The organism is Microcoleus sp. A006_D1, assembly GCF_036702805.1.
GTDB lineage: Bacteria > Cyanobacteriota > Cyanobacteriia > Cyanobacteriales > Microcoleaceae > Microcoleus.
In genome coordinates this window covers 261,994-316,469 of the sequence record NZ_JAUBVZ010000007.1, presented here as the reverse complement: position 1 = coordinate 316,469, position 54,476 = coordinate 261,994, and the positions used below count along the sequence as shown (strand labels likewise).

70 protein-coding genes, 1 tRNA gene and 1 pseudogene (2 of these 72 only partly in view) are annotated in these 54,476 nt (G+C 44.9%); 46 read left to right on the top strand and 26 right to left on the bottom strand.

All coding sequences use genetic code 11. The annotated features are described in order from the left end of the window. Positions 1-89 carry the 5' portion of a hypothetical protein gene (locus tag QUB68_RS15720; RefSeq protein WP_332994020.1) on the bottom strand. It extends 55 nt beyond the left edge of the window, so 89 of the gene's 144 nt are visible here — the first part of the coding sequence; its start codon is at positions 87-89; the stop codon falls past the left edge of the window. Positions 90-178: 89 nt separating this feature from the next. On the opposite strand from QUB68_RS15720, the gene QUB68_RS15715 reads away from it, so the two are divergent. Continuing rightward, on the top strand, positions 179-424 hold the full coding sequence (locus QUB68_RS15715) for a hypothetical protein (RefSeq protein ID WP_332994018.1): 246 nt from the start codon (positions 179-181) through the stop codon (positions 422-424). Between the two features lie 75 nt (positions 425-499). Here QUB68_RS15715 and QUB68_RS15710 read toward each other — a convergent pair whose 3' ends face one another. Together QUB68_RS15710 and QUB68_RS15705 are read right to left on the bottom strand one after the other, a co-directional pair. After that, complete coding sequence (locus QUB68_RS15710; RefSeq protein ID WP_332994015.1) at positions 500-2,068, bottom strand: leucine-rich repeat domain-containing protein; 1,569 nt, start codon at positions 2,066-2,068, stop codon at positions 500-502. 223 nt (positions 2,069-2,291) lie between these two features. Further along, a complete protein-coding gene (locus QUB68_RS15705) occupies positions 2,292-3,521 on the bottom strand; it encodes a PIN domain-containing protein (RefSeq protein WP_332994014.1) in 1,230 nt (409 codons plus the stop codon). 608 nt (positions 3,522-4,129) lie between these two features. On the opposite strand from QUB68_RS15705, the gene QUB68_RS15700 reads away from it, so the two are divergent. Next, on the top strand, positions 4,130-4,720 hold the full coding sequence (locus QUB68_RS15700) for a Uma2 family endonuclease (RefSeq protein WP_332994012.1): 591 nt from the start codon (positions 4,130-4,132) through the stop codon (positions 4,718-4,720). Here QUB68_RS15700 and QUB68_RS15695 read toward each other — a convergent pair. Further along, a pseudogene (locus tag QUB68_RS15695) lies at positions 4,717-4,836 on the bottom strand (cyclic pyranopterin phosphate synthase MoaA); the annotation flags it as partial. The gene QUB68_RS15700 and the pseudogene QUB68_RS15695 sit on opposite strands and share 4 nt — an antisense overlap. 78 nt (positions 4,837-4,914) lie before the next feature. On the opposite strand from QUB68_RS15695, the gene QUB68_RS15690 reads away from it, so the two are divergent. After that, the gene (locus QUB68_RS15690; protein ID WP_332994010.1) at positions 4,915-5,508 is read left to right on the top strand and encodes a Uma2 family endonuclease; all 594 of its coding nucleotides are present in this window, start codon (positions 4,915-4,917) and stop codon (positions 5,506-5,508) included. Here QUB68_RS15690 and moaA read toward each other — a convergent pair. Then, a complete protein-coding gene (gene moaA, locus QUB68_RS15685; RefSeq protein WP_332994007.1) occupies positions 5,505-6,494 on the bottom strand; it encodes a GTP 3',8-cyclase MoaA in 990 nt (329 codons plus the stop codon). The genes QUB68_RS15690 and moaA overlap by 4 nt on opposite strands. A gap of 331 nt (positions 6,495-6,825) precedes the next feature. Between moaA and QUB68_RS15680 the strand changes: the two genes are divergently transcribed. Next, a complete protein-coding gene (locus tag QUB68_RS15680) occupies positions 6,826-7,275 on the top strand; it encodes a nitrate reductase associated protein (RefSeq protein ID WP_332994004.1) in 450 nt (149 codons plus the stop codon). Positions 7,276-7,496: 221 nt separating this feature from the next. Here QUB68_RS15680 and QUB68_RS15675 read toward each other — a convergent pair whose 3' ends face one another. Beyond that, positions 7,497-8,591 (bottom strand): trypsin-like serine protease, encoded by a 1,095-nt coding sequence (locus tag QUB68_RS15675; RefSeq protein ID WP_332994002.1) that lies wholly within the window; start codon positions 8,589-8,591, stop codon positions 7,497-7,499. A gap of 382 nt (positions 8,592-8,973) precedes the next feature. Here QUB68_RS15675 and QUB68_RS15670 point away from each other — a divergent pair, with 382 nt between their 5' ends. The 14 genes from QUB68_RS15670 (at position 8,974) to QUB68_RS15605 (ending at position 18,148) form a co-directional block, all read left to right on the top strand. Continuing rightward, positions 8,974-9,435, top strand: coding sequence for an ATP synthase subunit I (locus tag QUB68_RS15670; protein WP_332994000.1), 462 nt, complete (start codon positions 8,974-8,976; stop codon positions 9,433-9,435). 55 nt (positions 9,436-9,490) lie between these two features. Beyond that, complete coding sequence (atpB, locus tag QUB68_RS15665) at positions 9,491-10,249, top strand: F0F1 ATP synthase subunit A (RefSeq protein ID WP_332993997.1); 759 nt, start codon at positions 9,491-9,493, stop codon at positions 10,247-10,249. A 130-nt stretch (positions 10,250-10,379) separates the two neighbouring features. Continuing rightward, a complete protein-coding gene (atpE, locus tag QUB68_RS15660) occupies positions 10,380-10,625 on the top strand; it encodes an ATP synthase F0 subunit C (protein ID WP_242717122.1) in 246 nt (81 codons plus the stop codon). 101 nt (positions 10,626-10,726) lie between these two features. After that, positions 10,727-11,212, top strand: coding sequence for a F0F1 ATP synthase subunit B' (locus QUB68_RS15655; protein WP_332993995.1), 486 nt, complete (start codon positions 10,727-10,729; stop codon positions 11,210-11,212). Positions 11,213-11,299: 87 nt separating this feature from the next. Beyond that, on the top strand, positions 11,300-11,827 hold the full coding sequence (locus tag QUB68_RS15650; protein WP_332993993.1) for a F0F1 ATP synthase subunit B: 528 nt from the start codon (positions 11,300-11,302) through the stop codon (positions 11,825-11,827). Positions 11,828-11,830: 3 nt separating this feature from the next. Continuing rightward, positions 11,831-12,376, top strand: a complete 546-nt coding sequence (atpH, locus tag QUB68_RS15645) for an ATP synthase F1 subunit delta (protein WP_332993989.1) — start codon at positions 11,831-11,833, stop codon at positions 12,374-12,376. 284 nt (positions 12,377-12,660) lie between these two features. Beyond that, a complete protein-coding gene (gene atpA, locus QUB68_RS15640; RefSeq protein WP_332993987.1) occupies positions 12,661-14,178 on the top strand; it encodes a F0F1 ATP synthase subunit alpha in 1,518 nt (505 codons plus the stop codon). Positions 14,179-14,485: 307 nt separating this feature from the next. After that, a complete protein-coding gene (locus tag QUB68_RS15635) occupies positions 14,486-15,436 on the top strand; it encodes a F0F1 ATP synthase subunit gamma (RefSeq protein ID WP_332993985.1) in 951 nt (316 codons plus the stop codon). Positions 15,437-15,551: 115 nt separating this feature from the next. Next, positions 15,552-15,686 (top strand): hypothetical protein, encoded by a 135-nt coding sequence (locus QUB68_RS15630; protein WP_332993983.1) that lies wholly within the window; start codon positions 15,552-15,554, stop codon positions 15,684-15,686. Between the two features lie 50 nt (positions 15,687-15,736). Further along, a complete protein-coding gene (locus QUB68_RS15625; protein WP_332993981.1) occupies positions 15,737-16,195 on the top strand; it encodes an EndoU domain-containing protein in 459 nt (152 codons plus the stop codon). A 15-nt stretch (positions 16,196-16,210) separates the two neighbouring features. Continuing rightward, entirely contained in the window at positions 16,211-16,624 is a 414-nt protein-coding gene (locus QUB68_RS15620) for a hypothetical protein (RefSeq protein WP_332993979.1), read from the top strand. Positions 16,625-16,868: 244 nt separating this feature from the next. Then, positions 16,869-17,258, top strand: a complete 390-nt coding sequence (locus QUB68_RS15615) for an EndoU domain-containing protein (RefSeq protein ID WP_332993977.1) — start codon at positions 16,869-16,871, stop codon at positions 17,256-17,258. A 23-nt stretch (positions 17,259-17,281) separates the two neighbouring features. Further along, on the top strand, positions 17,282-17,548 hold the full coding sequence (locus QUB68_RS15610) for a MafI family immunity protein (RefSeq protein WP_332993975.1): 267 nt from the start codon (positions 17,282-17,284) through the stop codon (positions 17,546-17,548). A gap of 27 nt (positions 17,549-17,575) precedes the next feature. Beyond that, a complete protein-coding gene (locus tag QUB68_RS15605) occupies positions 17,576-18,148 on the top strand; it encodes a hypothetical protein (RefSeq protein ID WP_332993974.1) in 573 nt (190 codons plus the stop codon). Positions 18,149-18,188: 40 nt separating this feature from the next. Here the strand turns inward: QUB68_RS15605 and QUB68_RS15600 are convergent, their stop codons facing one another. Beyond that, the gene (locus tag QUB68_RS15600; protein ID WP_332993972.1) at positions 18,189-18,497 is read right to left on the bottom strand and encodes a DUF2442 domain-containing protein; all 309 of its coding nucleotides are present in this window, start codon (positions 18,495-18,497) and stop codon (positions 18,189-18,191) included. 28 nt (positions 18,498-18,525) lie between these two features. Then, complete coding sequence (locus QUB68_RS15595) at positions 18,526-18,714, bottom strand: DUF4160 domain-containing protein (protein ID WP_332993970.1); 189 nt, start codon at positions 18,712-18,714, stop codon at positions 18,526-18,528. A gap of 129 nt (positions 18,715-18,843) precedes the next feature. Between QUB68_RS15595 and QUB68_RS15590 the strand changes: the two genes are divergently transcribed. Together QUB68_RS15590 and QUB68_RS15585 are read left to right on the top strand one after the other, a co-directional pair. Next, the gene (locus tag QUB68_RS15590; protein WP_332993968.1) at positions 18,844-19,047 is read left to right on the top strand and encodes a hypothetical protein; all 204 of its coding nucleotides are present in this window, start codon (positions 18,844-18,846) and stop codon (positions 19,045-19,047) included. 16 nt (positions 19,048-19,063) lie between these two features. Beyond that, on the top strand, positions 19,064-19,438 hold the full coding sequence (locus tag QUB68_RS15585) for a hypothetical protein (protein ID WP_332993967.1): 375 nt from the start codon (positions 19,064-19,066) through the stop codon (positions 19,436-19,438). A 151-nt stretch (positions 19,439-19,589) separates the two neighbouring features. Here the strand turns inward: QUB68_RS15585 and QUB68_RS15580 are convergent, their stop codons facing one another. Further along, positions 19,590-19,886, bottom strand: a complete 297-nt coding sequence (locus tag QUB68_RS15580; RefSeq protein WP_332993966.1) for a DUF2442 domain-containing protein — start codon at positions 19,884-19,886, stop codon at positions 19,590-19,592. Between the two features lie 89 nt (positions 19,887-19,975). Between QUB68_RS15580 and QUB68_RS15575 the strand changes: the two genes are divergently transcribed. From QUB68_RS15575 to QUB68_RS15555, 5 genes are all read left to right on the top strand, one after another. Then, positions 19,976-21,898 carry a hypothetical protein gene (locus QUB68_RS15575; protein ID WP_332993964.1) on the top strand — a complete coding sequence of 641 codons (1,923 nt, stop codon included), beginning with the start codon at positions 19,976-19,978 and terminating at the stop codon, positions 21,896-21,898. A 175-nt stretch (positions 21,899-22,073) separates the two neighbouring features. Continuing rightward, entirely contained in the window at positions 22,074-24,101 is a 2,028-nt protein-coding gene (locus QUB68_RS15570) for an FtsK/SpoIIIE domain-containing protein (protein WP_332993962.1), read from the top strand. A 44-nt stretch (positions 24,102-24,145) separates the two neighbouring features. After that, positions 24,146-24,370 (top strand): hypothetical protein, encoded by a 225-nt coding sequence (locus QUB68_RS15565; protein WP_332993960.1) that lies wholly within the window; start codon positions 24,146-24,148, stop codon positions 24,368-24,370. A 59-nt stretch (positions 24,371-24,429) separates the two neighbouring features. After that, positions 24,430-25,305, top strand: coding sequence for a hypothetical protein (locus tag QUB68_RS15560; protein ID WP_332993957.1), 876 nt, complete (start codon positions 24,430-24,432; stop codon positions 25,303-25,305). Between the two features lie 12 nt (positions 25,306-25,317). Then, on the top strand, positions 25,318-25,722 hold the full coding sequence (locus tag QUB68_RS15555) for a hypothetical protein (protein WP_332993955.1): 405 nt from the start codon (positions 25,318-25,320) through the stop codon (positions 25,720-25,722). A gap of 106 nt (positions 25,723-25,828) precedes the next feature. Here QUB68_RS15555 and QUB68_RS15550 read toward each other — a convergent pair whose 3' ends face one another. Further along, a complete protein-coding gene (locus QUB68_RS15550) occupies positions 25,829-26,041 on the bottom strand; it encodes a helix-turn-helix domain-containing protein (RefSeq protein WP_332994137.1) in 213 nt (70 codons plus the stop codon). Between the two features lie 52 nt (positions 26,042-26,093). Further along, entirely contained in the window at positions 26,094-26,306 is a 213-nt protein-coding gene (locus tag QUB68_RS15545; RefSeq protein WP_332993953.1) for a helix-turn-helix domain-containing protein, read from the bottom strand. Between the two features lie 197 nt (positions 26,307-26,503). On the opposite strand from QUB68_RS15545, the gene QUB68_RS15540 reads away from it, so the two are divergent. The 9 genes from QUB68_RS15540 (at position 26,504) to QUB68_RS15500 (ending at position 32,897) form a co-directional block, all read left to right on the top strand. Next, positions 26,504-26,947, top strand: a complete 444-nt coding sequence (locus tag QUB68_RS15540; protein ID WP_332993951.1) for a hypothetical protein — start codon at positions 26,504-26,506, stop codon at positions 26,945-26,947. Positions 26,948-27,036: 89 nt separating this feature from the next. Continuing rightward, complete coding sequence (locus tag QUB68_RS15535) at positions 27,037-27,327, top strand: hypothetical protein (RefSeq protein ID WP_332993948.1); 291 nt, start codon at positions 27,037-27,039, stop codon at positions 27,325-27,327. Positions 27,328-27,501: 174 nt separating this feature from the next. Beyond that, the gene (locus QUB68_RS15530; protein WP_442923094.1) at positions 27,502-28,038 is read left to right on the top strand and encodes a Uma2 family endonuclease; all 537 of its coding nucleotides are present in this window, start codon (positions 27,502-27,504) and stop codon (positions 28,036-28,038) included. Between the two features lie 344 nt (positions 28,039-28,382). Further along, positions 28,383-29,564, top strand: coding sequence for a YcjF family protein (locus tag QUB68_RS15525; RefSeq protein ID WP_332993945.1), 1,182 nt, complete (start codon positions 28,383-28,385; stop codon positions 29,562-29,564). Positions 29,565-29,801: 237 nt separating this feature from the next. After that, positions 29,802-30,347, top strand: a complete 546-nt coding sequence (locus QUB68_RS15520; protein WP_332993943.1) for a Uma2 family endonuclease — start codon at positions 29,802-29,804, stop codon at positions 30,345-30,347. A 271-nt stretch (positions 30,348-30,618) separates the two neighbouring features. Then, complete coding sequence (locus QUB68_RS15515) at positions 30,619-30,936, top strand: 2Fe-2S iron-sulfur cluster-binding protein (RefSeq protein ID WP_332993941.1); 318 nt, start codon at positions 30,619-30,621, stop codon at positions 30,934-30,936. A 65-nt stretch (positions 30,937-31,001) separates the two neighbouring features. Next, positions 31,002-31,193 carry a hypothetical protein gene (locus QUB68_RS15510; RefSeq protein WP_332993940.1) on the top strand — a complete coding sequence of 64 codons (192 nt, stop codon included), beginning with the start codon at positions 31,002-31,004 and terminating at the stop codon, positions 31,191-31,193. Then, positions 31,190-32,272, top strand: coding sequence for a DUF3326 domain-containing protein (locus QUB68_RS15505; protein ID WP_332993938.1), 1,083 nt, complete (start codon positions 31,190-31,192; stop codon positions 32,270-32,272). Before QUB68_RS15510 ends, QUB68_RS15505 begins: the two co-directional genes overlap by 4 nt. Positions 32,273-32,303: 31 nt before the next feature. Beyond that, the gene (locus QUB68_RS15500) at positions 32,304-32,897 is read left to right on the top strand and encodes a CPBP family intramembrane glutamic endopeptidase (protein ID WP_332993935.1); all 594 of its coding nucleotides are present in this window, start codon (positions 32,304-32,306) and stop codon (positions 32,895-32,897) included. Between the two features lie 152 nt (positions 32,898-33,049). On the opposite strand, the gene QUB68_RS15495 is transcribed toward QUB68_RS15500, so the two are convergent. The 9 genes from QUB68_RS15495 to radA all read right to left on the bottom strand — a co-directional run bounded on the left by QUB68_RS15495 (position 33,050) and on the right by radA (position 37,521). Continuing rightward, positions 33,050-33,454 carry a TIGR02588 family protein gene (locus tag QUB68_RS15495; RefSeq protein ID WP_332993934.1) on the bottom strand — a complete coding sequence of 135 codons (405 nt, stop codon included), beginning with the start codon at positions 33,452-33,454 and terminating at the stop codon, positions 33,050-33,052. Beyond that, on the bottom strand, positions 33,451-34,305 hold the full coding sequence (locus QUB68_RS15490; RefSeq protein WP_332993932.1) for a TIGR02587 family membrane protein: 855 nt from the start codon (positions 34,303-34,305) through the stop codon (positions 33,451-33,453). Before QUB68_RS15490 ends, QUB68_RS15495 begins: the two co-directional genes overlap by 4 nt. A gap of 78 nt (positions 34,306-34,383) precedes the next feature. Further along, positions 34,384-34,593 (bottom strand): hypothetical protein, encoded by a 210-nt coding sequence (locus QUB68_RS15485; RefSeq protein WP_332993930.1) that lies wholly within the window; start codon positions 34,591-34,593, stop codon positions 34,384-34,386. A gap of 3 nt (positions 34,594-34,596) precedes the next feature. Next, a complete protein-coding gene (locus QUB68_RS15480) occupies positions 34,597-34,818 on the bottom strand; it encodes a hypothetical protein (protein WP_293219978.1) in 222 nt (73 codons plus the stop codon). Positions 34,819-34,860: 42 nt separating this feature from the next. After that, positions 34,861-35,100: a DUF2283 domain-containing protein gene (locus tag QUB68_RS15475; RefSeq protein ID WP_332993927.1), complete on the bottom strand. Its 240-nt coding sequence runs from the start codon at positions 35,098-35,100 to the stop codon at positions 34,861-34,863. 13 nt (positions 35,101-35,113) lie between these two features. Next, entirely contained in the window at positions 35,114-35,275 is a 162-nt protein-coding gene (locus tag QUB68_RS15470) for a type II toxin-antitoxin system HicB family antitoxin (RefSeq protein ID WP_332993926.1), read from the bottom strand. Positions 35,276-35,353: 78 nt separating this feature from the next. Continuing rightward, entirely contained in the window at positions 35,354-35,692 is a 339-nt protein-coding gene (locus tag QUB68_RS15465; RefSeq protein WP_332993925.1) for a type II toxin-antitoxin system VapC family toxin, read from the bottom strand. Then, the gene (locus tag QUB68_RS15460; protein ID WP_332993923.1) at positions 35,689-35,919 is read right to left on the bottom strand and encodes a type II toxin-antitoxin system Phd/YefM family antitoxin; all 231 of its coding nucleotides are present in this window, start codon (positions 35,917-35,919) and stop codon (positions 35,689-35,691) included. The genes QUB68_RS15465 and QUB68_RS15460 overlap by 4 nt, the downstream gene beginning before the upstream one ends. A 45-nt stretch (positions 35,920-35,964) precedes the next feature. Then, positions 35,965-37,521, bottom strand: a complete 1,557-nt coding sequence (radA, locus tag QUB68_RS15455) for a DNA repair protein RadA (RefSeq protein WP_332993920.1) — start codon at positions 37,519-37,521, stop codon at positions 35,965-35,967. A gap of 168 nt (positions 37,522-37,689) precedes the next feature. Here radA and rpaB point away from each other — a divergent pair, with 168 nt between their 5' ends. Then, positions 37,690-38,421 (top strand): response regulator transcription factor RpaB, encoded by a 732-nt coding sequence (rpaB, locus tag QUB68_RS15450; RefSeq protein WP_332993918.1) that lies wholly within the window; start codon positions 37,690-37,692, stop codon positions 38,419-38,421. A gap of 449 nt (positions 38,422-38,870) precedes the next feature. Further along, positions 38,871-39,521: a cofactor assembly of complex C subunit B gene (locus QUB68_RS15445; protein WP_332993916.1), complete on the top strand. Its 651-nt coding sequence runs from the start codon at positions 38,871-38,873 to the stop codon at positions 39,519-39,521. A gap of 43 nt (positions 39,522-39,564) precedes the next feature. Here QUB68_RS15445 and hpsJ-A read toward each other — a convergent pair whose 3' ends face one another. The 4 genes from hpsJ-A to rfbB form a co-directional block, all read right to left on the bottom strand. Further along, the gene (gene hpsJ-A, locus QUB68_RS15440) at positions 39,565-40,242 is read right to left on the bottom strand and encodes an HpsJ-like protein, cyanoexosortase A-associated (RefSeq protein ID WP_332993914.1); all 678 of its coding nucleotides are present in this window, start codon (positions 40,240-40,242) and stop codon (positions 39,565-39,567) included. A 45-nt stretch (positions 40,243-40,287) separates the two neighbouring features. Next, on the bottom strand, positions 40,288-40,956 hold the full coding sequence (locus tag QUB68_RS15435; RefSeq protein WP_332993911.1) for a cyanoexosortase A system-associated protein: 669 nt from the start codon (positions 40,954-40,956) through the stop codon (positions 40,288-40,290). Continuing rightward, on the bottom strand, positions 40,956-41,807 hold the full coding sequence (gene crtA / locus QUB68_RS15430; RefSeq protein ID WP_332993908.1) for a cyanoexosortase A: 852 nt from the start codon (positions 41,805-41,807) through the stop codon (positions 40,956-40,958). Before crtA ends, QUB68_RS15435 begins: the two co-directional genes overlap by 1 nt. A gap of 223 nt (positions 41,808-42,030) precedes the next feature. Then, entirely contained in the window at positions 42,031-43,140 is a 1,110-nt protein-coding gene (gene rfbB, locus QUB68_RS15425; RefSeq protein ID WP_332993905.1) for a dTDP-glucose 4,6-dehydratase, read from the bottom strand. A 360-nt stretch (positions 43,141-43,500) separates the two neighbouring features. Here rfbB and QUB68_RS15420 point away from each other — a divergent pair, with 360 nt between their 5' ends. From QUB68_RS15420 to QUB68_RS15405, 5 genes are all read left to right on the top strand, one after another. Next, positions 43,501-43,992 carry a hypothetical protein gene (locus QUB68_RS15420; protein WP_332993902.1) on the top strand — a complete coding sequence of 164 codons (492 nt, stop codon included), beginning with the start codon at positions 43,501-43,503 and terminating at the stop codon, positions 43,990-43,992. A 454-nt stretch (positions 43,993-44,446) separates the two neighbouring features. Next, positions 44,447-45,052: a DUF1517 domain-containing protein gene (locus tag QUB68_RS15415; protein WP_332993900.1), complete on the top strand. Its 606-nt coding sequence runs from the start codon at positions 44,447-44,449 to the stop codon at positions 45,050-45,052. A gap of 252 nt (positions 45,053-45,304) precedes the next feature. After that, on the top strand, positions 45,305-46,216 hold the full coding sequence (locus QUB68_RS15410; protein ID WP_332993899.1) for a hypothetical protein: 912 nt from the start codon (positions 45,305-45,307) through the stop codon (positions 46,214-46,216). Between the two features lie 14 nt (positions 46,217-46,230). Then, complete coding sequence (locus QUB68_RS29975; RefSeq protein ID WP_442923089.1) at positions 46,231-46,323, top strand: DUF3370 family protein; 93 nt, start codon at positions 46,231-46,233, stop codon at positions 46,321-46,323. A 79-nt stretch (positions 46,324-46,402) separates the two neighbouring features. Then, on the top strand, positions 46,403-47,416 hold the full coding sequence (locus tag QUB68_RS15405; RefSeq protein ID WP_332993898.1) for an S-layer homology domain-containing protein: 1,014 nt from the start codon (positions 46,403-46,405) through the stop codon (positions 47,414-47,416). 126 nt (positions 47,417-47,542) lie between these two features. On the opposite strand, the gene QUB68_RS15400 is transcribed toward QUB68_RS15405, so the two are convergent. Then, on the bottom strand, positions 47,543-49,147 hold the full coding sequence (locus tag QUB68_RS15400; RefSeq protein WP_332993897.1) for a peptidoglycan-binding protein: 1,605 nt from the start codon (positions 49,145-49,147) through the stop codon (positions 47,543-47,545). A 134-nt stretch (positions 49,148-49,281) separates the two neighbouring features. Here QUB68_RS15400 and alr point away from each other — a divergent pair, with 134 nt between their 5' ends. The 4 genes from alr to QUB68_RS15380 all read left to right on the top strand — a co-directional run bounded on the left by alr (position 49,282) and on the right by QUB68_RS15380 (position 52,828). Beyond that, on the top strand, positions 49,282-50,484 hold the full coding sequence (gene alr, locus QUB68_RS15395; protein ID WP_332993896.1) for an alanine racemase: 1,203 nt from the start codon (positions 49,282-49,284) through the stop codon (positions 50,482-50,484). 119 nt (positions 50,485-50,603) lie between these two features. Continuing rightward, positions 50,604-51,452 (top strand): mechanosensitive ion channel family protein, encoded by an 849-nt coding sequence (locus QUB68_RS15390; protein ID WP_332993894.1) that lies wholly within the window; start codon positions 50,604-50,606, stop codon positions 51,450-51,452. A gap of 28 nt (positions 51,453-51,480) precedes the next feature. Then, positions 51,481-52,608: a patatin-like phospholipase family protein gene (locus tag QUB68_RS15385; protein WP_332993892.1), complete on the top strand. Its 1,128-nt coding sequence runs from the start codon at positions 51,481-51,483 to the stop codon at positions 52,606-52,608. Positions 52,609-52,739: 131 nt separating this feature from the next. Next, a tRNA-Ser gene (locus QUB68_RS15380) sits at positions 52,740-52,828 on the top strand. Between the two features lie 117 nt (positions 52,829-52,945). Here the strand turns inward: QUB68_RS15380 and QUB68_RS15375 are convergent. Next, positions 52,946-53,884: a serine hydrolase gene (locus QUB68_RS15375; protein ID WP_332993891.1), complete on the bottom strand. Its 939-nt coding sequence runs from the start codon at positions 53,882-53,884 to the stop codon at positions 52,946-52,948. Between the two features lie 95 nt (positions 53,885-53,979). Between QUB68_RS15375 and QUB68_RS15370 the strand changes: the two genes are divergently transcribed. Continuing rightward, on the top strand, positions 53,980-54,476 hold the 5' portion of the coding sequence (locus QUB68_RS15370; RefSeq protein WP_332993888.1) for a C40 family peptidase. The gene runs 331 nt beyond the window's last position; the window shows 497 of its 828 coding nt (coding positions 1-497); its start codon is at positions 53,980-53,982; the stop codon falls past the right edge of the window.

Sequence of the window (54,476 nt, the reverse complement as noted above, 5' to 3'; positions counted from 1 at the left end):
GCACTGCCCAAAGCTGCTGGTAACAGCAATGGACAGCTCACCGCCAAACTGGTACTAGCAGTCTGGAGGCTAACGGAGTATCTTAACATCCTCTGTAGCCGCCCTGCTATGTGTTGAAAAGCGGGGCGGCTGGGTTTTTGGGTTTTTCTAGAAAACCCAAAACCAGGAGAACATAATTATGTCACAGGAATTCTTGCCTGACGACAACAAATTTGCACGACCAAATGACGACTCAGCAGCAGAATCCGACCAGGATGTGGTGTGTGTAACGGTGACAGGTTCGCCCAAGGGTGTCAGGGAAACCATACTCACTTTGTACCGCCTGGGATTTGCCGAAGTCGGCGATTGGAGTCCCGTACAGCGTGCAGCTAATCCGAAGCAAGTGATGAGTGTGCTGATTCGCCGTCGCAAGCGCAAAGCCTAGGTGTTTGCTCGTTCCCAGGCTAGAGCCTGGGAACACATTCCATGAGGCTCTGCCTCAAATTTCCCTATCTAGACCTTATAACCGTTTTAGCTGACCACTTTTGCATTTGCTGAGAAAAGTTTCATGATGTTTGCTGAGAGCGTTTTGATTTGGTGCTGTTTTTTTATCCTGGGGTAAAGTCAGTTTCCGATCAGCCAAATATTGGTAACAGGTGCCGACGAGTTCAGGGGCAATCACCACTTCATTGGTATCTGGTCGAATTGATAGTAAATGCAAATCAAACAGAGTGTGTATGTCGGCTCTGAGCGGTAAACCATTTGTTGGATGATTGGTTTGAGTACCTTGATATGGAATTATATGTGCAGCTTCGATAGCTGACTCTACATCACAATCAGTTATTGGACATCGACCACCGTAAGCAATTAACAACTTACGCCGAAATCCAGCCTGTCCCTGTCGCTGCACAATAGAAGCAGTTATCCGTTGTCTGGCATCTTGAAGAGTTTCAGCGTCAAAATATCCCTCAGATTCAATTTTATGGCGCTCAACATCTAGCTCAGGTAGGGCTGGATTGCGAGTGTGGAAGTAAAAATCTAGAATTGTTCGCAAATCACCACAACCTTCATCGTCTTGACCCTGCCCCAGAACTTGCGGGGGAATCGGCAGCGGATTACCTCGCAAATCTAGTTTTTCCAAATTTTTCAGGCTGCAAATTGCCTCCGGGATTTCAGTAATCTGATTATTAGGGAGGCAAAGCTGTTTCAGATTCGACAATTGCCCAACCGCCTCTGGGATCGAGGTAATTTGATTTTTATTGAGCCAAAGCCATCTCAGATTGAACAGTTGCCCGATTGCCTTTGGGATCGAGATAATTTCATTGTAACCAAGGTCAAGTTCTCTCAAACTGGACAATTGCCCGATCGCCTCTGGGATCGAGGTAATTTGATTTTTATTGAGCCAAAGCTCTTTCAGATTCGACAGTTGCCCGATTGCCTCTGGGATGGAGGTAATTTCATTGTAACCAAGGTCAAGTTGTTTCAAACTGGACAGTTGCCCAATTGCCTCTGGGATCGAGGTAATCTGATTTGTACTGAGCCAAAGCTCTTTCAGATTCGACAGTTGCCCGATTGTCTCTGGAATATAAGTAACCTTATTGTCATAGATGTTAAGGCATCTCAGATTGAACAGTTGCCCAATCGCCTCTGGGATCGAGGTAATCTGATTTTTATTGAGCCAAAGCTCTTTCAGATTCGACAGTTGCCCGATTGCCTCTGGGATGGAGGTAATTTCATTGTAACCAAGGTCAAGTTCTCTCAAATTGGACAGTTGCCCGATTGTCTCTGGGATCGAGGTAATTTGATTTTTATTGAGCCAAAGCTCTTTCAGATTCGACAGTTGCCCGATTGTCTCTGGGATGGAAATAATTTGATTTCTATTGAGCCAAAGTTCTGTCAGGTTCAACAGTTGCCCGAGCGCTTCTGGAATAAAGGTAATCTGATTGTCACAAAGGTCAAGCTCTGTAAGATTCGTACACTTGACAATTTCTGGTGGCAATTCCTTCAAATTCAACCCTGCCAAATCCAGTTCCATCAATTTTTCATCGGCAACCCGCTCAATTCGTCGCACTGCTACCTCTCGCGTCATGCCCTTTACCTCTCAGTAATATTCCTTTTATTGTGACCAAAATTTAGTCGGTTGGAAAAAACGGGTTTATCCCCATTTAGGACTTGCAACCGCGAAAGCTTTATCAGAATACTTTAATTTCCTGATTTAAAACGTCAAACCCTTGTAATATCGTATCTGCTGTATTTTTGAATGTTTTGCAGAAAAATCCAAAATCAATTAAATCATGTTGTTATTCTCTATATTAATATTCATCCTCAAATGAAGAATCTAAATCAATAACTATTTCATCCAAAGTATTATTAGGGTTAAAATTAATATCATCTTTTATAAAACTATCACATAAATTTCTATCACCATCTCTAGACAATCTGAGCGTAATTTCTACATGAGTATTATAAGATTGTGGATTTTCAGTCTCAATTTCTTCTGGATAAGTATAATAATCATTATCTTCTTTTATGTATTTTTCATATATGCTTGTATACTTTGTTAGAGTAACATAATCAACATCAATTTCTAAATCAAATATTGCTAAAATCTGATTAACATTAGAATCATCAATATGAATTAAAGTAGAGTTGAGAATATCTACAACTACAGATTCAGGATTAACTTGTATTTTTTCACTACCCCATTCAATCGTGTGATCAATTCTTTCAATTGTAAAATTCAAATTAGGAAATAGATTTTCTATTTCTTTTTTTATTTCCTCTTTCCGCTCATGATATAATTCATAACATTCATCAAAATCATCAGGAGAATTAACCTTGTTTAGAAGTTCTAATAAGGTGTCAAGATTTTTGTAATATAAAAGATTTTTTGTTAAACTACAAAAATTTTTCCAGTCGTTATCACCACTAACTAGATAAATTTCTTTATTTTTATCTTCGGCTTCTTTTTTAAGTGCAAAGAGCGCAAAAGCGTCTGGAAATTCATCTTTCTTTTTCTCACTAAATGGTGGATTACTTGAAAAATAATTTTCAAAAACATCGCTTATTGATACACCGTCAATTTTAATTATCTCAAAATCAGCTTCCTCACAAAAATCTTCAAATTGAATTTGAAGCTCACGTTTAATTTCATCTAAACTAGGTATAACGTTTTGAACTTGCTCATTCATTTGGTCGAAATTATAAACTATCTTTTGAACTTCATCTTTGAATTCATTTAACAAATTTGAATTGATACGTAATTTGTTTCTATCTGTATCAAAATTTTTGAGATATGTACTCTGTGCGGTTTTTTTGACCAATTTGAATATTGATTCAGCTTTGTCATTGAGATGTCTTTTTATTTCACGATGAGTGACACAAGTCATAAGAAGTTTTACTTTTTCTTTCTCAACAAATGAAACTAAAGTCATCAATTTTGTCGTATCATACTTAAATTGATAATTATAAAAAACTTGTGTGTCAAGAGCAACTAACAAAGGAGTTTTTATTAAAGGAAGTATCTTTGTTTTAATAGCCATTTATTTTAACTCTGAATTTTACGCATAACTGGTAAATCTATCATACTGCAAACCATACCACCGTCCAATACTCTGAACAGTCCGAACCGCCCCGACCGCGCTGTGACCGCTCTCTGTGTGCCACCGCTCCCACCTCTACCAGTTGTTAAAAAAGCTGTGGGTTGCAAGGTGCGAGTGTGACGCAAAAAAGCTAGACCGCCACCGCTCCAATCCGATCGCTCCGACCGTGGCAACCTTGCCAGACGTTAGACCCGCGCTAGACCTGTGCTAGACCCGCGAGTTCTGCCTGTGGTGGACATTCTGCCAGCCGTGACACTGCCAGCCATCCAATGACCCCAAAACCCGCTAGACCCCGCCAGATGGTGCATTTTGTAGCCTTGCTTGTGGTGTCGGGGTGATCGCCCCGTGTCGATCGGACAGTGCTAAGCTGTTAGTCATTTAAATTTATTGCCTCAACCCCTTGCAGTATGGGGTCTAGCCCACCAATAGTGCAGTTTGAATGTCGAACAGCTTACCCAGCTTGTTAATTCAACTAGAATCACTGCGGCAGCCACTTCCCTCGGATGTGTAAAGATTTTAATAACAATAACAATCTTGGAAGGTAAAAGATGATACAAGCCCACAAACAAAAACTTACCTTTGAAGAGTACCTCACCTACGAGGACGACACCGACAACCGCTACGAATTAATTGACGGAGAGTTAGTAATATTGCCGCCAGAATCCGAGCCCAACAACGCCATTGTCAGCTATCTGTTTTTAGTCCTTGTCAATAGTGACATCCCTTGGCGGTGTATCAAAACACATAGCTGCGAGATCCAAGTTCCGATCCTGCGCGAGGGCGATGCAGCTAACCGTTACCCCGATTTGGTGATTTTGCGGCCCGAACACATCTTGCTGACAGCATCTAGGCTAACTATCACCCTTGATATGCCACCCCCTCAATTGGTAGTTGAGGTAGTTAGTCCCGGTAGAGTTGGGCGCGATCGCGATTACATTAGCAAACGATCGCAATATGCCGCACGCAACATCCCTGAGTATTGGATTGTTGACCCTCAAGAGCAGATGGTAGCCGTACTCAGGCTAGAATCGGGTGAGTATGTCGAAGTTGGAGTATTTCAAGGGGAGCAAACGCTTGTATCTCCGACGTTCCCGCAGTTGAATTTGACGGCCCGACAAGTCTTGGGAGGGGAGTTTTAACCGCCGATTTGAGACATGGTGCGGCTGTAATTCCCAGCGTTAGTTCCCGAATCCCGCTGCTTGAAATTAATCTCCGGTTTAATCTCTAATATTTGTTTTACTCGATCGCGCAATTCGCTTAGAATCACTGCTGTCACCACTTCCTCCGGCTGAGGAATTGCCTTAAAAACTTTAGCAATCCTGGAAGATAAAAGATGATACAAGCCCACAAGCCAAAACTTACCTTTGAAGAATACCTCACCTATGAGGACGACACCGACAACCGCTATGAACTAATTAACGGAGAGTTAATAACATTGCCGCCAGAATCGGGCCCCAACAATTTCATTGCTAACTATCTACTATTCACCCTGGCTAGTAGCGGGTTCGTCCCACTCAGGCTGATCAGAACACATATGTGCGAAATCCAGGTTCCGATCCTGCGCGAGGGCGACTCCGCTAACCGTTACCCCGATTTGGTGATTTTGCGGCCCGAACACATCTTGCTGACAGCATCTAGGCTTACCATCACCATTGATATGCCACCCCCTCAGTTGATAGTTGAGGTAGTTAGTCCCGGTAGAGTTGGGCGCGATCGCGATTACATTAGTAAACGATCGCAATATGCCGCACGCAACATCCCTGAGTATTGGATTGTTGACCCTCAAGAGCAAATGGTAGCCGTACTCAGGCTAGAATCGGGTGAGTATGTCGAAGTTGGAGTATTTCAAGGGGAGCAAACGCTTGTCTCTCCGACGTTCCCGCAGTTGAATTTGACGGCCCGACAAGTCTTGGGAGGGGAGTTTTAACCGCCGATTTGAGACATTGTGCGGCTGTAATTTCCTTGAGTAGTTCCCGAATCCCGCTGCTTGAAATTAATCTCCGGTTTAATCTCTAATATGTGCCGCACTCGATCGCGCAATTCGCCTGTAGACACCCCATTCCGTAAAGCAGTTTTCAAATCAATTTGCCCGGTTTCGTTCAGCAGACAAGGCCGCAGCCACCCGTCAGCAGACAAACGCATCCGGTTGCAGCGATCGCAAAAACACTCCGACATCTGGCTAATAAATCCCAAAGTACCCTTCGCCCCCGGAATTTGAAACACATCCGCCGGCCCATTTCCGCGCACTCCCGACTCAGCTAACCCGTATTTTTCGTTAATTTGTCGCCGCAAATCTGCCGAAGCTACCCAACCCTTATCGCCAAATAAGTCGCCATTCCCGATCGGCATAAACTCAATAAAACGAACGTGCCAATTCCGGTTAATTGTTAACTCTGCCAACTCCAATATTTCCCCGTCATTCACACCAGGAATCACCACCACATTCAATTTCAGCGGGTCAAATCCCACCTCATAAGCCGCTTGAATTCCCTCCCAAACCTGCATCCAGCGCGATCGTCCCCGACTACCAATTATTTTGTCGAAAGTCTCCGCTTCCAAGGAATCCAAACTGATATTAATCCGCCGCAAACCTGCCTCGTACAAATTTTCTGCCATTCCCGCGAGCAAAAAGCCGTTAGTTGTCATTGACAAATCTCGCGTTTCGGGCAAAGATGCGATCGACCTCACCAACTCCACCACCCCAGGCCGCAGCAACGGTTCCCCTCCTGTCAACCGAAACTTTGTAAATCCCACGGGTATGAAAACTTCGCGCAGCAGAGTGAGCAATTCCGAGTGAGTTAACAACTGCTGCTGCAATACATAGTCCAACTCGCTACCTTCTGGCATACAGTAGAGACAGCGGAAGTTGCAGCGGTCTATCAAGCTAATCCGAAGGTAGTCTACGGGATTCATGTCAATACTTTGTAATATTATTTAATTATAAATGCCGATCGCCTTTTCTGCAATTATCGTAGGACTTACGCACGAGTTGTCAGAAACCGGGTTTTTTGCTAAAATATTTCGCATTCACTCACTGATTCAATAAAAAACCCGGTTTCTTGGTCTTAGCGCGCCAGTCCTGAATTGATTGAGACGATCGATTTTTTTCACTTTAATGGCTTAAATCCTGCCCTAAAACCTTCACATTCTCAAGTCAACTGCCAACCATCAACCATCAACCATCAACCATCAACCATCAACTGTCAACTGTCAACTGTCAACTGTCAACTGTCAACTATCTATTATGTTCTTTGAATTTGAAGCTGATTTTGTGGAAGCTCTGCGCTGCATTCCGATGCAGGTACGTCTCAAGTTAGATACTTGTGGGATTAAATTAAAGTTGCAGGATTGGAATCACTTCAACCAAGCAGAACGTCAAATCCTTGTAGAAAGTCCTTGTTTGACAATACCAGAGATTAGCGATTACCGAGAACAGCTCAATCAAGTATTAATTAAAGAGACTGGCAAACCGGGAACTGATTTGGCCGTTGATGAAAACCCCCCGTGGATGGATGCTGCAACTATACCGGAGTCGGTTTCTGCGAAAGCGCAAGAGCTCGGCGTTACGATTAGTCTGGCGCAGTGGGCGAGTTTGCTGCCGTTACAGCGGTTTGCTTTGATTAAGCTTAGTCGATCGAGCCACGAGAACAAAAACTTCATCCCGGCGCTGCAAGAGTTTAAGGTGATTGCATAAAATAAACCGTTCGCGATCACACTCCTTTGCCAGAAACCGGGTTTTTTACCACAATACTTGGTTGGGAACCCGCAGATTTTGTAAAAAACCCGGTTTCTTGGGTGCTAGTGTGTCTAGGAGCGATCGAGCTTCGCAACTACCGTTTCCAGAACCGGATTGCTCGATCGCGATCGCAACTACAAAATAGGGCAGCTTTGTCTAAAACAATCTGCCCTATTTGATTAAGCTTTATTCTGAGCTAACTTTTGGCGGCGGCGGGCTAAAATAAAGCCACCTAATGACAGCAATCCGCCGACTACTGTTGTCGGTTCCGGTACCGATTCGGAATTGTCCCAAGTGTCTTTTACTACTTCTAGCGGTTGCGACAAGTCGCCGATCACTTCAGACTGGTCTATCAAGACTTGGGCTAAAGTAGTTGGGCCAAAGTTTGAGCTAGTTCTTGGTAAGCTGTTAACAACTCCTGCTTGAGCCAGCCCGCTGATGGCGTTGCGAATCCAGTTGTGGTGCGACGACACGCGAGTCGCAGCGGAATAGTCCCCATAGTCAGCATCTGTCCTACCGTCGATACTACTCATAAATGAGTTCACGCCCGCTAGCAAACCGCCGATGAACAGCGCTCCGCCACTATCTCCCTGCGCGAGTTGATATTCTAAGTTAAGAGGGCGGCTTAAGGGATCTGAGGGATTGACCGATCGAGGATCGTCGAAATCTGAAACCAGTACCTGGTTGGAATAGCCTAATCGACTACCCAAGCCGATCGTATTTTGACCGGCTCGTTTTGTGCCGAAGGTTGTGGTATTTTGGCCCGTTAAACCATTGCCTGTATTCCCAAACCCGACGTAGCTGCCAACTTGTAAGTCTTCGCTACTACCGGAGTAGAGTATGGACGGATTTATATTTCGCACGGGAGTGTTGAGCCGGAATAAACCAATATCAACACCCGCAGTTACATTCCGGCCGCTGCTGAGCCATCCTCCGTGTTGAAGCCCCAAATTAATTGAATAGCTGGTGCTTCCAAGTGTAAAACTTCCGCTTCTGAGCATTTGTCCGTTTCCCAGCGGATCTTCAAAGCAGTGGGCTGCTGTCAGTATCCAATTCGCAGCGATCAGGGTTCCCGAACAACCGCCACTGACAGAGCGCCCGCCAATGGAGAATCCGGTTTCGAGGCGACCGACGCTGGTAAATTGGTTGGCAAAGTTTCTGTATTGGGCATCCGATCGATCGTGCCGGATAGTACCGGCGATCGCGCTTCCGCTAAGCGTCGCTGCTGCAACGATTGCTGTCACCGCCGATGTCATCAGGTTTTGAGTTTTCATTTTTGCTGGCATCTAGATTGATAGAAAATTTGTTCTTCTATCTTTCTGTCAGGTGGAAATCTCGTTTTTTATGCAAAACTTTTGATTTTGTTACAAATCTTTATATTGTGGCAAAAATTTACAGGTTTGGTGGCGGATTGAAGGAAGTGAGGCACACTTAGTGCGAAAAAATAGATACAATGTGCGATAAAGCGCGATCGGGGGATGGGAAAGGTGGAGTAAGGGCGATCGCACATTTAACCAGTTGAGATTTTGGAAGCGCCCCACACCAAAATCCGAAAATATAATTAATTTTATTTTAAGTATTGTTACCGCAGCGTGGTATGATTTTTTCTGAGTTTGCAAAGCACTCGCCTGCTACCTGCATTAGTTTCTGAGCTTCGTGAACACGCAAAACACACCCACCGAACCCACACCAGTAACCGAGGATATTCCTCAAGCTGGCACTGTCTCGACAGTCTCGACAGTCTCGTCCGAGACAAGCAACCCGATGCAAGATTTTTATAGCCTGCAACAAGAGTTGTTGGCATACACCCTTGCTTTTACGGCGATTATTTTTATCTCCGTTTGGATCTTTTACTCCCTCAACATTGCCCTGAACTATTTGCTAGGGGCGAGTACAGGTGTGGTTTACTTAAAGATGTTGGCTAGAGACGTTGAACGAATCGGCAGCGAAAATCAACGCATCAGCAAGACCAGGTTAGGTCTGTTTTTCGCGGTGATGATAGTAGGAACACAGTGGAATCAGCTACAGATTTTACCGATATTTTTGGGATTTCTGACTTACAAAGCTGCGCTGATGGTTTACGTGATCCGAAGTGCATTAGCACTAGACTACAGGTAGATCAGGGAAGAAAAGCAAAACTCAACTCATCGATTTGTATGGGGAAGCCCGTTGAATGCCAATGCTTGACGTTCTAAACACCTTTAATCGTTTCCCCCTCGCCAAATTGGAAGTTGGCCAGCAATTGTACTGGCAACTCGGTAGTCTCAAAGTTCACGGGCAAGTTTTTATAACCTCGTGGTTTGTAATTGCTGTTTTAGTCATAGTTTCTCTTTTAGGAACTAGCAACATCCAGCGAATTCCCAGCGGAATGCAAAATTTTATGGAGTATGCGCTGGAATATATTCGGGACTTGGCTAAAAACCAAATTGGTGAAAAAGAATATCGCCCTTGGGTACCGTTTATTGGTACATTATTTCTGTTCATCTTTGTGTCAAACTGGTCTGGCGCTCTAATTCCTTGGAAGCTGATTAAGCTGCCATCAGGCGAATTGGGAGCTCCTACCGCTGACATCAACACGACGGTAGCATTTGCACTGCTGACATCTTTGGCATATTTTTATGCAGGTCTTAGCAAAAGCGGCTTGGGGTATTTCGCCCACTATGTAGAACCGGTGCCTTTCATGCTGCCGTTCAAAATCATAGAAGATTTCACTAAGCCTCTGTCTCTGAGTTTCCGTTTGTTTGGCAACATTCTTGCTGACGAATTGGTGGTGGGAGTGCTAGTGTTGCTAGTGCCTTTATTTGTTCCTCTGCCAGTGATGGTTCTGGGACTATTTACGAGTGCAATTCAAGCTTTGATTTTTGCTACCTTGGCCGCAGCCTATATTGGTGAAGCTCTAGAAGGCGGTCACGGCGAAGAAGAACACGATTAACAAAGCCGATAAACGGCGAAGAATGAGGGAGGAAAAATAAAATTTTCTAACCTAAACTTGCTGTCGTAAAATCGGACAATTCTGTAGACTTTCTGTTCTCAATTTTGTACTTTAGATAAGGAAAATCATCATGGATTCAACAGTTGCCGCCGCTTCCGTAATCGCCGCCGCTTTGGCAGTAGGTTTAGCCGCAATCGGCCCTGGTATTGGTCAAGGAAATGCAGCAGGTCAAGCTGTAGAAGGTATTGCTCGTCAGCCTGAAGCAGAAGGCAAAATTCGCGGTACCTTGCTGTTGAGTTTGGCGTTTATGGAAGCGTTGACAATTTACGGTTTGGTCGTAGCCCTCGTGCTATTGTTTGCCAACCCCTTCGCATAATAATTTGAAATTTTAGATTTGAGGTTTTGGAGGGTTATTCTAATCCAAAATCTCAAGTCTAAATTCGATTAAGCGAATTAGATGGAAGCCGTCAAAAAATCATGATGCACTGGACAGTATTACTAGCAGTTGAAGAAGCGGCAAAGGAAGGGGGACTGTTTGATTTAGATGCTACGCTGCCTCTGATGGCGGTGCAGTTTTTAATTCTCGTCGCAGTCTTGAATGTAATTTTTTACAAGCCGCTCAGCAAGTCAATTGACGATCGCGCTGATTACATTCGTAACACCCAAATCGCAGCTAAGGAACGCTTGGCAAAGGCTCAGCAACTATCGCAGGAGTATGAGCAGAAACTGGGAGAAACTCGCAAGCAGTCTCAATCAGTAATTGCTGCTGCTCAAGCTGAGGCTCAAAAAATTGGGTCAGCAAAAGTAGCTGAGGCTCAACAAGAAGCTCAAGTGGCGCGAGAAAAGGCAGGGCAAGAAATCGAACAGCAAAAGCAAGAAGCTATGCGCTCGCTAGAGCAACAAGTAGATGCTCTGGGCCACCAAATTCTCGAAAAGCTATTAGGGCCGTCGCTGGTCAAATAGCGAGACCGAAAAGTTTGAGATTGTCGATGCAATCTTAAATCTAACGTCGGTTCACCAAATCTGCACGCGCAATTATGGAAGAGTATCATGGGGACTGTTTTATTGCTAGCCACAGAAGCTAGCGGCGAAGGTGGTTTCAGTTTAAATTTCGATATTTTAGAAACCAACCTGATTAACCTGGCCATTATTATTGCAGTGCTGTTTTATTTCGGACGCGGCTTTGTAGGTAAAATCCTAACTGAGAGGCGATCGGGCATCGAAGAGGCGATTCGAGAAGCAGAAAAGCGCCAAAAAGATGCAGCAGCAGCTCTATCAGAGCAACAGCAAAAATTGACTGAAGCACAAGCAGAAGCGGCACGAATTCGTGCCGCGGCTGAAGAAACCGCAAAGAAGGCAAAAGAAGTAATTCTAGCTCAAGCGGCGCAGGAAGTTGAACGCATGAAAGCAACAGCAGGTCAAGAGTTGGAAGCGGAGCAGGAAAGAGCGATCGCCCAACTGAGATCTGCCGTCGTATCTATGGCAATGGCAAAGGTGGAAAGCCAGTTAAAAGCTAGCTTGGACGAAAACGCCCAAAACCACTTAATCGATCGCAGCATTGCGTTACTGGGAGGCTAAAAAGTGAGTATCGTTAGCACAGCAGTCTTACAGCCTTACTCATCTGCCTTGATGTCACTGGCTCAGTCCAGCAATCTCTCAGAAAAGTTCGGCGAAGACATTCGTTCTTTGCTTAGCCTGCTAGAAAGTTCGGAAGATTTGCGTCAATTTTTAGCTAATCCGCTGATTAAACCGGATGCTAAAAAAGCCGTAATTGGGCAAATAGCGGGTGAAGAAATGAACCCCTTGATGCACAACTTTCTGAAGCTTTTAGTAGACAAAGGAAGGATTCTTTTTTTAGAAGGAATTGGTCAACAATACTTGGCAAAGCTTCGAGAACTCAACCAAACAGTATTGGCTGAAGTTACATCGGCAGTCCCGCTTTCAGATGCTCAACAGCAAACTGTTCGCGAGAAAGTGCAGGCGATGACCAGCGCTCGAAGCGTAGAAATTGAAACCAAAATTGACGCAGATTTAATCGGCGGTGTGGTAATTAAAGTAGGCTCTCAAGTAATTGATGCCAGCCTGCGGGGACAATTGCGCCGTCTAGGACTTCGCTTGAATTCTTAATAGAAGGAAGAAGGAAGTTCGGCAACGGATTCTGTAACGGATGTAACGGATGTAAAGGATAGAAGGCCCTTCGGCTACGCTCAGGGTAAAAAGATTTGTCCGCTCGCGTAGCCGAAGCAAGGAAGAAGAAAGAGAGAAGAATCAAACAGGAGGCAGAAATCAATGAATTTCTGTTTTCAATTGGTTAGTCCAACTGCTTACTACCAAATCCCTATTCTTTCTTGCCGAAAACATAGACTGACAACTGACAACTGACAACTGACAACTGACAAATAATAACTGACATGGCAGCAATCAGACCTGACGAAATTAGCAGCATTATTCGCCAGCAAATTGAACAGTACGACCAAGATGTAAAAGTCTCTAGCGTTGGTACTGTTTTGCAAGTAGGCGACGGCATTGCCCGGATTTATGGCTTGGATAAAGCCATGTCTGGGGAATTGCTAGAATTTGCCGACGGCACTGTGGGTATCGCACTGAACCTCGAACAAGATAACGTGGGTGCAGTGTTGATGGGCCAAGGCCTGGGCATTCAAGAAGGTTCGACAGTTACTGCTACTGGCAGAATTGCTGAAGTCCCCGTTGGTGAAGCAATGTTGGGCCGCGTAGTTGATGCTTTGGCCCGTCCGATTGACGGCAAAGGCGAAATTAAAACTACTGAGACTCGCTTGATTGAATCTGCGGCACCTGGTATCGTTTCTCGCCGTTCTGTTTACGAACCGATGCAAACAGGGATTACCGCTATTGATGCGATGATTCCGGTGGGAAGAGGACAGCGGGAACTGATTATTGGCGATCGTCAAACAGGTAAAACTGCGATCGCGATCGACACAATCATCAACCAAAAATCGGAAAACGTGATTTGTGTGTATGTGGCGATCGGTCAAAAAGCTTCTACAGTAGCTAACATCGTCAACGTCCTGCAAGAAAAGGGCGCGATGGACTACACAATCGTCGTAGCAGCCAACGCTAGCGACCCCGCCACCCTGCAATACTTAGCACCTTACACCGGTGCTAGCTTAGCCGAGTATTTCATGTACAAAGGCCGGCACACTTTGGTCATTTACGATGACCTTTCCAAGCAAGCACAGGCCTACCGCCAAATGTCCTTGTTGCTGCGCCGTCCTCCCGGTCGCGAAGCATATCCCGGAGACGTGTTTTATCTGCACTCTCGCTTACTAGAACGCGCTGCTAAATTGAGCGACGATTTGGGCGAAGGCAGCATGACAGCTTTGCCGATTATTGAAACGCAAGCTGGCGACGTTTCTGCTTACATTCCTACCAACGTAATTTCGATTACCGATGGTCAAATCTTCCTTTCTTCTGACTTGTTTAACTCTGGTTTGCGTCCAGCAGTAAACCCCGGTATTTCGGTATCGCGGGTAGGTTCGGCGGCTCAAACTAAGGCGATGAAAAAAGTAGCCGGTAAGGTGAAATTGGAATTGGCGCAGTTTGAAGAACTGGCAGCATTTTCTCAGTTTGCTTCTGACTTGGATAAAGCTACTCAGAATCAATTGGCGCGGGGTCAGCGCTTGCGGGAACTGTTGAAACAGCCGCAAAGTTCGCCTTTGCCAATGAACGAACAAGTGGCTGTAATCTATGCCGGTATTAATGGCTACATGGATGACATCCCGGTTGATAAAATCACCAAGTTTACTGTTGGTTTGCGCGACTATTTGCGGACTAGCAAGCCGAAGTTCGGCGAAATCGTTCAAGGCGGAAAAGCGTTGACTGATGAAGCTGAGAAGCTGCTGAAAGAAGGCATCGCGGAATACAAGCAAACTTTCTTGGTTTCTGCGTAATTAGTCATTAGTCATCAGTCATTAGTCATTAGTTAACTCACAGATCCCCCCTAGCCCCCCTTAATAAGGGGGGGACAAGAGCGTTCAAAGTTTCCCTTTTTAAGGGGGAGACTAGAAGCACTCAAAGTCCCCCTTTTTAAGGGGGATTTAGGGGGATCGAGACTTAGAGACAAACATCAAGACACAGAATTTCAGTCTTAAGTTGACACCAATGGTTAATGCCGTATCCCTACCGTAGCTAAACTTAAAAACTGATGGCTGGGAACTAAGAACTCGGAAATAAAGACTAAGAAAAAAGGAGAAAGTTATGGCAAATCTGAAAACTATTCGCGATCGCATTAAGTCGGTCAAGAACACTAAAAAGATTACAGAAGCAATGCGCTTGGTGGCTGCTGCTAAGGTGCGCCGCGCTCAAGAACAGGTGACTGCTACTCGTCCTTTTGCCGATCGCCTCGCCGAGGTATTATACGGTTTGGCGGAACGCTTGAAGTTTGAAAGTCTCGATTTGCCGCTGCTGAAAAAACGCGAAGTCAGAACAGTGGGACTTTTGGTCGTTTCGGGCGATCGGGGTTTGTGTGGTGGCTATAACGGCAACATCATCAGATACGCCGAAAATCGCGCTAAGGAAATCAAAGCTGAAGGCTTAAACTACAAATACGTGTTGGTAGGACGCAAAGCTACTCAGTATTTCCAGCGTCGCGAACAGCCGATCGATGCTACTTACATGAACTTGGAACAAATTCCCACAGCACCGGAAGCAGCGCTAATTGCTGACGAATTGCTGTCTTTGTTCCTGTCGGGAACTGTAGATAGAGTTGAGCTAGTTTACACTAAGTTTGTGTCACTAATTAGTTCGCGTCCAGTAATTCAAACCTTGTTACCCCTCGACCCCCAAGGTTTGGAAACTCCCGATGATGAAATTTTCCGCTTGACATCGCAAGGCGGACAGTTTCAAGTATCGCGGGAGAAAGTTGGTACACCTATGAAGAGTTTGCCACGCGACATGATTTTCGAGCAAGATCCGGCGCAAATTCTGGAGGCACTTTTGCCTTTGTATTTGAACAACCAATTGCTGCGGGCTTTGCAAGAATCTGCTGCTAGCGAGTTGGCTGCGCGGATGACGGCGATGAATAATGCTAGTGAGAATGCTAGTGATTTGATCAGTAGTTTGACGCTGACTTATAACAAGGCGCGGCAAGCGGCAATTACCCAGGAAATTCTGGAAGTTTCCGGCGGTGCTGAGGCTTTGAACGGTTAGGTTAGGGTTGACAATTTGTTGATTTTATGCTATGCGTCTGGGGGAACTCAGGCGCTATTTTTTTAGTCGGAACTTACCATTAAAGTAGGGTGCATCGCTGCGGCAATTCCGGGTATTGACAAATATCGGCGACGCACCCTACCGCGATAATCTAGCGGAAGTCACGAGCGCTGAAGAAAAAGTTAGAATAATTTATGAAGGCTTTACAGAAGTAGAAGTAAAATTAAAGCGATCGCCTGATTGCCAATAACGACATTACCCACTAATCTGAGCATTAGTTTTAGCAGTGTCGCACCCTCAATGCAATCAAACTCTAGTGGTAGTTCTGGAATTCCCCAGCAACTATCACCCGAAATCGAACAAAAAATCCTCTATGGAGAGCGTCGCCCTGCCAACTCGGATAGGATAGTAGGAGCGCACTCACCCAAAATCAAAACCAGTCCAGATTTTATATTTGCTTCTCTTACCAATAATCCAGATGGTACAACAACAGCTTTCGATCTAATCAAACGATTTCCTGATGGCACTTTTTCCCGGAAAAAGCGGAGGTCTACTTTTGCACCTGACAGTTGGAGTGATGAAAAAATAATCGATGCAACTAAGCAAGTTGCTAGCACCGTTGCTGTTAATACGAATACTCAGGGTGCTACCTTGCACAGGCAAACAGTCGATGGAGTAGAGTGGGAAGTAATCAAGGACTCGATCGGAAACGTGATATCTTCTTACCCTACTGGTGGCATACCAACAACTAATTTTTAACGAGGAGTTACTCAGATGAGTTTCGCACAGCTAGATGAATATTTAAATCAGGAATTTTCGCCGGATAATTGGTCAGATCATGCTATTATATATGCTCTTGAACAAGTGCAAAAACTGACACCTGCTGATTGGGAAGAACTCAAATCTTGTTGGTGCGATCGCCCCCAAGAATGGCAATTGCGCTGCGCCGAAATTATTTCCGATGCTGACTCCCAACAAGCAATTCCGTTGTTGCTAGAAATGCTTGAGACACCGGATGATGAGCTTACACTCACCGCAGCAGATTCTTTAAGGTCGATCGATGCAGCCAAAGAAAATTTAGATATGAGTCTTGATGTTTTAAAACGCTTGCAAATTCTTTCTCAAAACAGTCCGATCGCTCAAATTATTGTTAATGAATTGCTGAAAAAATCGCCAGTGAGATTGTGAATGCAAACAGTAACTGCTAGTTCATGCCGATCGCCTATTTGATTATGACTCAATCTCCTACTACAATATCGATCGCATCCTCGAACAAAATCCTACATCCGTACATCAACCTCTGAAATGGCTTCTGAAAAATATTCTGGCGCTAGGATAGAGGTTCAATTTTTATTTACCGAAGATGGAGGTAGGAAATAAGAGATAAACTCCTGTTTGACTATAAAATTATGGCAATCTCCAAAAGCCATCTATGAGCAACCATTCTTCAGGCAATATTCCCACTGGAATTGATGTCAATAATCTATCTCAAATCAACTCTCAGCAACGGACACATATTCTCGATAGTGACGCAACAGGAGGTGGTCACGGCCCTGGTAGAGGAATTTCTGGTAAAAGTGAATTTCCCGCAAGCTGGAGCGACGAGCAGATAATGAATTATATTTCGGAGGTGATTCAAGACCCTAATTCTCAGTGGGTTCAGCGAACCGGTCAACCGGGAGCTAAATATACCATTGCTGGTAAGCCCGTAAGATGGCAGATTGAAGGAACTAGAGATGGTGTTAATATTAAGGTAATAGTAGAACCTGATGGGAAAGGAATCATTACAGCTTTCCCAACAAATTTACCTAAAAATCCCTAGCAATTTTATCTGGAGCAAAATAAATGTTTGACTATAAAGTTGTAGAAAGTAAACTCCATCAAGTCATTAACATCATCAAACCACAACTGTCAGAAACTCAGGTAGAATTTATAATTTCAGACATTCAGGCTGGCGAGTGGAATTTGGCGTTAGAGACTATCTGCGATATTCTCATTGAAGAAGAGATTCCTCTCGATTTAAAGAGTTATGAACTCTTGCAAGAAGTAGGCAATATTTTGAACATGGAACAAGAAACTTGGGAAATGTTAAAAGTCCAAGTAGCTCCTTGAGGAGAGAATATGTGGAGTAGATAAATTATGACTCAATCTCCCCCGACAATATCGATCGATCGCATCCTCGAACAAAATCCTAAATCCGTACTGGCTTGGGTGAAAAATACATTATCGGCTCAAACCACGGTACCGCAAGACTTTAACTGGCTGTTGTTAGCCGATGTTTCGTCTGCGAAGGCTCGAAAAGGTGAAAATAATGGGGGTTTATTCGATCGCACTTGGGCAGAAGTAGCAACCGCAATTTACGATCGACTAGCTGAAGCTGCGGAACAGAAAAAACCCGGTAGCAGCGAGTCTTTGAGAATTTCTTCAATGATGTTGCGGGCTGGGGCGATCGCAAAATATGGAATAGTTCCCAACGATTCAGTTCTGGATGTTAACTTAATTCTACAGTGGTTTTGGGAAAACATCAAAGAATCGCGGGAAGATGTGGCACAAAAGGCTGCTAATTGGAAAACGCTTCCTATTGAAGAAATACGAGAGTTAAGACAGCTTAAAAATCGGTTAAAAGTTATCGCTGCACTCGCGAATAGTGATAAGTATGTTTTGGATGAGGAACTCAAAGCTTGGCTTTTGTTACGAGAGAAACTGCCGTAACGAGGTGAGTCAGTTTAATCTAACAGAAATCCTGGTTTGATTAGACTTTGTTCGCGCGATCGTCTAACCACCGCTGAAATGACTTCTGACTTTCTCCAGACGGTTTACCGAGAATGATATTTTTGACGCTGATGTCTTCGTCAAGTTCGGGCCAGTGCATTCCCTCATTCTCACCAATAAATCGCCAATTATCGCGATCGCCCGGTGTACCGTGTAATAGCCGGGGATACCAAGCTAAAGGAACAGAAATAGTACGACCATCAGATAGATCGACTGTCAGCGCATCATCTGTAATAACTACGTGTTGCGCTTTGGGGATTTCTAGCAATTCAACCATTAAAGAAGTCATTCCAACCTACTAGCAACTGCTCTTGATTTTATTCAACAAGTTTCTGAATGTCATTAATTTCTGTACGGCTGAAGCCTTTATTATTTTGAAGGCGAACTGGATTAAGCCAAAATTTAGCTTCTTCTCGATCGCGCTCAACGTGAATGTGCGGTGGTTCATCGCGATCGCCTGCATAGCAGAAGAAACGGTATGGGCCAACTCGGAGTAACGTAGGCATTCAGGCTGATGTCAAAAGGTTACTTCTCTATCTTAGCTTGGGCGATCGCCTTCAACTCTCATGCCACCGAAATATTGAACGCAATTGTGCGATCGCATACAGGGAATGTAAGGTAAGAGGAAGTGTGAAGTGAGGAGCGATCGCGTACCGAACCCAAAACCAGAAAACGTCCACTATGTCACAAACCCCGAACTCTGTGAAAAAATGGGCGAAAAATACAACTGGCGGTTAAAAGAAATCCGACTCAGCCGCAACAGCCCCCCTGATGTGGCCTGCGTGTTTGATGGCGAACAAACCTCGTTTCAGGATACATGGCAAGATTACCAAGACTAAAGCAAAGGGAGGAAAGATGGCAAAAAAAATCTGGATTGTCTACAAAGCCGAAACCATGAGTGCTCCCGGTTGGGAAGAACGCCAGCTTATGCCGAGGGGCGGTTTAACTGATATTCTGTGGGAAAACTGGAGTTGGGAAGAAAACCCAATTCTTCCGCAGCCGGGGGACAGAACCCGCGACTATGACAATGTATCTGACTCTGGTAATGGAGTAACTCACGGGAAAGATGGAGATTGGATAGTTACTGGCGTTCACCAGTTTTCTTCCTTTGATACTGACTTGCGAATTGTGCTGTGCTACTGTTCTTACCAACCGATTACTTCTGATTGGGAAGCGCTGCAACGAGGTGAGTCTGTAAATCAGATGTTGGAGGCTGTCGAGCAATATTGAGTCAATCAAAGTTCGATCGCGTCTGGAGTAATTCAGGCGCTATCTTTTGAGTGAAAAGATATCGGCCAAAGTCGTTTGAGTTTTCGTGAATCAGGACTGAAGTCCTTACTACAAACAAACAAATCATTTTAACAGAAAACCTGGTTTGATATTAGACTTTGTTCGCGCGTTCGTCCAACCACCGCTGAAATGACTTCTGACTTTCTCCAGACGGTTTACCGAGAATGATATTTTTGACGCTGATATCTTCGTCAAGTTCGGGCCAGTGCATTCCCTCATTTTCACCAATAAATCGCCAATTATCGCGATCGCCCGGTGTACCGTGTAACAGCCGAGGATACCAAGCTAAAGGTACAGAAATAGTACGACCATCCGATAGATCGACTGTCAGCGCATCATCTGTAATAACTACCTGTTGCGCTTTGGGGATTTCTAGCAATTCAACCATTACTGATGTCAAAAGGTTACTTTTCTATCTTAGCTTGGGCGATCGCCACTATCTCGGCTTTGTAGCTAAATATACATTTACTATTTCGCTTGCAGAAAGCTGAGGTTGTAATGTATCATACTCAAAAGTGCTTTGAGTCGATCGCCAGCGATATCACCATGAGTAACCTTTCAAACATTCCAGGTGGAGGCGGTCTCCCAGATCGTTTCAGAAATGTGGGAGATCAAATCCAGCAATACTTCGATTTTGCCGAAACAGATCCCGATGGGGCTGTTCCTTGGTTCGCCAACATCTTGAAAGAGAAAGCATTGCTAACGACGCGGGCTCTGGCGCTGCAAGGTTTGGGTCGTGCAGCACAACACGCTCACATCAAGCAGGATCTAGCTGACTGGGATGTGCTTAAAGATATCGCCAAGGAAGTCAACGAAAAAGGGGATAGTAGCAGGGATTTGACTCGATGGGCGGCGGCGAAACTCCTGGAAGACATTGGATATTCTCCGAGGGATTTACAACATCGAGAAGGGGGCGGTTTCACTGAACCTGTCGATCGCATTCGCAGGGAAATTCGCGATCGTAAGCTGGTGGAAATCAACAGAATTCAGCGCCTAAACACCACAGGGGAAACAACGGCAGAATATGATAGAAACCGAGATTTTTGGGTTTACGGGCCCGTTGAGGAGTTATTTGCTGGTGATGACAACTCTCCGAATTATCAGGAGTTAGTAGGAGATGTCGTTCACGAATTACACGGGCGAGGGGTGTATTTGGGATTGATGTCACCCAATAGCATTGTACAGGAAGCGGCGCTGCGGCAAGCAGGGTTAATTTTTAAAGAATCTGCTGAGATTGAGGAATTTATTTATGGGCTTTTGGAAGATTTTTTGACTGAGAGTAGTCATGAAATGAGTTTAAGAATAGTTACCGCAGAAATAATTAGTAATGCCAGTGATTTAAAGAAACTGACTACCTTGAGTAAATTGTTATTGGAAGATGAACAATTGCGAAATGTTGCAGTGAAGTTGTTGATTCCTTATAAGGAGCAGAACTTAGCTGAAGTAGAGCCTGATGCTAATACAGTATTGGTCGCTCTTGAGTACAAGTTAGATATAGATCGACCTGAACCTGAAAATTTAACTATTCAGCAGATAGAAACGCATATATCCTCATCAATGCTGAATCAAAATGACATTCCTGGGATATTTTTGAGTGCTATAGAGTCTGCCAAAAATTTACCGATGTGGCAAAACCAATCATCTACGTTATTGGTAAAATTTTTAGAAGATCAGTCGCAAATCAACCAGTCAAATATCAGCGAATGGATTAAAAAACTAGAAGATCAAAAATCAAAGACATTGGAAATCCAACAAAAAGTTAAATTCTATCAGTCACAGATAGAGAAAACTATCTCAGCCATCGAGAATAATCTGAACATACATGAAAAAATAAAAACTATCCCGAATTTGGAAGCAAGGAATAGTAATGAGTATGAAAATTATAATCAGTGCAAAAAATTAGAAAAAAACCTGTCATCAGTCAAAGATAAGCTATTGTCTGAAATGAATAGCAAATACAGTGAACTAATTAATAAAAGTAAAAACATGGGAGGTGAGAACGCATGGGGATTCATTAAGTGGGGTTTAGGAGTTATTGCGCTAGGATTTTTTGTGATCGTCCCTATATCGAAAGCTTTTCAAAGTCAAAACTCTAGTTCCAGTGGCTCTAGCATAAGCACATCTTATACTATGGGTTTTCCTAAAAGTACCTGTGGTAGTTCTTCAACTCCGAACAAATGTTGGTATCCTGTATTTATCAAATACAGCGATTCTAACTGGAATACTGTTATATCCAATTATTGCACGGATATTGAAAGCGCACAGAGTCTAGAAACAGCTAAGAAACAGGGTCAAATACAAGTAGCTTCATTTGGCAATTCTAACGATGCTCAAGGGTTTGCTAACTATATGCAAAGTCAGTTTCGTAGTGGTTCTGTTGGAAAACAGAAGTGTTATTAGAATAAATTTTCATAATAACCAGGAGTATTTTTAATCTATGGAATTTCTTTTTTATCTTTTCGGTACTCTTTTACTTGGCAATGGTATTTGGAGATACATCATTGCCTTTCAACTCAAAAACAAGGCAAAAAAAATACAACGTATTTCGGACGACATATCTAATAATTGGAAATAAATGATCCAGCAAACTTTTCCCATATATGAAATTTCCCCTCAACGGAGCGATCGGGAAACTAGCCCAACTGAACTCCGTAAAAACCTCCTACAAACCCAACAACAGCTAATCCGCCGCCTCGGTACCAACCTAACAATTTCCCTCCGGTACATCTATGACCCAGATAATTCCCCCAAACTCAAAACATACCTCCTAATCAATCAACCCCACAACACCCAAACCGAAGAACATTCCCAAGAAATCCTTAGCCTCCTCACCAAAGGCAAATTAAGCGAATTCTTCACCCTCACCCCTCAACCCAACCTTAGCATCTGCCAAAACTTAGACTGGGTGCAAATTATTGGCGAAATACTCAAACATGAGGAATTAATCGAACCCCAAAATTACTACTTACCTCACTTCTTCGAGGCAAATCCCACCAATGATATGTCAGCAGTCTGCGATGTCATCCAGCGCGCCGACAGCAAACTAATTTTAGAAATCACCCTCCAAACCTATGACAACCCCAATCAAAAATCCTGGGTAAATGCCATCAACCAAATGCTCGCTCAATTAGAAAAAGTCAACGCCAGCGGCACAAAAGACAACCTTCTATCTGTCACCTTAGCACTCTATCAAAAATACCAACAGTTATATCCCAGCAGTGACTTATTCCAATATAGTATCAAAGCCTTAGCAGAAAATTGGGGCGATGCTTCCGTCGTCCTCAGTACCCTCATCGAGCACGCCACCAAAGAAACCCCTCACGGAAAACAACCCCGAATTGTCAAAGTCAACAAAAGCAACCCCGCATTTTCCGAAAGCTTGGAAGCCACAAAAAAAGTAGAAATTTCCACCGCGATTGAGTGGGAAGGGTGGCAAAAAGACATTGGTGAAAAGTTAATTAAAAATGCCATAGAACCACAAAAAAAAGGCTTAGGAAAATTCAGTAGCAATTCTGCAAATCTCCCAGATAAACCATCATTCAGTGCTCCCAACGCACCATTATTGACAGGTGGCCTCAATTCCGAACCCAATCAAAATCTACCGCAACTATATAATACTGTTTCAGACGGTTCAGCTTTAGCGAAGTTGTCATCAACTCCGCCCCCTTCTCGGATAGTTGATTTAAAACCATTGCATCGGTTAGCAAGTGCTCAAGAAATCACTGGATTTTTCCGCATTGCAGTTTCCCAAGTGAATAATACAACTTCATTTGAAGAAACAGTAAAAATGTTGCCAGATATTTTACCCATTGAGGATGTCATCAGAAAATACGGTCATTTAATTAATGAAGATACATATATAGTTGGAGTTGAGGAAAGTGGAGAACCTTGTCTATCTAATTATGAAGATATTGCCCATCGGCTAGTAGCTGGCGTACCAAACTCTGGCAAAACCAACTTTATCAATTCCATGATATATCAGTTTTTGTATGCCAGTCACAAAATCCAAGCAGAACGAGAAATTTACATTGCCGACTTTAAGGAAGGCTTAGATTATTATCGCATCAGCAGACGTTATCCAAATGTTAAACTCGTCACAGAATTTGACGAGTTCGCCTCTCTCCTGAATAGCCTTGTACAAAAATATAAGCAACGGGTTAACGATATAAAGACTCACGATGTTGAAAGCTTAGCTCAATTGAGAGCCAAGTGTAATACTCAGGATCATAGAATCCTATTATTTATTGATGAAGCTGCATCAATTGTCAACGCAGAAAGGTCGATTAAAGCTAACATTTATCGAGATTTAGAGACTTTGGTTTTGAAATCTCGCATTGCCGATATTAATATGTTCTACTGTACTCAACAACCTGCCGATCCAAACGTAACTCCCAGTCCAATATTATACAATCTTGACGAGCGGGTTGTTTTTCGCGTCCAATCTACTATTAGCACTAGACTACTGGATGACGATCGCGCAGGTAATTTACCAGTTAATCCCAAAGGAAGGGCAATTTATCGAGGTTTAGAGGCAGAAATCAAACTTATTGCTACTCCTTACGTCCCCAAAGATATCTGGACTAAAGATAGCTTGTTTGATTAACAAATTTGTATTAAAATGACAGAACAAATGTAGTGAGGTAAGTTATGGGCGATTTAGTAGGTCAAGTAGAAGACTTTCAAAAAACACTGAATCAAATCATGGAACTCATGGATGATGCTAAATCACAAGCAGGGCAGCTACCAGATGCCAGTTTAGCTGAAGCACGATCTAAAGTTCAGCAGATTTATGAAATTTGTGATGAAGCAATTAAAACGTTAAATGTAGCCACTGGACAAGCTGAGGATATTATGAAAACTGTAGGGGGCTAATGGGAATTAACGAAGAGTGCGATGTACTTCAGTCAATGCTCAGTCAAGTTATTAATAGCTTGGCTGAGGTGCAAAGTCGCGCTCAATCTTTATCTGATTGTGGTGTTTACGAGCTAAGACGAGAGATTGCAGAGATTCTGGAAGCCTGTTTTGAGGGAATGAGCGGCTTAAAAAAAAGTCAGAATCAGATAGAATTGATTCAGGCGATGATTGGGAATCAGAGTTTTTCACCTTCAATCATTTCTCCCAAAAATCAATTGGAAAATACGGCTGTGAATGATGCCGTTTTTCAAAATGCGATGGCGCAAACAGAGAATTATTTAACAACAGCGATTGCATCAGGTTTACCTGTATGGTTAGCCCTCGAACTCGCTAACATTCCCGGTGACTCTTGGATTTTATATGAAAATCCCAACGCAGCAGAAAGACTCACAGATTTAACCCAAAATCCCGCGAGTGACTATTATCAAAAAAAACCGAGTAAACAACTACAAGGCGATCAAGGAGAATTAGCATTATTAAAAATGCTGTTAGACTCTGATGATATAGAAAATCTTCAGTCAAGTTTGCAAATTAAACCTACATTTTACTTTAAAAATGGCAAAGACTACTGTAAACCAGATTTTTATCTAAAATCTCACCGTGTAATTTGTGATGCCAAAGCCTATAAACCTAGTTCGCTTAACTCGATCAAAAAAGCAGCTAAGAAATATGCTAACTATCTTCAGGAAAATGGAGGAGGTGAAGTCAGATTTTATGTACCTAGAGATACTTATGTCAAATCTCAGGACAAACTAAATCGACTTCAAACTCAAGAAAACGGTGTTAATGTTACCATCCATCCTATGACAATTGATTATGAATCAATCCTCTGGAAAAGAGAGTTAGTTTATACTTATCTTAAGTCTTTGCTAAAAGTTAAAGTAACTCCTTGAGAAGGAATAATTATGAAAATTAGTGCAGCAATGGTGAATCACTATTTATCTGACATAACAGTTGCGTGGTTCAATCATCACGAACTACCGCCGGATGAAATGCCCGAATATTTGCCATTAGTTCAGTGGATGAAACAAAACGCCAGCAATCACGATGACTTGGAGTATTTGAAACTGGCATTTGAATATTTGCTGACACATCCTGATGTGAATTATGAAGATTTTTCTGGCGGTCGTTACCCTTACGATAGCGATGATATCATAGAAATAATTGATTTTATATACAGAACAATTTGGTCAGATTCACCCCCAGTATCCCTGAGTAATTCCGATGACGTACAACTTGTGTCTATATCGTTAGATGATTGGTGGGCCGGTCACGAACAATTGCCTGAACTAATCACTTCATCAAAATAGTCTCATTGGTATCAGATGTTGGCAACTGTCGAGCAATATTGAGTTGATAAAAGTTCGATCGCGTCTGGAGTAATTCAGACGCTTTGTTTGAATGTAAATATGTCCGCTACTCTTTCACTACCTCAACCAAATCTTCCACCATCACGTCAAACGTCCGCGCCAACTTCAGCAAGCACGTAAAATCAACCATTGCCATCCCCGGAGAACGCGAATAGGTTGTCAGAGTGCTGTAGATCACTCCCGATCGCTCTGAAACCTCTTTCAGCGTCCAACCCTTATCCGCCGCCAACTCTTTTACCCGCAATCTAATTAAACCCATTGACAAAAAACCAGATTTAGTTTTTAAGGATTTTATCGTCAAGGTCGATCGACTAATCTTCCACAATCTCATACAAATCTTCGACCATCACGTCAAAAGTCCTCGCCAACTTGTCCAAGGCTGTCACGTCAATCGTTGCTAATCCGGGCGATCGCGCGTAGGTTCTCAGGGAACTATACACGACTCCAGAGCGATCGGACACTTCTTTGAGCGTCCAACCCTTCTCGTCCGCAAATTCTCGAATCCGCAATCTAATTAAGCCCATAAGCTCTTGACAGATGTTCTATATAGGTCAGATAATAATTTTATCGTAAAAAGCGATCGCCCCAACGTCTGGAAAACTGAAAGACGATCGCCTGTTCAAATCAAATTCTTGCTTTCAAGGAGGTCAACTACCGCTTTCCGAGAATTCAAACACCCGTAAACGACACGTCAACTACTCATCTAAAACAATTACAGACTATGTTAGCAAACTTTTCGCGAAAATCAACCCCCGTTCATCCCTTGAGCCGATTTGCGACTAAAGAGGCGATCGCGCGTCTCCTCAAAATCAAGCTAGAACAAATATATCGCATCGAGCGGTGGCGGCACATCCTTTACGTGCACGCCCAAGGCATGAGTCGCTTTGTCAGCTACGCCGACTTACCGCCAATCTTGGGAGTAGAATCGCCCAAAGGTTTAGATTTTGGTTACTGGAAGCGGCGGATGGCCAGCAAAAAAGAGAGAAATGCACCGGATTTTTGGGTGGATTTCTATGCACAGAAATTTCATCAAGCCGTTTCGGTTCCTGAATTGTTCGACTGGGGGCGATTGGTGGGAGTAATTAAATTTATGTTGCCGCAAATTGCAGTTGAGTCGCTGCGGAATGTTTATATACAGGAAAAATACGTGCTCGAACATTTCTAATTTGTAGCACAATATTTCAGAAAGGGCGATCGCTAAAATATAATTGGACTACCTAAAATATCCCTAGAAAACAAGCCGAGGAAAAAAAAATGACAACGGAACGCTGGACAGACGAAATGATGGATGATTTGGCTTCTACTGTTGAGGATTTGTCTTCCACTGTAGATAGAACGACTCAGAATATCGAACAAACTAATCGCAATGTCGATATGCTGGTAGGTGCTGTTAATGCTCTTTTAGAAAGAGACAGTCAACGGGATGAAGAAATCCGACGGCGGAATGAGGATTTTCAACAGTACAAATTAGAAAACGACCAGAGATTTAATACTCTACTCGAAGAAGTCAGATTTTTAATCAGAAAACTCGGTGATAATCAATAAGAGATACTTTGTAGTGTGCGAACTGCGAACGTTACCTGTAACAATATCTGTTCAAATCATCCCAACAATTCCCACCACATCAGCCATAATAGTATTAGCGAACTATCCAAAATCGAGGAAACACCTATGCTGGCGACTATCAGCGAATTACCCAAAATCGAGGAAACCGCTCTGCTGGCGACTGCCACCGTACAGGATAATCTTACCATAGAAGATTTCATGGCCAATCCGCCAGACAACATGGAATGGGTGGACAGACAACTCGTAGAGAAAAATGACATGACACTGAAAACTGGTCGAATTCAATCCAAGCTAAGTCGTTGTTGGGGAAATTACAAAGATTCCAGTGGCCAAGGAGGAGAAGTTTATACCGAAGCACCTTGCCGCACAAACCGACAAGTTCGCCGTCCCGATGTAGCTTATCTCACACCCGAATTAGTTGCACAATTCGGCGATGTTCCAACTTTGCCGCAGAGTTTCCCTTTAGTTGCTGAAATAGTTTCGCCTACCGATATTGCTGAAGATGTATTTCTCAAAGCACAGGAATATTTAGCATCTAGCTGTCAGGAAGTCTGGCTGGTTTTTCCTGAAAGTCATTTAGTATTCGTGGTGACACAAAATCAAATATTGGGATTTCGAGCGGGCGAAACAGTCAGCACTCAACAAGTTCTCGCAGGTTTTAGCATTGCCGTCGATGAATTGTTAGCTTAAAATATTAAAATATAGTAAATTACTCCTTGATTCTTAGTCCGCGAACCATCCAAACTGCGTTTTTAGAGCATCGGAATTCTATTCGGCGGGCATTCTCAAATCAAATTGCTACAATATTTTTAAGAGGACTTACCCATTAAGGCCAAAGAAACCGGGTTTTTTACCTAATCTGTGGACTATCATCAAGGATTTTCGTGAAAAACCCGGTTTCTGACTACCTCAAGGCCAAAGAAACCGGGTTTTTTACCTAATCTGTGGACTATCATCAAGGATTTTCGTAAAAAAACCCGGTTTCTGACTACCGTGCGTAAGTCCTATTTAGTAATAATTCGGAGCAAACCGCCATGTCAGATGACTTTTCCCTAGACGAACTTTTGATCAACAGTTACGATGCCTTCAAAGACGCAGAAAATCAAGTGGGACAGTGCAATGTTTTAGTCATCGGGAAAACTGGAGTTGGCAAAAGTACCCTGATCAATTCCGTTTTTCGCCAACGCTTAGCAGAAACCGGAGTCGGCCGCCCCGTAACTCAAGGCATCCGCCAATATACAAAACCGAATTGTCCAATTACAGTCTACGATACTCCCGGACTAGAACTCAATACCGAACAAATTAAAGTGGTTCAATTAAACGTTGCCAGACTAATTGAAGACCAAAGACTCCTGCATCCAAAAGAACATATTCACGTAATTTGGTACTGCATTAATCACAGCGCCAATAGAATAGAATCTGTGGAGGACAACTGGCTAAAAGAAATGGCAGTTATAGATGTACCAGTGATTTTAGTGCTGACTCAGACGACATCTAAAAAGCCGAGCGAGTTTTTCAAACAACTGGAACACATGAATTTGCCAGTCAGTCAAATCATCCCTGTGATGGCTGAACCGGAAGAAATTGATGAGGATTATACCGTAAAATCTCACGGTTTAGACAAGTTGGTTGATGCAACTTTTCAACTACTGCCAGAAGTAGCCAAAAAAGCTTTTGTCAAAGAACAAATTGCGAATATTGCACTCAAATCGGATATGGCATTTAAGTATCTGAGTGCTTATGTTGCTGGTTCTGCGATTATCGGTGCGACTCCTGTCCCCTTTGCTGATGCGCCGATTTTGATGACGATGCAAACGGCAATGATTGCTAATATTACTGTGATTTTTGGAATGCCTTTTGATAAGGGGTTTATCTCGGCAATGCTGTCTGCTATTAGCGGTGCTGGCGGCGTGACTGCTGTTGGTAGAAGTATTGTGACTAATTTGATTAAAATGATTCCGGGTGCTGGTACTATTGTTGGCGGTGCTATCTCCGGTGCAACAGCGGCAACTCTCACGCTTGCTCTTGGTTTGGCTTACATTGAAGTGCTGAAAGCTTATATGAAAGCTCAAATTAATGGGGAACAACTTTCTTTGCAGCAGTTGACAAAGATGTTTGTGGATTTGTACAAGGATTATGCTACTTCTGGGCGTAAAACTTTGAAGGATGACAAACAAAATCAACCGAAGCCACCGAATCAAATTGATATTGAGTAAATAGGGCATTGGGCATTGGGCATTGGGCATTGGGCATTGGGCATTGGGCATAGGGCATAGGGCATTGGGCATTGGGCATTGGGCATAGGGCATAGGGCATAGGGCATAGGGCATAGGGCATTGGGCATAGGGCATAGGGCATTGGGCATTGGTTAGTTCCTATTAACTATTACCTATTACCTATTACCTATCACCAAAGATTGCTATAATATTAGTGAATTCTGCAAATTGGAGTAAATGGCTATGGTAATGACAGCCGTTTTATCAGAAAATCTTTCTCTAGAAGACTTCATCGCCAGTCCCCCCGATGATATGGAATGGGTGGACGGGCAAATCGCGGAGAAAAATGGTATGACAGTAAAACACAGTCGAATCCAATCTAGACTAGATTATTCTTGGAGAAATTACAAGATATCTAGCGGACAAGGTGGCGAAGTTTATACGGAAGTACCTTGTCGCACTGACAGGCGAGTGCGTCGTCCTGATGTTGCTTATCTGACTGCTGAACTTGTTACTGAATATGGCGATGTTCCTACTTTTCCTCAAAGTCCGCTGTTAATTGCTGAAATTGTTTCTCCTACTGATATTGCAGAAGATATATTTCTCAAAGCACAAGAATATTTAGATTCGGGTTGTCTGGAAGTTTGGATTGTTTTTCCAGAAAGTCGCTGGATATTGATAATGACTCAAAATCAAAAGTTAACTTTTAACTTGGATTCTACAATCAGCACTCAGCTAGTATTGCCGGGTTTTAGTGTTGCTGTTGATGAGTTGTTGGGTTGAATGCAAACATTAGTTACTTAGTTACATCTAACTGCTTTCTGGCAGAGTTCGCCCGTGCTGTTCGTGATAATTTGTGAAGAAATGCTTGACAAAATGCCGTAGCTTGCGGGGCGGGACGCGATCGCCCATTCAGCCAATTAATGAAAATTATTAGCAATAAACAATGTAGTTGTCAACTTGCACAGAATCACCAACAGCGGTAAAATACTGATTGCTTTGTTTGTAAATCTACCGTAGATTCCAATTGGGAATTAAAACCAATAATCGAAATATGTCTCAAACTTACACCGTTGAATTACTTCACCAAGGCAGCACCTATACCGTAGAAGTGCCGGAAGATCAACCAATTTTGCAAACTGCGATCGCCGCTGGCATTGATTTGCCGAACTCTTGCAATTCGGGGGTTTGTACTACTTGCGCTGCTAAAGTTATTGAGGGTCAAGTAAAGCAAGTTGATTGCATGGGCGTTAGTCCCGAACTTCAGGCAGAAGGTTATGTATTGCTTTGCGTTTCTTTTCCCCGATCGCACTTGAAGATAGAAACCGAAAAAGAAGACATTGTGTACGATCGCCAGTTCGGTAAATCCTAGGACTAAGCTAAAATTTACTTAAGTACCGAAGTACCGATCGCGGTAAAACCATTATGGATCACAAGATGACCACCCATTTCATTTCCGCAGAAGTTGACCTCCGCGACACCGCCGAAGAATTGCACTCAGCCATTGAAACTGAACTGCAAAAGCACGGCGAACCCCTGCGCTGGGCAGTCACAGACGTGGATGTCGATCGCCAAAAAGCCCTGGTAGAAGGCTACGTGCTCGTGGAAGCATCCCCCGCAGTAGCGTGAACCCCCGCCCTTTAACAGTGGTTTTGATAGTCCCCACAGGCGTTGGAGCCTCGATCGGGGGCTTTGCAGGCGATGCGCTGCCCGTTGCTAGGGCGATCGCCCAAATCTCAGACACCCTGATTACTCACCCCAACGTCCTCAACGGCGCTCAGCTTTATTGGCCAATACCTAACGCCCTCTACGTCGAAGGCTACGCCCTTGACAAATTTGCTGCCGGATGCTGGGGCCTGCAACCGGTACATCAAAATCGCATCGGCTTAATCCTAGATTCCGCGATCGAACCGGAGTTGCAGTTGCGCCACTTGCAAGCCGTTGATGCTGCTAGAGCTACATTGGGTTTGAATATAACCGATTGTGTTTTAACCGATCGCCCTTTGCAAGTAGAATTACGTACTTCAGAATCCGGGGCATCCTGGGGGACGATCGGCAATCCCGACAGTTTACTACGCGCCGCCGACAAATTGATCGCACAAGCCAAAGTCGAGGCGATCGCAGTTGTGGCGAGATTTCCCGAAGATGAAGGCAGCCTCGCCCTCGAAAACTACCGCCACGGCAAAGGAGTTGACCCCCTAGCAGGCGCGGAAGCTGTGATCAGTCACCTGATCGTCAGAACATTTAAAATCCCCTGCGCCCACGCCCCTGCCCTGTCTGCGCTTCCCCTCGATCCGCACCTGTCCCCGCGATCGGCTGCGGAGGAAATCGGGTATACTTTCTTACCTTGCGTGCTCGCGGGCCTCAGCAAAGCTCCCCAGTTTACAACGCAGAAAGCCCAGGAACACAGCCAATTATCAATTACTGCCGATCGAGTCGATGCGGTGGTGATACCCGCCACAGCGTGCGGTGGCAGTGCTATTCTGAGTTTGAGCGGGCGATCGTCCGTACAAATTATCGCTGTGGGCGACAACAAAACTCAAATGCAAGCTTCCCCAGAAAAACTCGGAATCAAAGCTTTGCAGGTAAACTCATATTTAGAGGCGATCGGAGTTTTGGTCGCTTTACGAGCCGGCATCAGTCCAGCTTCCTTGGGTGCAGACATCTCCTCCCTGCGGTGTTTGTCTGACTCAATTAAACAAATCTAAAATCTAAAACCTAAAATATAAAATAGATTAAGTGCCAGAAAAACTTCCCGAAACTCCCGAAATTGAACCGTTGACGCGCACTCAAGTTTTAGTAGCAATGGGCGTGACAGCCATTATGTTGCTGGCGGTAGCTAAATTGTGGTTGCTATTTGGATCGGTATCGCTTTTGCCAGTCAAATTGATCGGAATGGATTTGCTCACAGGATGCGCGATCGGATTGGCAATTACAGGCGGAAGTGCGATCGTATATCGCCTTTGGCCAGGTTATCGCCGGAGTGCTGACATTTACTTAGAAGTAGTCCTCAAACCCCTATTTTGGCCAGATTTAATTTGGCTGGGACTGCTGCCGGGACTTAGCGAAGAATTGCTATTTCGAGGCGTGATGCTGTCTGCTTTGGGATTGAATGTTACCGGTTTAGTGTTGTCGAGTTTTAGTTTCGGTATTCTGCACTTGGGAGGAATGGATCAGTGGCCTTATGCTGTTTGGGCAACGGCTGTCGGATTGCTGTTGGGTTACAGTGTTTTAGCTACTGGCAATTTGTTAGTGCCAATTACGGCTCATGTCTGCACGAATTTGATTTCTAGCTGTGTTTGGAAGTGGGAACACAGTATGGTGAAGCGGTAGATCAAGTGGCGATTGGTTTGTAGTGAGGACTTTAGTTCGCATAAATCAGAGGACTTGAATTCCCCACTACGAACCTTTTGTATTGCTGGTAATTTACGGGAGATGATATCAATGAACTTTTGAGCTATTGAAACCGCCGAATCCGATATTTGTTAAGGCAGTTGATAACTGCTCGATCGCACAATCAATTCACCTTGACTAGGGTTGCGGCTGAATATAAAAGCTCCTTCTTCAGTTTCGCCACTTGACAAAAAATCAATTTGTTGGTCGCCGGATTCCAAGACTTCGCCGTTGACGCGCAGTTCAGCTATAACTTGCACTGATTCGGCCGTTTCGCCGCCCGTGTTAGTAACTTTAAACGGCACGTAAAATTGCCCTTGGGTTTCGCGAATTGGGGCGTTGCGAGTGACAGAAATCACCGGAGGTTCCTGCTTTTTAGTTGCCCAGTTGTAGAGTACGAGTCCGGTGAGGGTAGACAGGATCGAACAGGCGATCGCAAATGTCACCCATTCAGCAAAAGTTCTTTTGTGTTGCTGTTCGTTATTACTTTCACTCATACTGCCAACCTCCCCGCCGCGCCGCCAATTGTCGCCGGCAATCCCAATACTAACGTATAGCCCAACCAAACCGACCAGGGGTCGTCAAAACTGAGTTTGTGGAAGAAAAACAACATAAATGCAGAAGCCACCAGCGATACTAAATACGCCATTACAGTCTCGCTGAGGGGACTCTGAAAAATTCCTTGCTGCTGCTGCCGTTTTGCTTGATAAGTAAAGCCTGCTACAAATACAATACCGTAGGAAATTAGCAGCGAAGCGGCGATAATTGCTAATTGCCAAGGCGGCGTAATCGCTGCCGCTAGCATGGGAATTTCGTCAGTTGGGGCGATGTTGAAAGCAATGATCATCGCGCCGATTAAAGTAGCGCCGATATCTGCTACAGTTGGATTAATGGTAGGTTCGTTTTCGCTGTCTGAGCTTTCATAGCGATCGCCGCTCAAGAAACCGCTTGCCAGGGCCACTCCCAAGGAAAACGGCAAACCTTCAAAGACGATTTTACCCAAAGTTTCTTGCAGCGGAGTATCCAGCGTAATTTCCCTGAGCAAAAACAGGACAAAAGCCGCGCAGACAATGCCAATCGCGATCGCTTCTACGGTATCGATTGCAGCATCTCGCCAGCGGATGTCCTTAGTTTTGCGAAAACCTTCGGTGCGAGTCAGCAATAAAACGACTGCAAAAGTAGTTACAATGGCGATCGACATTTGCGCTGGTTTAGTAGAGGAACCGATCCACCAAACCTCCATCGTATAAAGCAGCGGAATCCCGAACAAAAATCCGCCCGAAGCACCTCGAATGATGTCGTTTAGTTCATTTGACCACTGATTTTTGCGTCTTTTTGACTTGTTCATGTTTTAGTGAAAACGCACTTCAAAAAATTGCGAAATATATTTTATGACTTACCTACGAGTACCTAGAAACCGGGTTTTTTACAAAAATACTGCATCAACACCTTTAATCTCGGTAAAAAACCCGGTTTCTGTGGTATTGATGGGTAAGTTAGGGATTTTTTTAAATTTATAAAAGATCATACCATATCTATTGCATTCTTTCTCTAACTCAGGACGGAGTTTTGATGTTGTTACATCAGCAAAAGGTAGCGCCAGTAAGAGAACTTCTCCTGATTGATAATTTGGCATATTTCAAATATTATCGTAGATAGCATCTTCCTCGCTGTAGCCTGCCAATAATTGCTCAGCAGCAAGACGATGCCAAGCAGCATTTTCCTCTTCAGTGTCAGTTGGCTCTTTCACCAGAACAATAACTCTGACTTCTTGGTTAGCTGCCAAGTATTTTAAGAAGGTATCGGGAAATTCGATTTTCCCTTCATCTGTGACTCTTGCTGGAAACTCGTAGGCTTTCATGGTATGTTTTAATCAGTATTTTACATAAATTTCTGAAGGCAGTTATAGTGCCAGTTTAATCTCGGCAGATTCTCCCAAAGCTTCGTTGACAACAATCAATTTTCCTTGACGATCTGCCCCTAATTGTTGATTGGCATTGAGTAATTCAATTCCATAAATAGTACCGTCGGGGGCAATGTCCACATTCATTCGATGGCTAACCTGGATAGTTTCTACCTGTGCGGTTTTTTCTTGCAGGTATATATAAGCTACGTTGTATCTCGCATCGTAAGTCAGTTTCACAGGAACCTCCTGCTCATTTACCAAATATCTCGATATAGCAGCGAATAGCTGACTTGACATCAGCTAAGGCTTCCTCATAGGTGTCACCTTCACCAACTACGGCTCCTTTGATGCCAAGGGGATAGGCTACATAACCGTCGGAATGTTTTTCAATGATGATTCTAAAATGTTTCATCTTGGCCTCTTTATTTTTATAATAACTTAATTCACCACAGCCGCGCGATCGCATAAGCATCAAAAATAACATCAACGCTCAAAACGGTATCTGTTCCGCCATAGATTGGGCAATTATCAGCCTGTCAAATGGATCGCGGTGATGCAAAGGCAGTGAAGCCACAACCTCAATGTGGTCGAAACTTATTTCCAGTATCTCAATTCTATTAACTGCGATCTGCTGCTTGACAAACTCCATAAAAGGCATACTAAAATTTAGCCTGCCTATGCTGTGCTTAATCGCCATTTCCCAGACGCTAGCTGTACTGAGGAGAATATTGTTATCTCCTTTATTAATTAGCGATCGCCCTGTTATACTGAGCCTTGAACTGTTTGTCGTGTACCAAATAAAGGCATGAGTGTCCAACAACAGCCTCATTCCATGTACTCCTTAAACTCTTCTAGCGGTTCATCAAAATCATCGGACATCCAAACCATTCCTTTAGCACTTCCTGGTTGTCGATCGGGTTTAGCTTGTTTGGGAATCCCTACCAATTTTACAACAGGCTGGTTATATTGAGTAATCTCAATTTCTTCACCTCTCATCGCCGCTTCGATTAATTCCAGAAGCTTTTCTTTTGCCTCAACAACATCTACTTGATACATAAATCGTGCCTCCTTACTATCAATTTACAACATCACTATTCTAACTCAATATGATAAATCCTCTTCCTCCAAATCAACAGCCTGTACTTCCATATCATCAGACTCCAACTGAGTCGGAGTAGCCGGAATCGCTGCAATAATTGCATCAATCACCTTCGCCACCGGAATAATTTCCATCCCTAACTCTGGTACGGATTGATTCTTAGGAATAATCGCCCTTTTGAACCCCAATTTCGCCGCCTCCCTCAGCCGCAACTCTAATTGGGAAACTGGCCGCACCTGTCCTCCCAAACCAACTTCTCCGAGCAAAACTGTGCGCGCATCAATTACCCGATCGCGAAAACTGGCCACAATTGCGATCGCAACTGCCAAATCCGCCGCCGGTTCCTCCACCTTCAACCCACCCACCGAAGCCACAATCACATCCAATTTAGATAAAGGAATCCCCACCCTTTTCTCCAAAACAGCTAAAATTTGCTGCAATCTACCAGTATCCACACCAGTAGTAGAACGGCGCGGCGCACCAAAACTTGCAGGGCTGACTAACGCCTGAATCTCCACTAAAATCGGTCTAGTTCCCTCACAAGCAACCGTCGTCGAAGTACCCGGCGAAAATTCATCTTTATTCCCCAAAAACAACTCCGACGGATTATCTACTTCTCGCAAACCGTTGGCTACCATTTCAAAAACACCGATTTCATGAGTAGCGCCAAAACGGTTTTTCATCGATCGCAAAAGCCGATGAGAAGCAAAGCGATCGCCCTCAAAATAAAGTACAGTATCTACTAAATGTTCTAAAACCCGTGGGCCCGCCAAAGATCCATCCTTAGTAACATGACCAACCAAAAACAAAGTAATATTTTCCCTTTTCGCAACCTGCATCAAAGCAGACGTACATTCCCGCACCTGAGCCACCGAACCAGGAGCTGATGTTAACCTAGCAAAATAAATAGTTTGGATGCTGTCAATCACCGCCACATTCGGTTTCAGCGATTCCAACTCCCGCAAAACAACTTCTAAATCCGTCTCTGGAAGCAAGTAGAAATTCTCCGCCGAATTATCCTCCGAATCCGTTTTAGCTTCCCCATTGCTACCAGATTTATTTCCGCCATTACTTGACAAATCAACCGGATTAGCCACGCCCAAACGTTGCGATCGCAATTTCACTTGCTGGCCAGACTCCTCCGCACTGACATACAATATCCGATCCTTGCGCGCCAACATATTCGCCACCTGTAAAAGCAGCGTCGATTTCCCGATTCCCGGTTCCCCACCAATCAACACCAGCGAGCCCGGAACAATCCCACCTCCCAAAACTCGATCGAACTCCCCGTAGCCAGAAGGCCAGCGAGACTGAGTTTGGTCAGAAATCTGCGATAATCTAAAAGATACCTTTGGTTGACCCTTCGACTTATCAGGAGGCGAACCGTGCAGTCCCTTAGTTGTCACCCCAGTCAAACCAGCCCGCGGCCCGCCAGCAGTATGTGGTTCTACCTGCTCGTCAAAACAATCCCACTTATGACAGCTAGGGCACCTGCCAAAATATTGTGGTGAATCATACCCGCATTCCCGGCAAATATATTGTATTCGAGGCTTAGGCATTGTTTACCGATATGATAAATAGTCAACCTTAACATTTGAAAAAGTCTGAGTTAAAGCAATTATCAAGCTTTCAGACCGATCGCCACAGGCCAATGAGTTTGTGCCTTCTATGATAGGGTAAAAAAAAATAACATTATCTGAAATGTAACTTAAGGAGTGCTCGGTAACTTGGAAAATCATAAAGAAAAAATTCTGGTAGTCGATGACGAAGCCAGTATCCGGCGCATTCTGGAGACTCGCCTTTCCATGATTGGCTACGATGTCGTCACCGCTGCTGACGGCGAAGAAGCTCTCGAAACATTTCGCAACACCGAACCCGACTTAGTAGTTTTGGACGTGATGATGCCAAAGCTCGACGGTTACGGCGTTTGTCAGGAGTTACGCAAAGAATCAGACGTACCCATCATCATGCTAACCGCTTTGGGAGACGTAGCCGATCGCATCACCGGTTTAGAATTGGGCGCCGACGATTACGTCGTCAAACCATTCTCTCCCAAAGAACTCGAAGCGCGCATCCGTTCGGTACTGCGGAGGGTTGACAAAAACGGCACGTCCGGCATTCCCAGCTCTGGAGTCATCCAAGTCACCAACATTAGGATTGACACCAACAAGCGCCAAGTTTACAAAGGCGACGAACGAATTCGGCTCACAGGCATGGAATTCAGCTTGTTAGAACTGCTGGTCAGCCGTTCTGGAGAGCCTTTTTCGCGATCGGAAATTTTGCAGGAAGTCTGGGGATACACGCCAGAACGCCACGTAGACACCCGCGTCGTGGACGTTCACATCTCTAGACTTAGGGCAAAGTTGGAAGACGATCCCAGCAATCCTGAATTAATTCTCACCGCCCGCGGCACAGGCTATCTCTTCCAGCGAATTGTCGAAATTGGCGAAGTCGGTTGACAGTTGGCAGTTGACAGTTGACAGTTGACAATTGGCAGTTGGCAGTTGGCAGTTGGCAGTTGACAGTTGGCAGTTGGCAGTTGACAGTTGTTAAATTACCAAATACCAATTTATAGAACTTAAGCACGGGTGTCCAGAAACCGGGTTTTTTAACCAAAATACTTGGTTAAAATCCTCAATCTCGATAAAAAACCCGGTTTCTTGGTGAGCGAGTGCGTGATGCCTTAATAATTAACGATCTCAAGTCCGATCGATTACCATCACAAAATCGGTTCGTAGTGCGGACTTCAGTCCGCAAAAAGGAACGGACTGAAGTCCGCACTACGAACGAACCTTACTGATTGCAGTCAATCCACCGGACTAGATATGCCCAATGCCCAATGCCCTGTTTGGCCAATGCCCTGTTTGGCCAATGCCCTGTTTGGCCAATGCCCAATGCCCAATGACTAATGACCAAATCTGACCCAAATAAAGTTTTGCGGCAATTGCCCTTAGTTGCGGGAGGGTTAGCAGGTACGCTGCTGATGGTCAACCGCTTGCTGACGCCGCAAATTACAGACTCTCAAGCTCGATCGGACGCTTTGGGAGTAATTATCAGCGCCCTGCTGATTTTAACAGGTTTGTTGTGGCAACAGGTGCAAGCGCGATCGCCCGATTCCGTGCAGCTTATCGGCTCTGAAGGCTTCGAGTTGGCGCCGGATTTGCCCGAGGCCGTCAAGCTAGAATTAGCCTGGGCGTCGCGTTTGCTCTTGACAAATACCGCCACAAGGGCGATCGTCATTGTGTATCGAGGAAAAGTTTTATTGCGGCGCGGCATCTTAGGCATCAATCCCGAAGTCAAACCAGGGCCAATATTGCAGCGAGCGATCGACAAAAACAAACCAGTTTATTTAGTAAAGCTCGATATTTATCCCGGCAAAATTGAATTTGACTACTTGCCCGAAAATACTCAAGGAGTCATCTGTCAGCCACTGGGAAGTCAAGGAGTTTTAATCTTAGGTGCCAACGCGCCCCGCAGCTACACCAAACAAGATGAAAATTGGATTGAAGGCATTGCCGAAAAACTAGAAAATACGATCACTCAGCACCTAAATTCTTAACTTTGTAGGGTGCGCAATGCGCACCGAACCCAACTTCAAAATACTACCGAGCCCAATCAGTACCGCGCCAGATAGTGAAAAATAAAACACTAGAAATCAGCGCGCCCAGCAGCCACTTAATAGCATTTTTAAATAACCCCGTGCGCTGATTTGACTCAACCGCAGCGCTTTGCTTCTGCAACCGTTCCTTAGCCGGAGTAATTCTCGAAAGAATTTGGTTTTTCAATTCCTGCGGGTTTTGGGTATCCGCTTGTACCCCCAAACGGGTAAGTTCCCCCGCCAAATTCTTTAAATCTTCAGGTGTACCCTTATTTAGCCGTTCTTCCACCTGCTGCAACTGAGCTAATTGTTGGTTGGCTTGAGTAGTAATTTGCTTGTTATTTTGGTTGTTAACGTAGATTGTGCCAAAAATTCCCAAAGGCAGCATCAACAGAAAAACCAGCGCCAGCAGCAGACAAACCCAAGACAAAACCTTTAAAAAAACGTCTTCCAAACGTCGGCGGTCATATCCTTCTCCAAAAAATATCAGCGCCATTGCCAGCAGAGGAACTGGTACTCGTTCCACTACAGCGCCAATCGTCTGCAATTCCCAGACGCGATTGCCGAAATTTGCTGGTATCAAAACTGCGATCGTATCTAATAAAGATAGAATTAATAGACCGTAGCCAATCCAACGCAGCCTGTAAATAGAAAAACCTTGCTCGCCCTGTACGTCATTCATAAAATAATCACAGTTGTTGTTAACAAAAATCTCTTTTGACTAGAATTAAGGTTCGGGAAATCGCGGTTGCCACCACCCATGCCAATCAACCCAAGCATTCTCTAGAATTTTTGTGGCAGCTTCTGGAGTTGTTTTATCCAAAGGTAAAGACATCTGAGTCCACAAACAGCGCCTGTCTTGAATATTTCCCCTACCCAACAGCCAAAACAGAATGCGGTTCGGCTGCCAATCGCGAGTATTTCGATTGTATCTAAACTGCTGGGAAGTCACTGTAGCACCGCCGCGAGGGTTGATACAGGAACTCAAATACAGTCGATTTTGCTGTTGCAAAATTCCGTGAAACCCCGCATCTTGAGTGCTTGCTAATGCTAGTTTACCAGGAGATGACTTGAGAACAGTATTTCCCTTCATCATACCTTCTACATCCCCAATGGTGTTGACCGCATAGCGCATCTCTATTTCTAGATTCATGCCATTTTTTTGATATTCATATTTTCTGGCAGCTTTGAATTCAGAATTGTCAGTAATTGCCAGCGGCGCGCTTTTCTCCAGTTTCCAGTCTGCTAGAGGCACCGCAGGGGGAAAGTCAAAGTTGGTTACCACAGTGTTGCCTGCGGAGGGATAGAAAATCAATTTTCCGGCAACTAACAAAACCCCTCCCAAAGTAACAGCCAACAGGGAAATCCTCACTGGTTTCCAATAGGTAATAGCCATTAGCAATTTTGTTTTTCCTTAGTGGGCGGTTCGTCTTTCAAAATTGCCAACCAGCAGAATAACCCGAAAATGAAGACAGCAATCATCGAAAAGACTACCGAACCATTTCCTTCGTGCCAGTATTTAAATGCTGCGGGTTGAGATAGCGATACCAGCACGGCCATGAGAGCAACTCGCGCGGCATTCACTACAAATGCAGTAATTATTGCCACGATTGGCACTACAATTTTTTGAGCTAAAGTTGTCGGAAACATCAGCAAAAAAACCACAGCTAGTCCTAACAATTGTAGAATTGCATTCACGCCCGAACAGCCGTGATACACTTCCACGCTGCCTTTTTCTAGGATGAGAAATACTCCTTTCCGTATCACTTCAAATCCTAAGTAATGCAGGATAAAAGCAGAAAATTTTGCTGTTAATTTGGCTACGTCAACGAATACTCCGATCAATCCGGGAGGAATAGCTGTGTAGCCAAGAATTAGCAGTTCCTGCCAGTATTGTTTCAGTCCTTTTGTGCCGGAAGCTAGCAACGCCAGACTTAATCCTATCAAGAAGGGCGAAAGTCTGATGAAAAAGTCGTATCCAGATATGGAGGAACTTTTGAGCAAGATGAAAGCAATTAACGATGCCCCAAAAAAGCTGGCGAAAATTCCGCTTTCAAAGGTTAAGGATTCGTGCCTTTCCCAAATCAGAAATGCTACGACTCCCCAAAACAGTAACATTGTGCCAAACAGGTCACTGTCGTTGGTTCTGGAAGTCAGAGTCAGGTGGAGGGCAATCAAACCGGAGCCGATGCCTAACAGCCAGTATTTAGGTTCTTGGACTTGTTTGAGCCAGTTGATTTCGGTCATTGCTTTCTGTTTTTTACTAAAAGCTTTTAAAATGCTTAATCTTGTAACTCTATAGAAATTATCAGCTACAAGCACTTAAATTTATGCGTTTGGGATGACTGTTAACTAAATCTTCACAAAGATTGACAAGTATCAATGTTTGTGATATTGACTTCCAGCTAATTAAATCAGCATAATTTGTAGGGTGCGCCACAAGCACCTTACCCGAATTAGGAACTACCAATCATTGATTGGCGTAAACTTTTCGGTAGTAGGTTTGATATTCCTCCGAAAGCAGGGGTTCCCACCATTCGCGATGGGCTAAGTACCATTCCACGGTCTGGCGCAAACCTTGTTCAACTGTGACGGAGGGAGTCCAACCTAACTCTGTTTTAATTTTGTTGGCATTAATAGCGTAACGCCGATCGTGCCCAGCTCTGTCTTTGACAAATGAGATCAGTTGTTCGCAAGGACGCGCGGGCAAATCAGGAGCTAATTCGTCCATTAGCTGGCAGAGCATTTTGACTAAATCGAGATTTTTTACCTCGTTGTTGCCGCCAACATTGTAGGTTTCCCCGGGCTGGCCGCGGTTGATCACGGCATCTAAGGCGCGGCAGTGGTCGAGCACGAAGAGCCAATCTCGCACGTTTTGACCGTCGCCGTATACTGGCAGCGGTTTGCCCAATAGCATATTGATGCACATTAATGGAATCAGCTTTTCTGGGAAGTGATATGGGCCGTAATTGTTGGAACAGTTGGTGATGATTGTGGGGAGGCCGTAGGTGTGGAAATAGGCGCGGGCGAGGTGGTCGCTGCCGGCTTTTGAGGCTGAGTAGGGACTGTTGGGGGAGTAGGCGGTGGTTTCGGTAAATGCTGGGTCGTCGGGGCCGAGACTGCCGTAAACTTCGTCGGTGGAAACGTGGAGGAAGCGCATTTGGGCTTTGACTGACGAATCGTCAATTGCTTCCCAATGCTTGCGGAAGGCTTCTAAGAGTGTGAAGGTTCCGACGACGTTGGTTTGAACGAAGGCTGCTGGCCCGATAATTGACCTGTCAACGTGGGATTCGGCGGCAAAGTGGGCGACTGTGTTGATGTTTTCTTCTTTGAGCAAGGTATCGACTAGGGTGCGATCGCAAATATCCCCCTGTACAAACCGAAAATTTTCTTGTCCTTCGAGAGTTGCCAGGGTTTGTCTGTTGCCGGCGTAGGTTAAAGCGTCGAGTACGATTACTCGTGATCCCGGATAGCTGCTACACCAGTGATGCACAAAATTCGAGCCGATAAATCCAGCTCCGCCTGTCACTAACAATCGATGAGGCGATCGCTCCATGCCTTGATTCCCGCTGTCTGTCATAAAAATAAGAGTTTTTCCAATAACGAAGTCTTTTCAAAAGTAGCCTTAAAAGTAGTTTGTCATCAAGTGTTTGCCCCACTGCGATTAAAATTTCTGTTGTCTGGCTTCGGATTTTCTAATTGGGACGCGATCGCGCCTATGGGTTCACCTGACTTAAACTTATACCGATATTTTGGTTAAAACCCTTACACAGTATGAATTTCATCTTTTTAAACTGGCAAGTGGAAGTTTTTATCGCGATCGGGCGATTGTTGGCATTTGCGATCGATCCGTGATTTTGGCGGCGATCGCCTGTTGATAGATTTGTAAAGAGCTGTTACCATTAATTTTTTAATTATCCTTTACAAAATCCAGATCACCATGAAGAAGCTTCAAGTGTTAGCTGGCATTGCTTCCACCATCGCGATCGCGAGCAGCATCGCACTAGGTGACGGCGCATTTGCTTTCCCCTGTTCCTACAACAAATCTGGGGCGACTCAATCTGGTTCTGGGACAACTCTCCTGGGTTCCGGCGGCTCGGATCGAATGAATCCGTGGAAATCCTACAAAACAGCAGCTCTCGGTTTCCTGGGTTTGGCTGGGGTTTTGGGTGGCGGTGCGGCCTACATGAGCTATCGCGCCGGTCAGCGCGCTTCTGCTGCTTGCGCTGCGATGAGCGATAATTTTGAGGTTTTTGAGGAGCCGATCGATCCGATCGCAGATACAGGTGTCGCTGAGCCAGCAGATGCGGTTGCAGCCGTTCGCCAACACCCGGAAGCTCCGGGCGGCGAGCTGGATTTGCCGATCGAGCAAGTTGCCGAGGTGAATGAGGAAATTGCGATCGAACAAGTGGAGCGCGCGATCGTCAAATAGTTGTCTCAAACCAAAGTATTCGCTCAGCAAGCCTCCAATCTTGCAAGATTGGAGGTTTTTTGAGGTGAAATTATCTACCCCTACTGTTGCCTGTGATGGCGATCGGGCTGGGGAAGTTGCAACCTGTGTATTTTAGTCGGTGGAACCAGGTTGCTGCGTCAGCTATTTCTGGAAGTAATTAACTCAATAGACGAGCAATTGCATAAATCTTTGATGCCAGAAGGAAACCGCAGATGTACGCACATTAACGCAGATAATTTCCAGAAGAGAGGGCGAATGAAGAGCAATTCGAGTCTCATACCGATACTTAAATTTAGATGACTCAAAGCGAGACAGTACGCTGAGGATCTCGCCAGAAATACTGTTGAGATCAATCTGAGGGTAGACGGCAAGAGTTCCAATCGCCTGCTACGGTTGGAAATATAGCCCTACAGATTTACAACTATAGGTTATTATGAATGCTTGGCGCGATCGATTCAATCAATTTACAGGTAAAACTCGATTAGCAGTTTGTCGCATATTCGTTCAGCTAACAGGCGAAGAAGTTGCACCGCTGTTAGGAGTTCTCAACCGCACCGCCAGAGAAGCAATGGATGCCGATGGCGACGTAGCAGTGTTAGGAGAAGGTCTTGTAGAAATTTGCAATCACTTGTTGCAGTATGACAACTACTGGCAAGCAGCCGCCAACGAAGGCGATGTTTTTTGGGATGAAGGCGAAGCCGGCGATTATGTGGATGAACTTTTTACTGATTCAGCCGATCGCTATCTCAGCGAGCCTCAATACAGCACATCAGTTTACGATAAAAATTCCCCGTTGTCTTTGCCGGTAACTAGAAATGTCGTGGTAATGCTGACAATCGCCTATGAAGGCGAAGTTCCTGCCCTGGAAACTGACCTCACTGACATCGGCACGCTGAAAGTCGGTTTAAAAGCACTGATTAATTTACATTACCAGGAAAGGCTGCGAGCTGTGCAAGTTCACTTTTCTCCCGCACAGTTGGGAGACGAACTTACCAACGATCAAGTGCTGGTCAATTTCCCCGAACTCATTCCCCTTTAAAAACTAGAAACAATCCCAAATAAAAAAGCGAATCGGCACTGAGAATTTGCTTTGACAAAAACGAGGTGCGCCGACGCGGACGAGAAAAAAGGGAAAACAAAACAGGTTTGATCGTTCGGACTTCAGTCCTCAACCTGAGAATAAATAATGAGTAAAATACTGAAGGCGATCGGGTATTAAGAAAGTGGGTAATTATCACCAATGACAATTACCCATTACCAATGACCAACTACAAACGGCGAATTATTATTTATGATGCTGCGAAAACTGACAGTTTATTTAATGGCTTTAACTTTCTTGTGGACGGCAACCGCCTGCGGTTCTCCGAGCGCGCAAGCTCCTGTAAATCAGCCTGTAAATCCGGCGGCAAATCCGGCGGCAAATCGGAATATTAACACAGTGCGTCCTGCACCAACAAGTAATAACTTGACTAAAGGCCAATATCCCGTACAGCAAGCTACCTATGATGATAGTGATGGCGAATACAGTTTGATGTTGCTGAATACTCCCCCCGGGAGTACCCCAGTTTACCGCACTACCGATTTGCAAATGGCTCGGTTGACGGAGGAAGAAATCTCGGCAGGGAAGAAAAGTTATCTAAGTCTGGATAACAATAAAGCGAGCTTGCATTTGACAGAAGATTTTAAAATTGAGTACGTTCACAACGTTACCGAAACTGTTCCTAATCCTCAAACAGGTCAGCCACAAACGGTGGTGGTGCGCCAGCAATCTGGTTTCTGGGCGCCGTTTGCGGGGGCGATCGCCGGTCAGGCGATCGGCAGTTTGTTATTTACACCGAGATATTACGTGCCGCCATTCTATCAGCCGGGTGTGATGGTAGGATATGGCGGGTACGGCAATACTTACCGCGAAGCTGCGGGACAATATCAAACTCGCTACCAAGCCCCGCCTCCGGCGGTGAGAAACCGTCAAGTTTTAAGGACGACCGGCCGCTTGCGATCGCCCACATCGAACGTACCCTCGCGGAATCCAGCAGCGCCCGGGGCGAATCGATCGACCGGTTCGGGTTACGGCGGCAATGATTTGAGGCGATCGCAGCAGGCACGTCCCAATCAAAACAGGCGCCAGCCAAGCTTTGGTAGCGGCAGGAGTTCCCGCCAACCGAGTCGCACTCGCTCTTCCGGGGGCGGCAGAAGGCGCTGACGAAAGAGATTGCCTTGCATCAGCAACCGATCTCGATAAAAGTTGATTTTATCTATCCTCCTGATGCTACGCCGCCGCAGCTATTGACGGTGAGAAATTTGTCATAGTTGATGAGAGGGTTTTGTGTTTCCCCCAGACTCAAAAAATATGTGATTTAATTGCTACATTGATATGTAGGTGACAAGTATGTTTCCACAACGCCCGTCAGGGGAAAGAAACCCTTTAGGATTTGATGAATTGATTGCGATCTTGGTGGCATTTGGCACGATGGGAGCAATTTTCTTTTGGGTAACAGGCAGAAATCCCGATCGATTGAATGCCAGAAGTTGGCAATTTCCAGCGGTTTTCTCTCAACCTGCTGCTGCGCCGGACAATCTGAAAATATTAACGCCTGTGCCGCCGAGTTCGGATGTGCGATCGCCCGCTACAATCCTCCTTCCTTCGCAACCGGATATCGTCCCTGTGGCACCTTTAGGGCCGGTTTTACCAGTATTTCCTCCGATGGGGACGATCGTGGTTCCCCAAACGCCAATTGGGCGCGAGACTGTCCCTCCAGTCATTACCAAACCGAAAGCAGCTAAACCAAAGGTTGGCGCCGTTAAATTGTCCGATGTTCCTGAAAAATATTGGGCGCGTCCCTTTATTGTCGCTTTAGTCGATCGCAAAATCTTCACTGATGTCACCGACAACAAGTTTCGGCCTGACGAACCGATGACGCGAGCCGAACTAGCGCGCTTAATTCAGCGAATGGCCGACAAAGAACCGCGGCGAAAACCAGTTGATTTTAAAGACGTAAAAGACAACAATCCGGCCGCAAGTGCGATCGACCACAGTGTCAAAACTGGATACCTTAAAGGATACCCAGACAAAGCCTTCCGTCCCGACAAAGAAGTCCCCCGTGTGGAAGTAATCGCAGCTTTAGCTAGCGGTTTAAACCTGAAACCGTCAGCAAAACCCAACCAAACATTACAAGTTTATACAGACAGGAAAAAAGTCCCCAAATGGGCAGTTAACAAAGTAGCAGCCGCGACGGAAGCTGGGATTGTTGTCAACCACCCGAAGCCCACACTTTTGCAGCCGAATAAAACAGCAACTCGCGCGGAAGTAGCAGCCATGGTTTACGAAGCTATGGCCAAAGAAGGCAAAGTGCCTGTTAAGCCTTCTGAGGCTGTGATGAAGCCTGTAAAGGTGTCTAAATAAGATTTTTGGGGCGCAGCCGAAGCAACGCCCCTGAATAAGATTTAATCGTTATGGTTTGCAGTCAGGACTTTAGTTTTTTCTTCTGCCTTTTCCGAGGACTGAAGTCCTCACTACGAACCTGGTGGATTAATCTTGAAACACCATAATGCTGCCAGAATAGCAAGCTACCCAAACCTGATTAGTTTGCGGATCGTAAGTAATCCCGATGGGACTTGAATTAACCTTCACTGTTTGCAGCACCTTCAGATCGCTCGTCCTCACCTTGCTAACAGTATTCGATAAATAGTTAACCACATAAATCAGTTTTCCATCACCAGAAATCGTCATGCTGCGAGGTGCATTTCCAGTCGAAACTTTATCTGCCACTTTACCAGTTGCCAAGTCAATCTTTGCCACATTCCCTTCACCATTCAAAGTGGCATAAAGATACTTGCCATTGGGGTCTATCGTCAAATGACGCGGCGCATTTCCAATATTTCTCAACCATTCTACCGAAAAGTCTAAGAGATTTACTTTCGCAATATCGGCAGAACCCATGACAGCAACATAGGCATTTTTCGAGTCTGGAGTGACCACAATACCCCGAGGATATGCACCCAGTTTCACTCGCTCAACTTCGCGGTTTTTCTTGATATCAACTACGCTCAAATCCCAACCGCACCAATTGGTAGCGAACACAAAGCGATTGTCAGGCGAAACAGCATTAAATTTCGGAACCGCACCTACAGGAATTACGTTTTCTATTTTCAACGTTTCGGTATTGATGCGGTACAGGAAACTTTGGTCGTGTTTTGCCGATGGAGAGCATCTATCACTCCCTGGATTGTCAAACCCCGCACCGTACATTTGATAGTTGGATACATAGGCATATTTGCCGTCTGTTGAAAAAGCAGCTTCTACGGGAGAACCTTGATAATTGCCTTTGAATTTAGAAAAGCCGAACTTCGATAAGTTTATTTGATCGGGAATAGTCTTGACTAATTTAAACTTCCTGTCGTAAACTGTGATTGTGTGGTTGTACATCATGTTTTGAGCAAAAAACAAACCCGCTCCTGAATAAACTATTGATTTCGGCGATATCTTGCCGTAAATAGTTTTTTTCAAAGTCATTTTACCCTCGGTTTTTTGGGGAGGATTTACCCGTTGTTTGGGTTGCAACTCATTGGCTTTTTCCTCGGAATTTTGGGCGGGAGTTTCTGTTCTAAATCGTGGTAAAAATGGTTCTTGAAATAGAGGTTCTTTTGGCTGATTTTTAGTTAAATCTTCGAGTTTACTGGTGTTTGCTGTGGGGCTAGGAGATGGGGAAGATCGATCGCTCTTTGGCGATATTTCCCCCGCAGATTCATTGTCAGCGCTGGCGGCTTCCGGCTTACCTTTCAAGGCTGACAAGGTTTTAGGGCCGACAATGCCGTCAACTTTCAGGTTGTTTTCTGCTTGGAACTTTTTGACAGCAGCCTGGGTTACAGCGCCATAAAATCCTGTGGGCTGGCTACGAAAATACCCTGCGTCTTGCAGAGTTGTCTGGAGTTCGGTAACTTCCGCGCCTGAATCGCCTTTTTGCATTTTGATGGCGAGTGCGGGATTGACTATATTTAAAATTGTGAGACAGATTGTAAAGAAGAGTAAAGGAGTCGAGGCTAAATTTAGGTGCTTTGTCGAGTTGGGCGATCGAGTTTGAGCTGGGGGCGTTTCCCAAGTTTCAGCTAAATGCAGGTATGCCAGTCCGTCCATAGTTTTTACCAGGTATTTTTGATGCTATGATACACCAGTTAACATTGATGAAAGAGAAAATCTCATTATAATTAAACCTAGGGTGAAATCTTCGAGCAGTTTTTAATGGTGCCAGCAAGTAGGAGCGATCGACAATGTGGAGTGGGGAACAAACAACGGCAGCATCAACAACCAAAGAATCCCGCCAGACTGTGCTGTGGGAAGATGACGGCGGGCTTTGCCAGCGGGCTTGGGTAGAAATCGATTTAGCAGCTTTAACTCACAATGTAAAACAGCTTAAAAATCTCCTATCTCCCCAGACTGAACTGATGGCAGTTGTGAAGGCGGATGCTTACGGACACGGTGCGATCGCAGTCAGTCAAACGGCCTTGCAAGCAGGTGCTAGTTGGCTGGGTGTGGCGACGATTCCCGAAGGCATAGAATTGCGGGAAGCTGGGATAGAAGCGCCGATTTTGCTGTTGGGGGCAACTCATACAGCGGCACAGGTAAGGGCGATCGCCCAATGGCACTTGCAGCCCACTATTTGTACTGCCAAACAAGCCCTGATTTTTTCGGAAGTTCTCGTCAGTCTCGATCGATCTTTGCCCGTTCACGCTAAGTTAGACACGGGAATGTCTCGCTTGGGTACGCCCTGGCAGGAAGCAACAGAATTTGTGCAATTAGTCAATGGGTTGCCGAATTTAAAATTAGCCAGCATTTACTCTCACTTGGCGACAGCCGATAGTCCCGATACCGCGGTTATGAGAGAGCAACAGCAACGGTTCAAAAGGGCGATCGCGCAAATCCAAACAGCAGGAATTAACCCGCGCCTCCTCCACTTGGCAAACTCTGCTGCCGCCCTCACCGACCCCGATTTGCATTACGATTTAGTGCGCGTCGGTTTGGCTACCTACGGTCTTTATCCTGCTCCTCATTTGCAGGCGATCGCTTCTTTGCAGCCCGCAATGCAGGTAAAAGCTCGGGTAACGCAGGTGAAAACAATTGCAGCAGGCACTGGCGTCAGTTACGGCTATCAATTTATTGCCTCGCGGCAGACACAGATTGCCGTAGTTGGTATCGGCTATGCAGATGGAATTCCGCGTAATCTTTCTAATAAAATGCAGGTTTTAGTTAGGGGCAAATTTGTGCCGCAAGTCGGTGCTGTGACGATGGATCAATTAATGATCGATGTCACCGATATTCCCGATCTAGAAGTCGGGGAAGTGGTGACGCTGCTGGGAAAAGATGGAGAAAATCAAATTACTGCTGACGATTGGGCAGAAATTTTAGAGACAATTTCGTGGGAAATTCTCTGCGGTTTTAAACACCGATTGCCCAGGGTTGCAGTAAACTCTTAACTGGCGGGAAGGCAGAGCGCAGGGGTTGAGCGCGATCGGGACTATATTATAATTTTGACGTAAGAAACAATACCAATTCCCAATTACCAATTCCCAACCACTAATTACCAATTATTAATATGACAGCGACCAGCACAATTATACTAATAGCTGAAACCCTGACGGCGCAGCTAAATGCAGAAAGAATACAGGCGATGCAAGTAGCCCAAGAATTAACGAAAAAATTCGTAGAATTGGGGTTTAAAGTTGTACCTCAAGCGCTGTGGGCGATCGGCATTTTGTTAATTACGCGATTTGCGATCGACGTTGCGGGCCGCGTGACTCGCCGAACCCTCAGCCGCACGGAAGCCACGCTGCGGAAATTTTTAGTTCAAGCTGCGGAAATTGTGATTTTGATAGTGGGAGTAGTCGCCGCTTTGAATCAGTTGGGGATTCAAACAACTAGCGTGGTGGCTGTTGTGGGTGCGGCGGGTTTGGCGATTGGTTTGGCGTGGCAAAATACTCTATCTCACTTTGCTGCTGGGGTAATGTTGATTAGTTTGCGGCCTTTTGAAGTCGGAGATGCGATCGAGGCTGCGGATGTTAAGGGCGTGGTGGATAGCATCGGGATTTTTTCAACCACCGTGGTGACAGACGATCGTATAAAAATTATTGTCCCGAACAACCAGTTGTTTAACGGTACACTGAAAAATACCACGGCGATGGGTACGCGGCGAGTAGACTTGAAGATTGATATTGGCGATCGGCCGATCCGTCCAACGATGGCTGAGTTATTAGAAATTGCCCATTCTCACCCGCTGGTTTTGGAAAATCCGCCCCCGACTTGTTTGGTAGCCGAGATCACTCCAGATACAACTATTCTATCTCTCCGGCCCTGGTGCGCGTCGGTAGCCTACGAACAAGTGCGATCGCAAGTTCAAGAACACGTCAAAGAAGCAATGAATGCCAACAAAAATCAAGCACAATAAATCTAAAATCTAAAATCCAAAATCTCAAATGAGCAAGTTGTATCCCCAGCAAATTTTGCAAGAACCGGGCGTCAGGATGTCCGCCACCGAAAAAGAAACAATTCTCAAAAAATTTCCGCCTCCCGACAAAGACGGTCAAATTTATGCAGACGCCATTTTTGAAGGTGGTGGCGTGCGCGGAGTTGCCTTTTTAGGAGCACTCAGATGCTGTCACGATTTGGGTATCCGTTGGCGAAAATTGGCCGGTACTTCTGCGGGTGCAATTACTGCCGCAGTATTGGCAACAGACTTGTCAATGGATGACTTAGAGCAGTTGTTAGGAGACCTCGATTACAGCATATTTTTAACTCAAAAAAACAGTCCTCTAATTTTAAATGGCGACCCCGCCGACGACTTGCAATCTCCAGCTTGGACGCTACTTTTCCTAACAGTCAGCCGCCAGATGGGAGAATATTCTGCGCAACCTTTTCGGCAGTGGCTGGAAGCAACGCTCAGTCAAGGTAAATTGCAAACTTTTGCCGATGTCAAACAAATCGTCAAAGACCGGGAATTAAAAGTAGTAATATCCAACCTCACTCGCGGTGAAATGTTGGTGCTTCCCGATGACTTGCGGCGGCAAGAATCGGCTGATTCCGATGCTTTGTACCAGCAGTTGCAGCTCAAAAGCCCCGAAGATTTTAGCGTAGCTGAAGCGGTGCGGTTGTCGATGAGTATTCCGCTATTTTTTGAGCCGGGAAAACTGGGCAATGACTTAATAGTCGATGGCGGAATTCTGAGCAATTTCCCGCTGTGGATTTATGACAAACAATCTGTCGGTTCGACTCCCGCGGTGCCCCGCTGGTTTACCTTTGGGTTTCGATTAGTCGATACTGGAATTGAGAGTAAAGTTAAGATTGATACTCCGCTGTCGATGCTGGCGGCGATGTTCAGAACGATGATGAAAGCAAGAGACCGCTATCACCAGCGGGAAATGGATAAGGGCAGGGTGATTAATATTGATGTGACTGAAGCTGGGGTGACGACGACGGATTTTCACCTTGATGCCGATCGCAAGGCTAAGCTGTACCGATTGGGCTATGTGTATACTAAGAGGTTCTTTTTGAGTTCTAACTTTAGCTGGGAAAAGCACTTGAAGGCTAGGGGCTTTGGGGAGTAGGAGAGGGGGAGAGTGGGGAAATATGCCTTCCGCCTTCGACCAAAGGTATATAGGGAGAGGGATTGAAGAATTTTTGATTTAGGGGTTGGCAAGAGCCTGGTGTGTGTGCTATAGTTAGTTACCGTCATCGTGGAGAGGTGGCTGAGTGGTCGAAAGCGGCAGATTGCTAATCTGTTAAGGGTGTTATCACCCTTCGGGGGTTCGAATCCCCCCCTCTCCGTTCTATAACTTCTAGGAAAAAATTCCTGTTAATCAAATTTTTGGACGGGCTTTAAGCACCGTCCAAATTTTTTTTGCAATTCAAGTCTAGTCTCGCCGCAATAATCAACGACTAAATCTAATCAAGCGCCTTGATTGCTTCGACAAATTGCCGCGAGATAAAAGGTAAAATTTCTTCATTCTTGCTATTCTCTTTCCCCTCGGTAAATACAACCAACAAATACGGCCGCAAACCAGACATTTCAATATAAGCAGCATCGTGACGAACTTGACTTGTTAGCCCCGCTTTTGACCACAATTTTGCATCTTCTGGCAATCCGCCACCTAAAAAACCTGTAACTTGATTTTCAGGATCAGGTTCTAATTCTGCTGGTTCTAAACTGCGTTTCATTAAACCCATCATCTCTTGCGATGCTTTTGCAGAAACAGCTACGCCGCCGATGATGCTGTGCAGCAAACGCGCCGCGGCATTTGTGGTGAGCATATTTCTATTTTCCATTAATTCTCCCAGAAATGCTCGCTCGCGACCGTAGGGGCCATCGCACCAGGTTTTTTGATTGGCGTTAATGTTTTGTAATTCCGGCCAATCTAATGATTGAAGGTAACGGTTGACGATGTTTCGCTGCTGTTTCCAAGTTTCAAAGGGGCCTGGTGATAATTCTGGGCCGCTGGTGGTGCCGGTGAGGGCGTCTACTACTAAACTGGTGGCATCGTTGCTGGAATCAACTATCATATCTCGGACGGCGCGTTCTAATTCTGGCGATGTTTGAATCATGCCTTTTTGCGCCCATTCCCAGATGGCAACGAGGTAGAATAATTTGACGATGCTGGCGGGATAAATTCGTTCGGAAGCCCTAGCGCTAAAGCCTCGCGGTTGATATTTCCAAAATTCTTGTGCACTCAGCGCGCCGCCTGTGTTGACTCGCACTGGCGGATCGTAGACTATCCAGGTTATGGCTGTGCGATCGCCCGTTAATCCTGTAAATTCTGCCTGGGCGGAGTCTATAATGCTACTGCCGAGGGTTTCTAATTGTTCGTCTTTGTGGAAAAATGTCATGGTTAATGGCTGACGGTTAACGGCTGACGGTTAACGGCTAATGGCAATAAATCGTTAAGTGCGAACAATTAACAGCAAACAATTAGCAATTAGCAATGACCAATTATCAATTATCTGATGTTCTGGAGTACCGCGCGCGATCGCACATAAATATTTACGATTCCCCAAAGTGCGATCGATTAGCAACTCAAGCGGCGCTGGGGCGACATTTACGCACCCTTAATCAAAGTCCGAGGGATGTAAACTTGGATACAAAGGCTGTGATGGTGCGACTGTGCGAAGATGATTATCCGGGATGGCTGGATCTTCGAGATATTGAGTTGCTCGAAGTCACAGAAACATTGTATCATCCTTTGGTGCTTTCTGAGGCAGACATTAGAGAAAAATTGCCGATCGCCATTAATTTTGCTTGCGAAGCGATGCACCAATTAAATTATTATCTTTGGGGCGGTACAGTTGGGCCAAATTATGATTGTTCGGGATTAATGCAAGCTGCTTTTGTGGCTGCGGGCATCTGGTTGCCGAGGGATGCTTATCAGCAGGAAGCTTTTACTAAGCCTGTTAGTATCGATGCTTTAGATACATCTTGCAC

Coding starts and splice junctions, on each gene's coding strand:
- QUB68_RS15555 (WP_332993955.1), top strand. CDS start 25,318: ATGAAAATTAGTGCAGCAATGGTGAATCACTATTTATCTGACATAACA.
- QUB68_RS15600 (WP_332993972.1), bottom strand. CDS start 18,497: ATGACTTCTTTAATGGTTGAATTGCTAGAAATCCCCAAAGCGCAACAC.
- QUB68_RS15435 (WP_332993911.1), bottom strand. CDS start 40,956: ATGGCTATTACCTATTGGAAACCAGTGAGGATTTCCCTGTTGGCTGTT.
- QUB68_RS15680 (WP_332994004.1), top strand. CDS start 6,826: ATGTTCTTTGAATTTGAAGCTGATTTTGTGGAAGCTCTGCGCTGCATT.
- QUB68_RS15495 (WP_332993934.1), bottom strand. CDS start 33,454: ATGAGTGAAAGTAATAACGAACAGCAACACAAAAGAACTTTTGCTGAA.
- hpsJ-A (WP_332993914.1), bottom strand. CDS start 40,242: ATGAATGACGTACAGGGCGAGCAAGGTTTTTCTATTTACAGGCTGCGT.
- QUB68_RS15655 (WP_332993995.1), top strand. CDS start 10,727: ATGATGCACTGGACAGTATTACTAGCAGTTGAAGAAGCGGCAAAGGAA.
- alr (WP_332993896.1), top strand. CDS start 49,282: ATGTGGAGTGGGGAACAAACAACGGCAGCATCAACAACCAAAGAATCC.
- QUB68_RS15375 (WP_332993891.1), bottom strand. CDS start 53,884: ATGACATTTTTCCACAAAGACGAACAATTAGAAACCCTCGGCAGTAGC.
- QUB68_RS15480 (WP_293219978.1), bottom strand. CDS start 34,818: ATGAAAGCCTACGAGTTTCCAGCAAGAGTCACAGATGAAGGGAAAATC.
- QUB68_RS15535 (WP_332993948.1), top strand. CDS start 27,037: ATGACAACGGAACGCTGGACAGACGAAATGATGGATGATTTGGCTTCT.
- atpB (WP_332993997.1), top strand. CDS start 9,491: ATGCCAATGCTTGACGTTCTAAACACCTTTAATCGTTTCCCCCTCGCC.
- QUB68_RS15400 (WP_332993897.1), bottom strand. CDS start 49,147: ATGGACGGACTGGCATACCTGCATTTAGCTGAAACTTGGGAAACGCCC.
- QUB68_RS15520 (WP_332993943.1), top strand. CDS start 29,802: ATGGCTATGGTAATGACAGCCGTTTTATCAGAAAATCTTTCTCTAGAA.
- atpE (WP_242717122.1), top strand. CDS start 10,380: ATGGATTCAACAGTTGCCGCCGCTTCCGTAATCGCCGCCGCTTTGGCA.
- QUB68_RS15510 (WP_332993940.1), top strand. CDS start 31,002: ATGACCACCCATTTCATTTCCGCAGAAGTTGACCTCCGCGACACCGCC.
- atpA (WP_332993987.1), top strand. CDS start 12,661: ATGGCAGCAATCAGACCTGACGAAATTAGCAGCATTATTCGCCAGCAA.
- QUB68_RS15710 (WP_332994015.1), bottom strand. CDS start 2,068: ATGACGCGAGAGGTAGCAGTGCGACGAATTGAGCGGGTTGCCGATGAA.
- QUB68_RS15420 (WP_332993902.1), top strand. CDS start 43,501: ATGAAGAAGCTTCAAGTGTTAGCTGGCATTGCTTCCACCATCGCGATC.
- QUB68_RS15610 (WP_332993975.1), top strand. CDS start 17,282: ATGTTTGACTATAAAGTTGTAGAAAGTAAACTCCATCAAGTCATTAAC.
- QUB68_RS15625 (WP_332993981.1), top strand. CDS start 15,737: ATGCAATCAAACTCTAGTGGTAGTTCTGGAATTCCCCAGCAACTATCA.
- moaA (WP_332994007.1), bottom strand. CDS start 6,494: ATGAATCCCGTAGACTACCTTCGGATTAGCTTGATAGACCGCTGCAAC.
- QUB68_RS15485 (WP_332993930.1), bottom strand. CDS start 34,593: ATGCCAAATTATCAATCAGGAGAAGTTCTCTTACTGGCGCTACCTTTT.
- QUB68_RS15700 (WP_332994012.1), top strand. CDS start 4,130: ATGATACAAGCCCACAAACAAAAACTTACCTTTGAAGAGTACCTCACC.
- QUB68_RS15675 (WP_332994002.1), bottom strand. CDS start 8,591: ATGAAAACTCAAAACCTGATGACATCGGCGGTGACAGCAATCGTTGCA.
- QUB68_RS15490 (WP_332993932.1), bottom strand. CDS start 34,305: ATGAACAAGTCAAAAAGACGCAAAAATCAGTGGTCAAATGAACTAAAC.
- QUB68_RS15465 (WP_332993925.1), bottom strand. CDS start 35,692: ATGAGGCTGTTGTTGGACACTCATGCCTTTATTTGGTACACGACAAAC.
- QUB68_RS15690 (WP_332994010.1), top strand. CDS start 4,915: ATGATACAAGCCCACAAGCCAAAACTTACCTTTGAAGAATACCTCACC.
- QUB68_RS15415 (WP_332993900.1), top strand. CDS start 44,447: ATGAATGCTTGGCGCGATCGATTCAATCAATTTACAGGTAAAACTCGA.
- QUB68_RS15515 (WP_332993941.1), top strand. CDS start 30,619: ATGTCTCAAACTTACACCGTTGAATTACTTCACCAAGGCAGCACCTAT.
- QUB68_RS15405 (WP_332993898.1), top strand. CDS start 46,403: ATGTTTCCACAACGCCCGTCAGGGGAAAGAAACCCTTTAGGATTTGAT.
- QUB68_RS15390 (WP_332993894.1), top strand. CDS start 50,604: ATGACAGCGACCAGCACAATTATACTAATAGCTGAAACCCTGACGGCG.
- QUB68_RS15580 (WP_332993966.1), bottom strand. CDS start 19,886: ATGGTTGAATTGCTAGAAATCCCCAAAGCGCAACAGGTAGTTATTACA.
- QUB68_RS15570 (WP_332993962.1), top strand. CDS start 22,074: ATGATCCAGCAAACTTTTCCCATATATGAAATTTCCCCTCAACGGAGC.
- QUB68_RS15635 (WP_332993985.1), top strand. CDS start 14,486: ATGGCAAATCTGAAAACTATTCGCGATCGCATTAAGTCGGTCAAGAAC.
- QUB68_RS15545 (WP_332993953.1), bottom strand. CDS start 26,306: ATGGGCTTAATTAGATTGCGGATTCGAGAATTTGCGGACGAGAAGGGT.
- QUB68_RS15385 (WP_332993892.1), top strand. CDS start 51,481: ATGAGCAAGTTGTATCCCCAGCAAATTTTGCAAGAACCGGGCGTCAGG.
- QUB68_RS15470 (WP_332993926.1), bottom strand. CDS start 35,275: ATGAAACATTTTAGAATCATCATTGAAAAACATTCCGACGGTTATGTA.
- QUB68_RS15565 (WP_332993960.1), top strand. CDS start 24,146: ATGGGCGATTTAGTAGGTCAAGTAGAAGACTTTCAAAAAACACTGAAT.
- QUB68_RS15615 (WP_332993977.1), top strand. CDS start 16,869: ATGAGCAACCATTCTTCAGGCAATATTCCCACTGGAATTGATGTCAAT.
- QUB68_RS15550 (WP_332994137.1), bottom strand. CDS start 26,041: ATGGGTTTAATTAGATTGCGGGTAAAAGAGTTGGCGGCGGATAAGGGT.
- QUB68_RS15460 (WP_332993923.1), bottom strand. CDS start 35,919: ATGTATCAAGTAGATGTTGTTGAGGCAAAAGAAAAGCTTCTGGAATTA.
- QUB68_RS15620 (WP_332993979.1), top strand. CDS start 16,211: ATGAGTTTCGCACAGCTAGATGAATATTTAAATCAGGAATTTTCGCCG.
- QUB68_RS15650 (WP_332993993.1), top strand. CDS start 11,300: ATGGGGACTGTTTTATTGCTAGCCACAGAAGCTAGCGGCGAAGGTGGT.
- QUB68_RS15605 (WP_332993974.1), top strand. CDS start 17,576: ATGACTCAATCTCCCCCGACAATATCGATCGATCGCATCCTCGAACAA.
- QUB68_RS15540 (WP_332993951.1), top strand. CDS start 26,504: ATGTTAGCAAACTTTTCGCGAAAATCAACCCCCGTTCATCCCTTGAGC.
- QUB68_RS15595 (WP_332993970.1), bottom strand. CDS start 18,714: ATGCCTACGTTACTCCGAGTTGGCCCATACCGTTTCTTCTGCTATGCA.
- QUB68_RS15410 (WP_332993899.1), top strand. CDS start 45,305: ATGATGCTGCGAAAACTGACAGTTTATTTAATGGCTTTAACTTTCTTG.
- QUB68_RS15715 (WP_332994018.1), top strand. CDS start 179: ATGTCACAGGAATTCTTGCCTGACGACAACAAATTTGCACGACCAAAT.
- QUB68_RS15585 (WP_332993967.1), top strand. CDS start 19,064: ATGGCAAAAAAAATCTGGATTGTCTACAAAGCCGAAACCATGAGTGCT.
- QUB68_RS15525 (WP_332993945.1), top strand. CDS start 28,383: ATGTCAGATGACTTTTCCCTAGACGAACTTTTGATCAACAGTTACGAT.
- QUB68_RS15705 (WP_332994014.1), bottom strand. CDS start 3,521: ATGGCTATTAAAACAAAGATACTTCCTTTAATAAAAACTCCTTTGTTA.
- crtA (WP_332993908.1), bottom strand. CDS start 41,807: ATGACCGAAATCAACTGGCTCAAACAAGTCCAAGAACCTAAATACTGG.
- radA (WP_332993920.1), bottom strand. CDS start 37,521: ATGCCTAAGCCTCGAATACAATATATTTGCCGGGAATGCGGGTATGAT.
- QUB68_RS15445 (WP_332993916.1), top strand. CDS start 38,871: ATGACCAAATCTGACCCAAATAAAGTTTTGCGGCAATTGCCCTTAGTT.
- rfbB (WP_332993905.1), bottom strand. CDS start 43,140: ATGACAGACAGCGGGAATCAAGGCATGGAGCGATCGCCTCATCGATTG.